Below are 57,671 nucleotides of genomic sequence, written 5' to 3' on the forward strand. Positions count from 1 at the left end.
GACCGGGCATGAAAAAGTGCGCATGGTGTCGTTGACCGGCTCTATCGCCACCGGGGAACATATTATTAGCCATACCGCGCCGTCGATTAAACGCACCCACATGGAGCTGGGTGGTAAAGCGCCGGTTATCGTGTTTGACGATGCGGACCTGCAGGCGGTGGTCGAAGGCGTGCGAACGTTCGGTTTTTACAATGCCGGGCAGGATTGCACGGCCGCGTGTCGGATCTATGCCCAAAGCGGCATTTACGACAGGCTGGTTGAGCAGCTTGGCAAAGCCGTTGCCAGCCTCAAATATGGGCCGCCCGAGGACGAAAGCACAGAGCTGGGGCCGCTGAGTTCAAAGGCGCATCTTGAACGCGTGAGCAAAGCCGTGGAGGACGCCAAAGCGCTGGCTCATATCAACGTGGTGACGGGCGGCAGCAAGGTGGCAGGCGACGGTTATTACTATCAGCCAACGCTGTTGGCCGGTGCGAAGCAGGGCGATGCGATCGTGCAAAAAGAGGTGTTTGGCCCGGTGGTCAGCGTCACAAAGTTTGACGATGAGCAGCAGGTGCTTGAGTGGGCCAATGACTCCAGCTACGGCCTGGCATCCTCGGTATGGACGCAGGACGTTGGCCGGGCGCATCGCCTGAGCGCGAGGCTGCAGTACGGCTGCACCTGGGTCAACACGCACTTTATGCTGGTCAGTGAGATGCCGCACGGTGGGCAAAAGCTCTCCGGCTACGGCAAAGATATGTCGCTGTACGGGCTGGAGGATTACACCGTGATTCGGCATGTGATGATTAAACACTGACCTGCTGAAACGGGCGACTGGCGGATTCCTCTGTTTTTGCCAGGCTTACTGGGACCAGTAAACAGGAGGAAAAACCATGGGATTATTTGATTTTGTCAAAGACGCGGGTGCGAAACTGTGGGACTCGCTGAAAGGAAACGAAGACGATCGGGGCAGCAAGCTTGAGGAGCATTTGAAAAACAGCGGTATTCCCGGTGCCGAAAAGGTAAATGTCACCGTTGAAAACGGCAAAGCGGTGATCTCCGGCGGGGACGGGCTGACCCAGGCGCTGAAAGAAAAAATTCAGGTGGCGGTCGGTAACGTGGCCGGGATCAGCAGCGTGGAAAACAATATTCAGGCAACGGATGCGGCGCAGGAGGCGACTTACTATACGGTGAAATCGGGCGACACGCTGAGCGCCATTTCCAAACATGTTTACGGCGATGCCAACAAGTACAACACTATTTTTGAAGCGAATAAACCGATGCTAAGCCACCCGGATAAAATTTACCCCGGACAGGTGCTGATCATTCCTAAGCTGTAAGTGCCCTGCAAACCCACTTCGGTGGGTTTTGTCTGGCAGATCGCGTAAAGTGTTCCGCTAAAACCTCTTTAACCCTCTGCTTAATTAAAGCTCCCGGCATCCACGCGTAAACGGCGGACAATTTCTGCCTGCGTTCAAGGAAGATGTATGACATTAAAAGGTTATTTTTTGCTGGGGATGACGCTGCTTTTCAGTCCTTTTTCCCATGCCCAGACGACAAGAAACCCGGCCATCGCCAACCTGGCAACGATGTTTGATTTTAACGCCCCGTCCGGAAACGTGCGCGAAATGCATACCGTGATGAAGCATCCCTCCGGCGAAATAAACTATGAAAATAAACTGTTGTTGGACCGTGCCGGGTGCGTTACCAGCCTTGATATCAGAGATTCAGCGCAAAAAATGGTCCTGCAGCTTCGCCGTGAAGGAAACGCGCTTATTGGCACCCAGAACGGCAAACCTTTATCCCTGAAGCTGAATGATAAATGCCTGGTGCAAAAGAGAAAGGATGATCTTGGCGAGGTGAAGTACGCCTATTGGCCGAACGGCTTGCTGAAAGAGATCTTTTTCATGCCGGGCGGCCAGCGCATTGCTCATCATGAATACAACACCAGTGGGCTGCCTCAGCAGGTGGATTTCTATCTGAATGACAAAGTGGCCTCGCAGACCAAAGTCAGCTACGAAGATGCCGCAAAGCGGCCTTTCGACTACAAATTAGTGACCGAAACGATGGGCGTGGCGTTTTTAACCGCCGAAAGCCACTGCCGTTATGACGAACAACTAACGCCCGTTGCCTGCGACATAACGCTGGTCACCGGCCTGGGAAACACGCAGCAAACCCAGCATCAGCATGCGACGACGGCAGTCAGCTATTACTGAGTAAAGTAAGTTTCTAAACTTGATCTGCGTCATAAAAAAGAGCATATTTTGCAAAATTTTTTAACAAGTAGTAATGCTTTGTATGACGCTTTATCAACACATGTTGGTTTTTTACGCCGTAATGTCGTTAATCTGCGCCGGGATCACCTGGCTGCTCGCCAAAGACTCCAAACGTATTAAGCTGCTTTGCTCCGTCCTTGTCGGGGCGACCTGGCCGATGAGCTTCCCGGTCGCGCTATTGTTCTCGCTGTTCTGATCGAGCAGGCTTTCGTGAAAGTCAAAGCTTGCCGACGGAATTACGCGTGCGGGTAACTCCCGGGAACAAGACCAAATGACTAAGCTATCAGCAAATCATCTTGTGGTGCCTGGGCAGATATTATAGTCTCAAAAATCACGATGTTAGCTCTCGTCTGGAACCCTTATGGCCGCTCAAAACCCGCTGTTAGCCGTTAACTCGCTTTGCATCAGTACGCTCGAGGGAAAGCCCCTCGTGCAGGAGGCATCGTTCAGCGTTGAAAGCCGGGAGATCGTGGCGCTGGTGGGGGAGTCTGGCTCCGGGAAAACCTTAACCTCGCTGGCGGTGATGGGGCTGCTTCCAACTGGGGTTCGGCAAACGGGCGGTGAGGTTATTTTTAACGGGCAGATCGTGTCGGCCGTAGGTCAAAAATATCCGCGCGAGCTTCGCGGGCAGCAGATTGCCACGATTTTTCAGGAACCGATGAGCAGCATGAATCCGGTGTTGAAGGTGGGGGAGCAGATTGCAGAAGTGCTGGTTCGCCACCAAAAACTCAGCTGGAAGCAGGCACATCGTGAGGCGGTCGCGCTGCTGGACAGGGTCGGAATTGTGAACCCGGCGCAGCGGGCAAAACAGTATATTCATCAGCTTTCCGGCGGTATGCGCCAGCGGGTGATGATTGCCAGCGCCATTAGCTGCAAGCCCGCGCTGCTGATTGCCGACGAGCCAACCACCGCGCTCGACGTCACCATTCAGGCACAAATCCTGGCCCTGCTGCAGGAGTTGCAGCAGGAAATGGCGATGGGCATTCTCTTTATTACCCACGATTTAAGCGTGGTTGCCCGCTATGCGGATCGTGCCTGCGTGCTGTATCAGGGCAATATTGTTGAGCAGGGCGACGTGCCAACGCTGCTAACCCATCCGCAGGCCGACTATACCCGCAGGCTGATTGCCGCTTCCCAGCCGGAACCGCAGGCCGCCAGGCGCAAAGACGTGACCCGTTCACCGCTGGTACAGCTGTCGCAGCTGACCAAAAGCTATCCCCAGGCGCATGCGCTGCCGTTTTTCCCTGCCAGCCGGCAAACCGTGCTCAAGCCTACCAGTCTTGAAATTGAGCGGGGCGAGATCGTCGGGCTGATTGGCGAGTCAGGTTCGGGCAAGACCACGCTGGGCAGGGCGGCAATAGGCTTAATTCCGGCAGACAGCGGCACCATTATTTTTGATGGACTGGACGTGCGTCGCGCCAGCCGTGAGCAGCAATTGGGGATGCGCCGCCGGGCGCAGATTATCTTCCAGGATCCTTACGCCAGCCTGGATCCGAAAATGGCGGTAGGCGAGCAGATTGCCGAACCGCTGCGAGTTCATAAATTAAGACCAGCAGGGGAAATTCAAAGCCGGGTGAATGAATTACTGGAGCTTGTCGGGCTGGACGCCGGTGCAGCAGGGCGTTTGCCTGCGGCTTTCTCCGGCGGGCAGCGTCAGCGTATTGCCATCGCCCGCGCGCTGGCGCTTGAGCCTGAACTGCTGGTGGCCGACGAGGCCGTTTCGGCGCTGGACCTCTCCGTACGAGGGCAGATCCTGGCGCTGCTCGCCGATCTGCGTGACCGCCTGGGCTTAACCGTTCTGTTTATCAGCCACGACCTCGGCGCCGTCCGCCAGGCCTGCGATCGGGTTGTGGTGCTGTATCGGGGTGAAATAGTAGAAACCGGGGCCACGAAGCAGGTGCTCGATCGGCCGCAGCATGAATACACGAAGCAGCTGATTGCCGCCGCGCCGGATATTCAGCAAGCTCTGAAACTGCGTAAGGTGGGGTGACAAAGCCCTGCCTAATAACGGCCCGCAGCTAGAGGTCGATGATCACTGCAAGAGATAAATCGAAGATAGAGCCTCGTGTTCTGTTTGTTATTAAGTAAATTTCACTTAAGTCCACTTTTTGTTGTGCCTATAGCGATTGGCTGTAAAATGACCGCCGGGAAAATACACACAATGAATAGAGGGATTTATGGCAACAGGTTATTACCTCCGGGTTGGGGATCGCACCACCTGCGGTGGAAAAATACTCACTGGAGACCCCACAGTTACATGGTACGACGCTAATGCTGCTCGTGAAGGTGATTTAGTCTCCTGCGGAAAAAATCCAGGTGTCACCTATAAGATTTTAGGTGGCACGGATAGTTTTATGGATGAAACGCAGCGATTAGCGGGAACACTTGACAGTATCAGTTCATGTCCCTGTAAAGCCAGGTTCACGCCATCTATACCTGACTGCTATGTAAAAGAAACCGTTTCTTCGACAAAGTACTCAAAGGCAGTAGCAAGCTCCGCTTCAGCTAAACAAACGCCTAATGATAACTCAGGTGCGGAGCCTGAACAGCGTGCGCAGGCCGCGAAGAAGAAGCGTGAAATCACGCTGACCATCGGCGTGTTTTTTGATGGTACAGGCAATAACGCGAACAACAGCGGCGCCCGGCAGGCCGCCTGTACCGGTGAACATTTTGGGATGACGGATGCGGAGTCTACATCTGCGTTAGAACAGTGTATCCGGCTCAAGCGTGGAGTCAGTGGCACCGCAGCCGGAAGCTATATCGGCTACTACAGTAACGTACACTGGTTACGTACGCTTTACTCTACTGATTTCCCTTCTAATGCTGAAGAAGGGCAACATGCTATTTATATTGAGGGTATTGGTACAGAAGACGGAGTCGGTGACAGTACTTACGGGATGGGGACTGGTCGCGGAGATACTGGCGTGATCGGTAAAACCGATAAAGCTGTCGTGGCACTGGCTACGGCTATCAAAGATTATTTAGCCAAGCCATCTGAAACTGATGTAGGGCTCATCAGAGCATTACGTTTTGATATTTTTGGCTTCAGCCGAGGCGCGGCGGCAGCGCGCCACTTTGCCAACCGGGTCTTCAGTCAGGAACGTGCGGTCATCGCGGCGCTTAAGTTGGGGCTGGATGGCGTGGAATTTTCCGGGACGCCGGGAGGCAAAACGCGCTTTCTGGGAATATTTGATACCGTCGCAGCCATCGGGACGCCGGTTAACGGCCTCAACCCTCACAGCGCCGATACCGGAGATGTGAATCTGCTGCTAAGGCCGGGCGTGGCAGAGAAGGTGTTCCATATTACCGCACAGCACGAATGCCGGTTTAACTTCGCGCTGAACAGCGTGAAACCGGCGTGGCCGGAGCTGGCGCTGCCTGGGGCACACTCCGACATTGGCGGTGGCTACAATCCTGTTGAGCATGAAGTTTACTTCCTGACCCGGCCGGAATTTGAAACCGTTCCCCTTTCTACACCAGATACTGAAACACAAATTTATCAGCAGACCTGCGAACAGCTCAAAGCGATGGACGGCTATCCGGCGATAGCGCCACTGCTGAACGCCGTGGAGGTCAGCATAGATATCTGGCATGACAACAAAATGCCAGCAGACCGCTACGGCACGTTGCAAAAGCGTAGCGGGGCTGCGCTGGTCATTGACCGCCCGACGAATAACGACTGGTCGAAGGTAGTGCTGAGGGTAATGTTCGATGCGGCGCAGGATGCAGGGGTGGTGTTTGATCCTATTGATGAAACTGTGCCAGATTTTGCGTTAACTGCAGATCTAAATGCTTTATGTGAAAAAGCGATGGTAATGGGCCGTGCCGTCCGGAAAGGGCAACTTGCCCCCGGCTTTACCACGCCGGAAATCCTGACGTTGGCCGAAAAATATATCCACTGTTCGGCCAACTGGAACAGCCTGGTGCGAGACGACCAGGGGATGATCCGTGGCGCAGTTAAACCGGCGAAGCTGGTGACATTCACCAACCGGCCGGACGAGCGCTGGCAGAGAACAATTTACGATATGGACGGGAATAAAATATGGAAATAACTCGCACAGCCTGGTTGTTACCGCTGCTTCTGCTGACGGCCTGCCAGGGAAAACCTTTATCCGACGCGGCCACGCAAAAAGGTGTGCCGACCAAGTGGACCTTTGACTTTTTCACGCCCAAAGCGTTGCCCGCCCTTGTGACATACGCCGTTGTTCAGGATGCCAATGGCAAAGTTTATGAATTTAATACCCTGAACAGTACACCCGACCTGCCTAAAGTGATCGGTGAGTGGAATGATAAGGATCGTGCACCCGGAGGTTACTGGAATCACGTTGAGCGCCCACCCCGGCATATTATTTTTTGCTGGGACTCGATTATCGATAAGAAGGTGTATGAAACTGCACTGACTATTCCTAAACCTGTCCTGGAAAAAATGCTCAGGCCAAGCGAGTTCCCCGGTTACCGGGGAAGAACGGTGTATTACGACCGAGTGCAAATTGGCCTGGCTCCAGAGGGGAAAGTGGCCGTCTGGTTACAGGGAAGTGGTTCTGAGCCTAATTACCGCGTGACGCCGTCCGTCCTGAAAACCGTATCAGGGGATAAGTTAGATATTTGCCGAGGGATAACGAAACATCCCAACGGGTATAAATATTATGGAGACACGCCTGAGTTTATTAAAGGCAAAGTATATCCATATGGTGACTGGTGATATTCACCAATTAGTTACGGGCAATTTACGATATAGGCGGGAATAAGATATGGAAATAACTCGCGCAGCCTGGTTTTTACCGCTGCTTCTGCTGACAGCCTGCCAGGGAAAACCTTTATCCGACGCGGCCACACAAAACGGTGTACCGACCAAATGGTGGTTTAATTTTTTTACACCCAAGGCTCTACCGGCAGTGGTGACATACGTTGTAGTTCAGGATGCGGAGGGGAAGGTCTATGAGTTTAATACCCTCGATAGCACAAAAGCCCTGCATGGTGTTGTTGCTGAATGGAACGAGAACGCCAGAACGCTTAATGGCCACTGGAATCACGTTGAGCGTCCGCCCCGGCATATTATTTTCTGCTGGGACTCGGTAATCGATAAAAAAGTGTACGAGACTTCGTTAACCATTCCGAAACCGATTTTGGACAAAATGCTCATCCCGCGCATAAACCAGGCCCCTCAGGGGGCTAATGAATATTATAACGCTGTGCAGGTTGGACTGGCTCCGGAAGGGAAAGTGTCCATCTGGTTAAGCGGTGTTGCCCGGGGAGAACCTAATTATCGCGTGACGCCATCGATCCTGAAAACTGTATCCGGGGATAAGTTAGATATTTGCCGAGGGATAACGAAACATCCCAACGGGTATAAATATTATGGAGATACACCTGAGTTTATCAAAGATAAAAAATATCCCTATGGCCGCTGGTAGCCTGAATCACTGACACTACAAATTGACCTTAATAGCCGCTGCTAAGCAACGGTAGTTCCGGGTGGCTCGCCCATTCGTGCCAGGAGCCGACGTAAACGGCCACATCCTGGTAGCCCGCAAGCTTAAGCGCGACAAGCACCGTGGCGGCGCGAGCACCACGGTGGCACCAGATGATAACCCTTTTTGACGGCGTAAATCCGGCCTCGGCGGCAAGATGGGCCAGGGCTTCGGTGGATTTAAACCGGCCATGCTCGACCACGTCTTCCCAGAACAAGAGTTTTGAACCGGGAATACGTCCGGCCCGGGCGCAGCATTCGTGCACGAAACTGCCGTCATATTCCGTTGGCCTGCGGGCATCAAGCAGCTGCGTTGAGGCCTGATCGGCATCGATCGTTTCGCAGCGGGTAGCGGCCAGCTGCTGCATGGCTGGCTGGCAGATGGGCGCTCCAGCGGCAGAGACAACCGCCTGTGCGCCGTGGCCCGGCGTTAGTTTCCCGCCTGCAGCGGCCCAGGCATCCACGCCGCCGTCTAAAATCAGCCCGTCAGCACCGAGGGCAAACCACAAGAACCATAGCCCACGCGGAGAACGCATCCCCACGCTTTGCTCGAAGAACACCGGCGTGGCTCCGCTCGTCACGCTGAGCTGCTGCCAGGCATGAACAAAGGCCCCGGCCATTGCGGCGTAGCCTTCCGGCGTGGAGTCGGGAACAAAATAGTCGTAGACGTTCAGGCTGAGCGCGCCCGGTAACGAAGCGGTTTGCCACTGTTCCAGTTCACGCACGTCGAGTAACGCAAATTGCTCCCCGCCAGCCATGCGCTTTTGCAATTCACTGGCGCTAATCAGCATCGGCAGCTTCCCAGCCAAAAGGTAGATTGCTGCCCTGGCCCTGGTCTACGGCAGCCTGCAGCACACGAGCGGCAAGGGCGATATCAAACACGTTAAGGCCGAAAGAGGAAAAATAAACTCTGTCGGTTGCCGAAGGACGCCAGCCATCGACCAGCAAATTGGTTAAATCTGCCGCCACGTTTTGCTCGTCAAAAAGCCCGGCACGGTACATCTGGAACAGGCTTTTGGCGCTGGTTAGCTTGAAGTCGCCCCAAAGATCTACCACCACTTTGTCGGCGGCGGCGATCGTTTCAAAAGCCACTTCGTGGTAGCCAATTTGCAGCACCAGCGTCCCCGCACGCCAGATGCCAGGGCGTAAAAACGGCTCGCTGGCGCTGGTGCAGGTTATCAGTACGTCCCAGTGCTGACGCAACGCATCGCTCAGTGTTTCAAACTGCGTAACGGGCCAGGGCAGGTCGCCAGAATGGCTGAGCATGTCGGCGAGCGGCTCCGGCGTTTTATTCCAGCAGTAGACCATTTCCAGATCGGGAAAATGTGCGGCCAACATATCGAGATGGGCGCGGGCCTGAACGCCTGCGCCAAGCAATAAGACGCGTGAAGGTCGCAGAGGTGCCGCCAGCTTGAGGGCGAGGGCAGACACCGCAGCCGTGCGGGTTGCTGTCAGGCTGCCACTTTCCACCAGGCCAACCGGTAAGCCGTTATCCGCCCGGTTGAGCAACGTCGTTGCCATAGCCTGCGGATAGCCGTCAGCGGCGCGAGGGCGATGGGCCGTCCATTTCACGCCTGTGGCGTTGAACCGTCCGCCAACCCTTGCCGGGAGGGCGTAAACTTTGCCCAGCGGCGTGTCCAGATCGACATGGGTTTCCGCCGGCATCACCGCCTCGCCGTTTCTTAGCAGCCGCACGGTGTCCTCAACGTCCTGCAACGCCTTGATCGGGTCGTTGCCGCCGAGTTCAGCGACCTGCTGACGGTTCACTATCTGCATACTCAGTGCTCCAGGAGTTTTTGAGCGAACGGGTAGAGCGCCGGAGAGCCCCCGCAGTGCATGAAAATAACAGAGCTGCCGGCAGGAATACGGCCTTCTTCCGCCAACTCAATTAAACCGTGCATCGCTTTACCAGTGTAAACCGGATCCAGCAGGACGCCTTCCTGTTGAGCAACCTGATAAATGGCCTCAATGCCGCCTTCAGAAGGTACGCCGTAGGCGCTGCCGACGAAGCCATCTTCAATCCAGATATCCTGCGGCTGCCAGCTTTGATCCCAGTCCAGCAGGCTGGCGCAGTCACCGGCCATCGCCGAGATACGGGCCTGGAACCAGTCGGCTTTGGCGCTCACGCTGACGCCGATAATTTTGGTTTTGGGCCAGTAGCGACGGGCGCCGACGTACAGCCCGGCGAGTGTTCCTCCGGAGCCTGTTGGGGCCACGATAATGTCAGGGGCGGATTCGCCAGCGGCGCGAAGCTGGGCGTCCATTTCCTCAACTGCACGAACGTAGCCCAGCGCGCCCAGCGCCGTTGCGCCGCCAAGAGGAATGATCATCGGCTTTTCACCGCGCGCCGCTGCCGCGTCTGCATGCGCCTGCATCGCGGCTTCAATCTGCGTGAAGTAACCTTCCGGGTCGAGGAATTGCAGTTCGGCACCAAACAGCTTATCCAGCAGGAGATTGCCCTGGTAAGTTTGCGGCTCGTCACCACGAAGCACCAGCACCGGCTTCATGCCAAATTTACGCGCGGCGGCGGCGACCATTCGCGCATGGTTAGACTGGTGCCCGCCGGTGGTGATCACCACTTTGACGCCTTCGCGGCAGGCTTCGGCCATCAGGTACTCCAGCTTGCGGACTTTGTTGCCGCCGCCGCCAAAGCCGCTGTAGTCGTCGCGCTTAATCTTTACGTTCAGGCCCAGCGTTTCGCTAAGGCGAGGTAAAGATTCCAGCGGCGTGGGGAAGAATCCTAGCGTAACACGTTCAAAATCATTCACATTTTTCATGCATTATCCTGTCTGGTTCCCGAGTGCTGGCCGTGGTTTAAAAGGCGAGTAGCCAGTCATTGAGCGACTGTTGGTAGCGTTGTAGGCCTCTGAGCGTGACGAATTCATTCACGCCGTGGGCGTTGCCGCCGTAGCCCAGGCCGCCTATCAAAAAGGCAGGGGCAACGGCGGCGAAAGCGTAAGCTGGCGCGCAGCCGGGGGCCCAGGGCCAGATTTGCGGTTTTGCCTGCTGCTGGTGATAGCTGGTCATTAGTTCAAGCACGCCCGCGTCATCAATGCTGAAACGGTAGCCCGGATAGCTGTCGCCCGGTTCGAGCACGGCACCGGCCAGCGCCGGGCTGGCAAGCTGCTCCTTCATGCGCTGCATCAGGCGTTCGCCATCGACGATGGGCGGTGTTCTTAGTACCAAATCGGCGAAGGCTTCGGGAGGAATGACGCCCTGAGCCCCGTGCGGCAGGCTGGCTATTTCTGAAATATTCAGCACCGCGCTGCCCAGCAGATAAGCCAGATGGCTGAAGCTGTCGCCGCTGATGGAGAACTTCTCGCTGCGACGGAAAGTCAGTTCGTCCGCCAGGTTAAAATCGAGCGCAAGGTCGTCGAGAATCGAACTGGCTTCTTCATCCAGCTCGCCCGTTTCGAGTACGCCATTAGCGTGAGGGGGCGCAAGGGTGCTTAACGCCTGCACAAGCCGCCAGACGGGGTTATCGATCCACGCCGCGTTGCTGGCGTGAATAGCCGCTTTAGGGCCGCCCCAGCTGCCGCCTTTTACCACCAGACGGCCACCGCTGCGGCCGGTGAAGCCAAGGTAAATTCGCGGGGCACCGCCGCCGTATTCGCACAGAGAAGGGAAAAGCACCGCTTCGGCGGGAGCTACCGGACAAGGCTGGCGGGCGAGGTAGCGCCGCAGGTTGCCGCTGCCAATCTCCTCTTCGCCTTCCAGCAGAATTTCAATGTTGGTGTGCAGGCGGCCGGAGTGATAGAGGTCGCGCACCACCATCAGCATGCCTGCCAGCGGGCCTTTGTTGTTCTCTGCGCCGCGGGAAATAAAAACGTCGCCTTTGTCCGACCAGTGTTTAATGCCGCCGACAAACGGATCGACCTCCCAACCTTCTTCGTCAGCGGGCATCACGTCGTACATGTTGTACAGCACGAGGGTACGCGGCGAACCGATGTCAATGCGCACGTGAACCAGCGGCGGCGCACCATCCTGAAGCTGTTGGCTCACCGGATACAGCACTTCGGCGTCGGTTTCTTCAATCAGCCACCGCTCAAGCCATAGCGCGAGGTTACGCTGCTGGTCGATATAGCCCGCCACGCTGCGGAAGGGTGTGAGCTGGTGCAGGAGGTCCAGCGTTGCATCGAGAGGCTTCATAGCCGGATCCTCGGGTTGAGTACCACGTACAGCAAATCAATGATCAGGTTCACCACCACGAACACCAGCGCGGCCAGCAGGACAATCGCCTGCACCAGCGGGAAGTCGCGGTTCTGAATCGCCTGCACCGCAAGGCGGCCGATGCCGGGCCAGGCGAAGATAATCTCGGTGACCAGCGCGCCGCCGAGCAGAGAAGCAAAATACATTCCCTGGACGGTGACCACCGGGATCAGCGCATTGCGCAGGCCGTGGCGAATCAGGATCCGCCACGAACTTAGTCCCTTGGCCTGCGCAGTGCGGATGTAATCCTGGGCCAGGACATCAATCAGGCTGGCGCGCACCAGACGGGCGATGGCGCTCATGTAATAGGCCCCAAGGCTGATGGCGGGCATGATCAGATGGCTGAAAGTGCCGTAGCCGCTGGAGGGTAGCCAGCGCAGATGCAGGCTGAACCAGATAATCATCAGCAGACCTAGCCAGAATACCGGCACGGCCTGGCCGCTAAAGGCGAACAGGCGAGCGAGTAAATCCCAGAAGCTGTTACGCCAGACGGCGCTGACAAGGCCGAGCAGCAGGCCGATCGCGGTACTCCACGCCAGAGCAGAAACCGCCAGTAGCAGCGTGGCGGGCACGCGCTGGGCGATAAGCTCTGTCACCGGCTGCTCATAGCGCAGCGACAGGCCAAGATCGCCATGCAGCAGGCCGGTAAGGTAATGGCCGTATTGCCAGAGCAGCGGGCGGTCAAAGCCCATCGCATGGCGGAAGTTATCAATTTCCTGCTGGGAAGAACCGGGCGGCATCATCACCGCAGCCGGGTCGCCGGTCAGGTGCAGGCTGTAAAAGATAAGCAGCGAGACGCCAAACATCACCAGCACGGCCTGAGCAAAGCGAGAGAGAATGTAGCGCAGCATCAGTCAAGCCTCGTGTGGGTTTTACGCAGCAGGCTATCGCCGAGCAGGTTACAGCCGACCACCAGGGCCGCAATAATCAACCCCGGCCACAGGACAAGCCATTCCGCCAGCAGCATGTAGGAGCGCCCTTCGCCAATCAGGTTGCCGAGGGTGGGCGTAGGCGGCTGGATCCCCATACCAAGGAAGCCGATAGAGGCTTCGAGCACGATAAGTCTTGGGATATCCAGCGTCAGCAGCACAACCAGCGGCGTGGCGAGGTTAGGGAGAATGTGGCGCAGCAGAATGCGCGGCGTGGAAAAGCCCATCGCGCGCACCGCTTCGATGTATTCCAGCTCGCGCAGTTCGAGCGTTTTGGCGCGCGCCACGCGGGCGTAAATCGCCCAGCTGGTCACGCCCATGATCAGAATAATGTTTTCCAGCGAGGTGCCAAACAGCGCCATCACCAGCAAAATCAACAAAATAAACGGCACCGCCAGCTGGATATCCATCAGGCGCATGATGACCGCATCCAGCCAGCCGCCAATGTAGCCTGCCAGCATCCCCAGCAGCGTGCCGATAACGGCGGCAATTGCCGCCGCCAGTAACACCACCGTCAGGGAAAGGCGGGTACCCGCCAGGATCCTTGCCAGCAAATCGCGCCCGAGCTGATCGGTGCCAAGCCAGTGCATGCCGCTCGCCGTCTCGCTGCCCGGCGGCAGGAACGTATCCGCCAGGTTATTGATTAACGGATCAGGCAATGGCAGCCATGGGGCTACCAGCGCCAGCAGGATCACCGTGCCTAGCAATAAGCCCCCCAGCACGCCGTCGCCTGAAATCAGGCGACGAGGGCGACGGGTCAGGGCGCGTCCGGGGAAAATCATTTCAGCCTCAGGTCATACAGCGGGATACGCGCGTCTGCGCGGCCGGTAAAGGTCAGGTTATCGCTATTGGCATACAAAGAATCCTCGCGGTACAGCGGGATAAGCGGCTGTTCTTTGGCGACAACTTTCTGAATGTCCTGCAGGATAACTTCACGCTTTTTCGCATCCACCGTGGAGCGGCTGGCGTTCAGCAGCTTATCCAGCTCAGGATTGCTGACCGTGGAGTACGGCTCGCCGGAGTGCAGGATAGGGTACAGCGCGGCATCGGCATCCAGCGTTTGGGTTGAACCCCACGCCAGCATGTACATCTCAGCCTGTTTGCCGGAGGCCACCTGCTGGGTGTAAACCGACCATTCAGGGACTTCAAGCTGCGCCTTCACCCCGATAGCGGCTAAATCCTGAACGATGGCCTGGGCGACTTCAGCGCTGGCAATATAGCGACGCGGTGCCTGGAATTTCAGCGTAAAGCCGTCCGGGTAACCCGCTTCCTTAAGCAAAGCTTTAGCTTTGGCGACATCCTGCTCAGGTGCCGGAACATTGAGGTAGCCAAAGTCCTTCGCACCAGCCATGGTGCCGGTTGGCGTACCAAAACCATGCAGCAGCTGGCTGGTGTAGGCTTGACGATTCAGCGCCAGCGACAGTGCCTGGCGAACGCGGGCATCACTTAACGGTTTCTCACCATTCTTCAGGCCGAGGTAAATCGTCAGACCGCCGCCTTTCACCTGCTCAAGGTGAATGCCGGGCTTGTTTTTGAGCGCTGAAACCAGGTCGGCCGGAACGCTGTCAACCAGCTGCACTTCCCCTGTTAACAGGGCGGTAATGCGAGCGGTCGCTTCTGGAATTGGGCGCCAGGTGACCTGGTCAATTGTCGGTTTTCCACGCCAATAATGTGGATTAGCCTGCATAACCACACGTTCATCTGGTATAAATTCTTTTAATGTATATGCTCCACTACCAATAGGTTTTCGTGCAAATTCCGCAGCACCGACTTTACTTACATAAGCAGGCGGTACGATATAGGTCGGATAGCGGCTCATGCGCGTAGGCAGAAGCGGGTCAGGGCCGTCGGTGTGAATGCGAACCTGGTAGTCCCCGGTGACCTCTACGGACTTGATCGTGCGGATGTAGGAAATGGTTGGCGCGTGGTTCGCCGGGTCAAGGATGCGGTCGATGGAGAATTTCACCGCCGCAGCGTTAACCGGTTCACCGTTGGTGAAGGTGACGCCAGGGCGCAGGTCGAACTGCCATGTCGTGTCATCCAGCGCTTTCCAGGCTGTGGCAAGGCCAGGCTGAAGCTGCATGTTTTTATCACGCAGGACCAGAGTATCGAAAATATTGTCCACCAGGGTGGCGGCTTCTTTAAGAAAACCCGGATCCATCGCGGTGGCGGAAGCAGGTTGGGCTATAACTAATTCACTTGCGTAGCTAAAGGGGGTTACCAGGCTAATTAATACAGCCAGAGTTGCGAGTTTACGGCCGGATGCTTTCATTTGTAGTCAATCCCTATACGTTACCGTCTAAATTATTGACGGATATCGAATGTTTCGTCAGGTTAATTCGCATGGTGGTATAAATTTGTGGTAAGAGTACATGATATATCCTATATACTCCATTGATGACAAGCCAGTTATTAAACTGCAAATACAAAGTAGTTATTTTGCTATAGGAAATAAACATGCTTGACTTAGAAAAAGCGCAAAGAATGAGTTTAACCATGCAAGTTGAGGCAAGGTTAAAGGGTGCGTTGATTGTGGGAACCTTAAAACCCGGCGCAAGATTAGTAACCAAAGAGATTGCCGAACAGCTTGGCACCAGCATTACGCCGGTGCGTGAGGCGCTTTTGCGTCTGGTCTCTTCCGGAGCGCTGGATGCCACGCCGGCGCAGGCATTTTTGGTGCCTGAAATTTCTCTGGGACGTTACCATGAAATCACCACCATCCGTAAAAATCTCGAAGGGATGGCGGTAGAGCAGGCTGCGCGCTACATGGACAAAACCAGGCTGGCCCGCCTGAAGCAACTTTGTGATGCGTTTCTTGAAGCGAAGCACGTCAGCGTTGAGGCCGCGCTGCAGGCTAATCGGGAGTTTCGTTTCCAGCTGTTTGAGTACGCAGAGATGCCAACGCTCACCGTGTTAATTGAGCAGCTTTGGGTGCGCATCGGGCCGTGCTTTAATTATCTGTACCCGCAGTCGGAAGAAATGAGTCAGGGGCATCATAATTACGACGATTTGCTGGAAGCTTTAGCGGAAAAGGACGAGAAGCGCAGCGTGAAAGCAATTCATAAGGCGATTGACGACGGGGCCGATATTTTACGTCGTCAGTACTTTGGCTAAATAATAAACAGACTTAATTTATTAACGCACAGCAAATAAATGGCCTTTTGTCTTGCTCTGGATGTACTCCAGGTTTGCAAACAAAAGGCCATTATTTATATTTATGACAGTATTTCTTCCTGCGCTTTAGCGAATTAATCGCTAACCCAGCGCCTGCGCGAGATCGGCCTGCAAATCTCCGGCATCTTCAATCCCGACCGACAAACGAATCAGCTGCGGCACGATGCCGTTACTCAACCGCTGTTCGAGCGGAATAGAAGCGTGAGTCATGCTATAAGGCTGGCTGACCAGGCTCTCTACGCCGCCGAGGCTTTCCGCCAGGGTAAACAGCTTCAGCTTACGGATCACCTCTTCTGCACGTTTTTCATCGCCACGAACCACAATCGAAATCATGCCGCCGGGCTGCGACATCTGCTGGCGGGCAAGATGATATTGCGGGTGAGTCTCCAGCCACGGGAAATACACTTTCTCCACTGCTGGATGTGTCTCTAACCACCGAGCGAGCTGGAGCGCGTTGCTGCTGTGCCTTTCCATGCGCAGGGCCAGAGTGCGGATGCCACGCAGCGTCAGGAAGCTGCTGAACGGGTCAAGCACGCCGCCGACCGCGTTTTGTAAATAGCCCAGCTGCTGCGCCAGTTCGTCATTAGCGCCTACAACCGCCAGCCCGGCCACCACATCAGAATGGCCGTTCAGGTATTTGGTTGCCGAATGCACCACGATGTCAAAGCCGGATTCCAGCGGACGCTGGAGCGCGGGAGAGGCGAAAGTGTTATCGGCCACGCTAATCAGGCGATGGCGCTGAGCGATGTCGGCAATGGCGGCAAGATCTGCCAGCTTAAGCAGCGGATTTGTCGGCGTTTCTACCCAAATCATCCGCGTTTCAGGGCGAATCGCGGCCTGCAGGCCGTCGAGATCGTCAGGCTTCACCCAGCTAACCTGCAGGGCGGCGCTGCGTTTGCGCACGTTCTCAATCAGCCGCCAGGTGCCGCCATACACGTCGTCAACGGCGATAATATGGCTGCCGCTGTCTAACAGTTCGAGCACGGTTGAGATAGCCGCCAGGCCGGAGGCAAACGCATATCCGCGCTGGCCGCCTTCGAGTTCGGCAATCGCCGTTTCCAGCGCCTGCCGGGTTGGGTTCCCGCTGCGCGAGTATTCGAAGCCGGTATGCTGGCCCGGTGCCGGCTGGGCAAAAGTGGAAGTGGCGTAGATGGGCGGCATTACCGCGCCGTGTGCATCATCAAAAGTGCCGCTGTGCACGCTCTGGGTAGCAAATTTATTCATGAATTATCCTTAATAGTTACGCCAGGTTTTGCTGGCTGAGCCATTGATCGTTAAACATTTTCGATAAATATTTATTGCCGCTGTCGCAGGCAAAAGTGACCACGCGTTTGGGCGTGTTTTGTGCCTGGCTGTAGCGCAGGGCGGCGGCAAGCAGGGTGCCCGTTGAGGAGCCCGCGAGAATGCCTTCGTGGGTTAGTAGCGCCCGGGCGGTAGCAAAAGCTTCCCGGTCGCTGATGCGATAGGCGTGCTGCACGCGTTCAAAATCAGCAAGCGGTGGCACAAAGTCTTCGCCGATGCCTTCCACCAGCCAGCTGCCGACTTCACCGTATCTGCCGTGCTCAACCACGTCGGCAAGAATGGATCCGCAGGGATCGGCCAGCACAAATTCGGTTTGCGGCGAGTGTTGGTGGAAGAATTGCTGCAGGCCGCCCAGCGTGCCGCCAGAGCCCACGCCGACAACGATGGCGTCGATGTGCCCCCCGGTTTGCTCCCAAAGCTCAACGGCGGTTCCCGTGGCGTGCGCCAGCGGGTTGGCCGGGTTTGAAAACTGATCGATATAGAAACTGCCCGGAATGTCCGCCGCCAGCCGCAGGGCATAATCCTGGTAATAATCAGGATGGCCTTTGGTGACATCGGAGCGGGTGAGGCGCACGTCAACGCCCAGCGCCCGCAGGTGGAAAATTTTCTCCTGGCTCATTTTGTCCGGCACCACCAGAATCAGCGGGTAGCCTTTTTGCGTGGCAATCAGCGCCAGCCCCAGCCCGGTATTGCCCGCCGTCGCTTCGATAATCGTGCCGCCGGGCCGCAGCCTGCCGCTACGTTCGGCCTGCTCAATCATTGACAGGGCAACGCGATCTTTAATCGAACCGCCGGGATTTTGGTTTTCCAGCTTAAGCAAAAGCTCACAGCAGCCGGTATCAAGGTGGTTGAGCCGCAGCAGCGGGGTGTGACCTATCAGGTCCAGGACGGAATCGGCAATCATCGTTCTCTCACAACATGAAAAGTGTTCATGTATGGGATGATAGGGCGGCAAATTGCCGCATCTAAAGAACATAAACCCGTCGTTTAGATCTGAAAGTAATATAATGTGCTATTTTGGCGGTAGGGAAGGAAAGCCGTTCGGATGTCTGGAGTGGGGGATGGCTAAATAACGTCATTGCTGGCTATTTCTGACGCTTTTTTAAACAAAAAAGCCAGCGACTTATACGCTGGCTGGGTTTGAATTTGCAAAATTGTACTAAGCGAGAGGCTAGCTGCTGCGGCGGTCGCGGATCCAGTCCTGCACCTCGATAACAAACTCATCCGGTGCCTTACGGTACATACGACGAGCCAGATCCAGCACGGTATGCTGGGCCAGCGCCTCTTCCATACGCTGCTGGGCGATGTTCATCACGGCACGCACCCCGCAAATCCCTTCACAGGCCCATTCGGGCGGCGTTTCTTCAAAAACCGCCAGCCGCTGACGAATCTCTTTGCAGTCGAAAATGCTTTTCTCACCGTCGATGGCTTCCACGATATCCAGCACGCTGATTTGGTCAGGCGGGCGAGAAAGGGTAAAGCCGCCGCCTTTGCCTTCGCTGCTGATGACGAGTCCGGCTCTGGACAGTTTGGTGAAAATTTTACCGAGATAGTCGTAGGGCACGCCCTGCAGCTCGGCGATTTCACGCACGTTCATTTCGCGACCTTCGCCTTTGCCATCCACCATGCATATCAGGCTGTGAATGCCGTACTCCACGCCCGAACTGTAAAACGCCATGCTGCCTCCGACTCATTTAATCCAGGTAATGTAGGGATTTTATACGCGCTATGCAATCTATAACCCCTAAAACAGTGGAATGAAAATAAACTACGAAAGATCTTGTCGCAGTTAACTGCGACAAGTATAGTCGCAGTCGTTGGCCGCTGACGGCCTTTATCGGAGTAGAACCATGCAACAGAAGATCCTTATCCTTGGCGCCGGCTTTGCCGGTATGTGGGCGGCCCTGAGCGCGGCCAGACTTGCGGCGATGTACGATCGCGAAGACATTGAGATCACCGTGCTGGCCCCTCAGCCGGAGCTGCGCGTGCGCCCACGTTTCTACGAAACCGAGGTGGCTTCGCTGGTCGCTCCGCTTCAGCCGCTGTTTGACGTTACAGGCGTGACCTTTGTGAAAGGCGAAGCGCAGCGCATCGACAGCGTAAATCAGTGCGTCTGGTATCGGGATGAGCAGGGCAACAGCACGCCTCGCCAGTACGATCGTCTGGTTCTGGCGACGGGCAGCAACCTGAAGCGTGATCTGATTAAAGGTGCGGCGGAACATGCGTTCGACCTCGACCAGCTTGAGAGCGCGCTACGTCTGGAACAGCATATCTCTGCTTTAGCGCAGCAGGCAGAGAGCGAAGCCCGTAATACGGTCATCGTCTGCGGCGGCGGATTTACCGGCATTGAGATGGCCACTGAGCTGCCCGGCAGGTTACGCGCAGTGCTTGGCGCCGATACGCAAACTCGCGTCATTGTGGTTGAGCGGGGCGATAAAATCGGCGGGCGCTACAGCAGCGACCTGCGTGACGTGATTGCAACCGCCAGCGAAGAGCTCGGCGTGGAGTGGCGTCTGAATGCCGACGTCCTTGAAGTTGATGCCGAGGGCATTGTGCTGGCCGACGGCGAGCGTATTGCCTCCAGCACGGTGATTCTGACCGCTGGCGTGCAGGCCAGTCCGTTAACGGAGCAGATTAGCGCCCCGCGTGATAAACAGGGTCGTCTGCACGTGGATGCATTTTTACGAGTGGAAGGGCAGCCAGCCATTTTTGCCACCGGTGACGTTGCACGTGCCGAGACGGATGATTTGGGCAACCTGGCGCTGATGACCTGCCAGCATGCCATCATGTTGGGGCGTTTTGTGGGGTACAACGTCGCGGCAAGCCTGCTGGACGTGGCGGCGTTACCTTATCGCCAGATTAACTACGTCACCTGCCTCGACCTCGGTAACTGGGGCGCGGTGTTTACCGAAGGCTGGGAGCAGAAGGTGACCCACGTGCGCGAGGAAGCGAAGAAAATTAAGCTGTCGATTACCCAGGAACTGATTTACCCGCCGGTGGCAGACAGAAAAATCGCTTTTGAAACTGCAGATCCGTTAGCGCCGTTCGTCTAAGCGTTTTATCATGCTGCCGAATGTTTATCAGGAGGCAGCATGGCTAACGACATCACCTTTTTCCGCCGCTTTGAGCACGACATTGTCGCCGGGCTTAAAACCATCACCCTGCGCGACAGCAGTGAATCACATTTTGAGCCAGGGCAGCGTTTACGCGTCGGCCGCTATGAAGATGACGTCTATTTCTGCACTATCGATGTGATCGGCGTGACGCCGGTACTGCTTGACGATCTGGACGATGAGCACGCCCGCCAGGAGAATATGACGCTGGCAGAGCTTAAACAGGTTATTGGTGAGATCTATCCGGGATTAAATGCGCTGTACGAAATTTCTTTCCGCCTGGTGAGCGTGCCTTGATAAAACACGGGCTTTTTTCAGGGCATTACCGGGGATAAGCAGGATGTGTGAGTGGTTATTGCACGATAGCCTTTCGTCACTCAATGATAGGATCGTGAATTAATTTATTTCAATCACGCAAATGTCATCATGCAAAATCACTTTTTGAAACAGATTCAGCATTACCTGAAGGATTTTGAAAACCCGGCGCTGGCGGCTCAGGTGCCTCAGTCACTTGCCGATTACCTTTTCTCAAACCAGGCGTTGCTTGATGACAGCCGTATCACGCTGGACTTAATCAACGCGTTAAGCGACAGCCTTGAAGGCAAGCCGCAGAACCTCAACCAACTTTATCTGGCTCTTTATCTCTTCTGGCTGAACGCTATGGCGCATAGCGGCATCGATATCTTTTATTTTGGCGAATTAAGTAAGCTGCAAATGCTTGGCGCGCGATTCAGAGCTTCCGCCATTAATAATCTCTATTATCTGAATGCCGAAGAGCAAAATCAGCAGGAAATTGATGCTTTTGATGCAAAGATCGCAGCAAGTACCGCCCCTTTTATCCTTTACGATCCTCAGGGACTAAAACTGGCTCTGGCGGTTGAACATCCTCAGGCCATCGCCTGCATTTCATATTATGATTTGCTGATCGATAATTTCATCCCCTTAAGTACAAATGCCATCCAGCACACGCATTTGCTGGCGCAGCAATACGCCGCGCTGGCTGACCCGGACGTTAAAACGGTTATTATTGGTAACTCTTACAGCTTCTATGGCTTCCCTGAGGCGTGGCTGGAACACAGCGTCAATATCTCTACCCACAGTTTGGGACTTAAGCAGGCGCAGCAGCTGACGGCACATATCCTTGAGCGTTACCCGCAGGTACAGAACTTTGTTTATTGCCTGGGTTTTTTTGATCTGTACAGCGATCTGCTAAAAACAAAAGACGACTTTAACCAGCAGATTATTCATGCCTGGAGCCAGCTCAACAGCCATTATCTGATAAAGGGCGCCAGCGAATCCGCCTCGGACGATATTCAGGTCTTTAGCCGCCTGGTGATGCCATTTCCAGCGCAGGGGCAGCCCATTACCGGGCTGGATGATGTCATCTTCAGGGAGCAAATTTGCGAATCCACACGAAATTTAACGGGCAATCTTACTTCTCTGCCTCCGGCCCGGCAGCAGCAGATGGCGCAGCAGCGTGGCATAGCTCACTCTAAATCGGTTCATCATCAGGTCACGCTGAATGAAAATACGCGGCGGGTGGCCGAAATGGACGTTCTGTTAGCGAAGCACGGCAGGAAGGTTGTCTGGCTGACGCCACCGTTCCCGGCAGCTTATGTAGACAATCTGGACGTCAGGATGAAATATACGCATCGCAGCTGCTTCTCCGGGCTGGAGGCTGCACATTCGCGGTTTATCGATCTCTCAGAAAGCCTGGTATTTGTCGGGGAGGATTTCCGCGATGGTGACCATCTGAATTTTGCTGGTGCCAGAAAAATGGCTGAAGTTCTGCGAGAACTGAACGTGGTTATATAGCCGTTTTATGCAACAAGGGAAGGGCAAACCCTTCCCCAGTTTCAATGCTATCAGGCCGGCTGGCTGGCCTGTTTCAACATCTGGTAAAGCTCTTGTTTTACCCTCAGTTTTTCTTTCTTCATCTGCACGACTTCATCGTTGTATCCCGTCCCTTGCGGCCCCTCCTTGCGCATAATCTCGCTATCGAGACGGTTGTGTTTATTACACAGGCTGAGAAAGCGGGGGTTTTCGGACTTCAGGTGGGAAATCAAATCACGGTACTCAGGAAACATGTCAGGCCTCCCTGGTCAGATGGTAGGTGAGTGGATGAACAACTGGCTGATGCCAACCTCAGTGTAGAACCTGATTTGCGATAAGGGAAAGGACAAAAAAGTATCGTTTTGTCAATTTGCGATCGCGGTAGCGCCGTACTGAAATGCATGTCATTCTCATTTTTACGCCGGCAGGTTAACGCCGCAAAATGATAAAGACAGGCGGTATGACGTGCTCTAAGATATGTCTATGATATATCTTACATACCTAAAAGGTACGCTATGACCACACAAAACAATGCCAAAAAAATGCCGGTTCGGGTTCGTAATGAACTGAAGTTTCGTGAATTAACGGTAAAAACTAAAAGCTTTATCGCCGATACGTTTTACCGCCTCGTGTTCAGCAGCCCGCAGCTGGCAGACTTTTCCTCACAGGGGTTCGACGACCACATTAAAGTGTTCTTCCCGGCAGAAAACGGAGAGTTTACCCCGCCGCAGATAACCAGCGAGGGCATTGTCTGGGGTGAGGGCGCGCGGCCACAGTCGCGGGACTATACGCCGCTGGACTTCGACGCGGGGCGCTGCGAATTAACGATTGATTTCTACCTGCACGACGGCGGGGTCGCCAGCAGCTGGGCGAAAGAAGCGCAGCCGGGAGATAAGCTGTTTATCGGTGGGCCACGCGGCTCTCTGGTCACGCCAACGGACTATCACTGGCAGCTTTACGTGACAGATGAAAGCGGCCTGCCTGCCGTTCGCCGCCGTCTCCAGTCGCTGAGTAAGGAAGTGCAGGTTCGGGTGCTGGTCAACTGCCACAATACCGACAGTCTGAACTATCTGAGCGAATTTCCAGCGGTAAAAGTGCAGGCGTTAACATATGGGGAAATCGCTGAGTACCTGAAGCACGCGGAGATCCCGGCTGACGACTACTACATCTGGATTGTGGGCGAAGGAAAGCAGGCGAAAGCGCTGGGTGATTACCTGCTGGAAGAGCGTGGCCTGGATGCGGACCTGGTCCGCGCCGTTGCCTACTGGCATGACAAATAAGGCGACCGATGGTGCGTATTCATCCTGAACAAAACCACCCGGAAGGGCGCGCCCGCCATCGCCGTGAACGTCTGTTTGACGCCAACGACATCCGCCTGCTGATTCTGCATCTTTTGGCTGGCGGCCCGGCGCACGGTTATGAGCTTATAAAGTCCATTGAAAGCCTGGCGAAAGGGGAATATGTGCCGAGCCCCGGCATTATTTATCCTAACCTGACGCTGATGGAGGAAATGGGCTTAATCACGGTGGGCGAAGGGCAAAGTGGGAAAAAATCCTTCACGCTGACGGCAGAAGGAAAAGCCTCGCTTGAACAGCAGCCATCCGAACTGGAAGCGGTGACCACCAGGCTGGCCACCCTCGGCGTTCTCGGCGGCAACCGCCGTTTACCCGAGGTACAGCGCGCAATTCATAATTTCAAAACGGCGCTGCACGCTAAACTGGGCAGCACTGAGCTTTCGAAAGAGACGCTGTACAAAATCATCGACACGCTGGATCAGGCGGCTAAAGATATCGAACGTAGTTAGCGTCAGCCAGGCCTTTTTAAATATCCCCCCGGCCTGGCCGGAGGGAAAACGCTTACTGGAAGCTATAGCTGACGTTGACGCCCACGCCGTAGTTACGGCCAGGCGCTGGCTCAAAATAGCGGCCATTGCCTTCATTGACAATCACCGAACCGACGTAATCGCGGTCGAACAGATTATCAACCCGCCCCCAGATGTCCAGCAGCCAGTTTTGCTGCAGCTGAAGCTTGTAGCCGGTGTTCAATCCCACGGTGGTGTAGGTTGACGCTTTGGCGTCGTTTTGGTCATCGGCCTGAATATCACTCATGTAGCGAACGTCCGCGCCCGCATACCAGCCGTCTTCAGGCACGTAGCCCAACGACGCGTAACCCATATTGCGGGCGATGCCCGGCATCCGGTTGCCGTTGCAGTCGTTTGTGCCACAAACGTTGCTGCGGTAGGTGGCATCGAGGTACGTCCAGGCCATTTTCAACCGCCAGTCTGCGGCGAACTGCTGATCGAGAGAAAGCTCAAGTCCACGGCGGCGAGTTTCACCGGCATTTTTATAGGTCGTGCGCCCGCCGCTGCTTTGATCGACCACGATCTCGTTATCGGTGTCGGTCTGGAACAGGGCGGCGGTAAACAGGCCGTTGCCGATGCGGTTTTTACTGCCAACCTCAACCGTGGTGCTGGTCGAGGGCTGCAGAGCAAAGTTCAGCCCGGACGCGCCGTTGTCGCGGTAAGAAAGCTCGTTGATGGTTGGCGTTTCAAACCCACGGCCTGCGGAAGTGTAAACATTCCAGCCATTGTTGACGGAATATTTTAACGAGGCGGCAGGCAACCATTTGTGATAGCTGGCGTTGCCGCTGTCGTCGCCGTTTTTCCCCACGATGTAATAGTCGTTTGAATCAAAGTAGACCGAGCTGTAGCGCACGCCCGCATCCAGGCTGAGTTTGTCGGCCAACTGCCACGTGGTTTGCAGGTACGGGTCGAGGTTCCACATCAGGTTGCGCTCGTTACGGCGCAGGTTGCCTTGCTCGCCCAGCACCGTGGCGCCGTTCACCGTCACAAAGTTCTCGTAGCCTTTGCGCTTCTCGGTCATCGTCTCGTAGTCCAGCCCGGTGGTGAAGCTGACCGGCACGCTGCCGAGTTCGCCGTTGTGCGTCCAGCGTGTATCAATACCCTGGTAATGTCTTGCCAGTTGGATCACGCCGCCGGGATGAGTGGGGCTTTTCTGGACTGCCGCCGGAATGGACTGGAACTGCGTAGTCTCACGCACGCCCGCGTACATCATCACGCTTAAATCATCGTGTTCGCTGAGCTGGCGGTCATAGCGCAGCCCGCCCTGAGTTTGCTTCGTCGTTTTACGCGTATTGTACTGATCGGCCCGTGGCGCTTGTTTGGGATTGTCCCGCCACTCCTGCTCGGTCAGGCCGCCGGGATCGTTGGCGTCAATGTCCACGCTGTTGAACAGCAAAGTCAGCTTGCTGACGTCGTTCAGGCGAACGCCAAGCTTTGCATTGCCGAGGTTTTTCTGCGCGCTGCTGTGGTCACGGTAGCCGTGCGTGGTAAAGCGCGAGGCGGATACGGCATAGTCCACGTCACCGGCATGGGTGCCGTCGCCGGTTGAGCCGGTGGCCTTCACGCTGTTGCGCCAGCTACCGAAGCTGCCGTAATAGCTGCTGGCTTCGAACGTAGGCGGCTGACGGCCGGTTTCCGTTGTGACGTTAACGACCCCGCCCGAGGAGTTGCCGTACAGCGCGGAAAACGGGCCACGAAGCACCTCGATGCTCTCCACGCTATTAAGATCGATATTTGACGTTTGCCCCTGACCATCGGGCATCGTGGCCGGGATCCCGTCCACATACATGCGCACGCCTCTTACACCGTACATTGACCGCGAACCAAAACCGCGCACCGAAAGCTGTAAATCCTGGGCGTAGTTCTGGCGGTTCTGAATTTGCAGCCCAGGGACGCTGCCGAGATTTTCCGAAAGATTTATCCGCGGCGCGGCCTGGCGCAGGTCATCGCCTGAAACAACGCTCACTGCAGCAGGCGTATCCAGTTCGGAAACCGTTGTGGGCTTAGCGGTCACCAGCAGCGTGGTTTCATCGGTTTGCGTTGTGTCGGCGGCTTGCGTAAAGCAGGGGGTGAAGGCCGGGATCAGGAGAAGGGAAAGGGCGGTTTTGCTGCTATGGGGTTTGTTTTTCTGGGTTGTTTTCATCAGGGGGTGTTTACGGCATGCGCCAATTGTCAGGATCGTGAGCTTTATATGTTAGTTCTTGTGTTTAAATTTTGAAAACCATTAACGCACGTAACGTTAACAATGGGTTGCGAGTGGTGAAAGAAGCGGCGAAATATTTTTTATTTTTACTGCATCCAGCGGTGCATCCTCACCCGTATATCAGAATGTGAGCAACTCTCTTGCTCCCTACAATTGAGGAATTCAACATGAACAAGTATTTTGCTTCCGCCGTGTGCGCCTCCGCTTTTTTCAGTACTTTGAGCATTGCCTCAATGACGAATGATTCCGTGATGGTCGGCGGTGCAGCGATGTATCCGTCAAAAAATATTGTTGAGAACGCCGTGAATTCTAAAGATCACACCACGCTGGTCGCGGCGGTGAAGGCCGCCGGTTTAGTGGATACGCTGCAGAGCAAAGGACCGTTTACCGTCTTTGCCCCAACCGATGCCGCGTTTGCTAAACTGCCTGCGGGGACGGTCAGTAATTTGATCAAGCCGGAAAATAAAGCCACGCTGACCAGTATCCTGACCTATCACGTGGTAGCCGGAAAATACGATATGAAAGCGCTGGAGAAAAAAATCCAGCAGGGCGGCGGGAGCGCAGAATTAAAAACCGTGAACGGCCAACCGCTGTGGTTCATGAATAACGGGCCACACAATATTCAAATTAAAGATGCGAAGGGCAACCTCGCGAATATCAGTACTTATGATGTGAACCAGAAAAATGGCGTTATTGACGTCATTGATACCGTACTGATGCCGAAGTGAGTGTCTATACTCGATTCAGGCCTGTCGCCTGGTCGAGAAAAATATGGATAAAACTCTGGTAGAACAGCAGGTAAAACTGATGCAGGCGGTTGCTGAAGGCGACCGCCGCGCATTTGAACAACTCTATCGTCTGACTTCGCCCCATCTTTTTGCCGTCGCGCTGCGCACCGTTCAGCGGCGGGCGTGGGCAGAAGAAATTCTGCATGATGCATTTCTTACGGTGTGGAACCGGGCATCAGGCTACGATCCCGCGTTAAGTGCTCCCGTGACCTGGCTGACCCATATTGTTCGCAATCGCTGCATCGACTGGCTCCGCAGCGGGCAATCCCGCGCCGCAAACCAGGAAGAAGAACTCAGCGACAACGCCGCCGATATGGAAAGCGAAGCAGACAACGGCTGGTGTGACGAACAGCAGGCAGGGCGCCTGCGTGGCTGCCTGGAAGGACTCAGCAGCGAACAGCGGCAGAGCGTGGTGCTGGCCTACTATCAGGGCATGTCCCACGGTGATATCGCCGACTGGCTGCAGCAGCCGCTCGGCACGGTAAAAAGTTGGATCCGCAGGGCGCTGGATCACCTTAAGGATTGCGTCGGACTATGAACAGCAGCCAACCAAGAGATAACGCCCTGGCCTCTGAATACGCGCTGGGTACGCTGCGCGGCAGGGCGCGTTTGCGCTTCGAAAAACGTCTCCAGGCCGAGCCGGAGCTTGCCGCGCTCGTGGGCCGCTGGCAAACCCTGCTTGGTGGGCTGGACAGTCAACTCCGGGCACAACAACCGCCGGAAACCGTCTGGAAGAAAATTCAGCTTAGCCTGCCGCCTGAGCGTAACGTCGTCGTGCCTTCCCGCTGGAGCTGGAACTACCTCGGCTGGGCGCTCGCCGCCGGGCTTGCCGCCGTTACTCTGGTGCCGTATTTCAGCCCCAAAGCGCCTGAACTTGCGCCGCTTATGGCGCTTAACGGCAGCGGCCAGCAGGGGCAGTGGCTGGTTAGCGCCGACGGCGACCGTAAAACGCTGCGCCTGACGCCGCTGCAGCTGGCGTCCGTCTCCGCCAGTAATAGTCTGCAGCTGTGGGCCATCCCGGTTGGCGCCAAACCGGTTTCTCTGGGGCTGCTGGACAGCAAAGTGGTGACGCAATTGAGTAACGGTAACGTGACGTTGTCACGAGGTGTGACGATCGCCATCAGCCTTGAGCCGCAGGGCGGCTCGCCGACCGGGCAGCCAACGGGGCCGGTGGTGTATAGCGGGGTACTGTAGGGTCTGTTTCCCCTGCACGTTCAGAGCACGGTGAACGTGTGAGGGGGATAACGCCATCCCCCGAACAGCCCCGGCGCCCGACAGCTCAACCCCGCCTGAGTTGGGTCATAACCGGGGGCGATGAGAGCCGGGAACAAGGGCGTGGCTTTGAGACTTGCAGCGACTGTGACTTTCAACGTGGCCGCACGCTAAAAGCGAGGCACGGTTCCGGCTTAAATCGCCTCGGTTTTCTCTCCGACTGGCCAGGGTCCGGACGTCGGGAACGGCCGGAGGCTGAGAGCGTCGGGAACGCATCTCAGCCGACCCAGGACTGGGAGATAAAACGGAGGTCTGCCGCTTTAGCGGTCGATTTATTTGGCCGGGAGTCCGGGGTCTCGGGGGAATGACGGTGATTCTCCCGAGACGTTCACGAGTTTGATGGCTGCATATAAAACAGGACTGGAGGTGAACGGAATGTTTGCCGTCCCTACATAATCGTGGGAATTTGTGACTAAGGGATGCCAAAGAGTGAAATCTGAGACTTGATCCCCTCTCCCCGGCGGGGAGAGGGTCAGGGTGAGGGGCACTACTCGTGGTGATCGTGAACCTGTTGGGCCACTTCATGCACGCGCTTACGTGCGCCAAACCAGCCCAGCGTCAGCAGAATCGCCAGCACCGGAATAGAGGCAATGGTGAAGGTCCCATTCGGGTAGTCCATCGCCATCAGTACCAGAACGCCGAGCAGGAACAGCAGCGTCAACCATGAGGTAAACGGCGCGCCCGGCAGCTTGAAGCTCACGTCGTCCGCTTTCCCTTCTTTAATCGCCTTGCGCAGACGAATCTGGCACAGCACGATAAACGCCCAGGAGGTGATGATGCCCAGAGACGCCATATTCAGCACAATTTCAAACACCTGGGAAGGCACCAGGTAGTTGAGGAACACGCCAAGCACGTACACGCCGCTGGTGACCAGAATCCCGGCATACGGCACCTGATTCTTGCTCATCTTCGACATGAACTGCGGCGCGGAACCGCCCATCGACATTGAACGCAGAATACGCCCGGTGCAGTACAGGCCAGAGTTCAGACTCGAGAGAGCGGCTGTCAGCACCACGATGTTCATCACGTCGCCGATGTAAGGCACGCCGAGCTTCGAGAAGAAGGTCACAAACGGGCTTTGCCCCGCCTGATAGGCGTTCCACGGCAGCAACAGCACCAGCAGCACGACGGAGCCGACATAGAACAGGCCGATACGCCAGATAACGCTGTTGATCGCCTTTGGCACCATGGTTTTCGGGTCTTTACATTCCCCGGCCGCGGTGCCGACTAATTCAATAGAGGCGAAAGCGAAGACTACGCCCTGAATCAGCACCAGCGCGGGCAGCAGGCCGTGGGGGAAGAAGCCGCCGTTATCGGTTATCAGGTGGAAGCCGGTGCTGTTGCCGTCAATCGGTTTCCCTGTGCCGAGGAAAATGGTCCCGACAATCAGGAAGGCGACGATAGCCAACACTTTGACCAGTGCAAACCAGAACTCCATTTCGGCGAACCACTTCACGCCAATCATGTTCATTGCCGCGACCACGGCCAGCGCACCGAGCGCGAAGACCCATTGCGGCACATCCCCGAACGCGCCCCAATAGTGCATGTAGAGCGCAACGGCGGTGATGTCCACGATCCCGGTCATCGCCCAGTTGACGAAGTACATCCAGCCACAAACGTAGGCGGCCTTTTCCCCGAGAAACTCACGGGTGTATGAAACGAAGCTGCCGCTGGAAGGGCGATGGATAACCAGCTCGCCCAAAGCGCGAAGGATGAAGAAAGAGAAAATACCGCAAACCAGATAGATTAACGCCAGCGCGGGCCCTGCGGCCTGCAGGCGAGCACCTGCGCCGAGGAACAGGCCGGTACCGATGGCGCCGCCGATGGCAATCATCTGCACGTGGCGGTTGCCCATTGCCTGGTGATACCCCGAGTCCTGAGAATTCAACCAGCGCCGTTTGGCGGCGCGGTGTTCCGCTTCAGTCTTTGTTTTCATTGAGATTCCTGTCTGCCTTTGAGTTAAAAAGCGCCGTCCTTTTCCGCCCGTTAATTCTGGCTGCGGGGGCCGTAAAAAAGAGGGCGAGGAATCCTGCCAGAAAATTGAATGAGAATCAAAATTACAAACTTGTCATTTTAGTGGCGGCGTTCTGTTGGTGTGACGGGCATAACATTCCTGATATACCAGGACTCTGAGAAGGGCTGCATCATGAACATTAAATGGTCAAAAAAACGGCTCGCGGTTGCCTGCGTGCTAGCCTGCACGGCAGGGCTTTGGATGTACTCCCAGGCCTCTTCGCCAGCAACGCAAACAAAAACGGCTTTACGCGCCGGACGTTGTCGTCTTACCGCCGCAGGCGGTGCAGGATGGCCCGGGCGCGGCAGTACGTTTACGCTCTCGTTGCCGCGACACGAAACGCTTAAATAACGCAGAATAATCTCTCCTTGCAGGAACGAAATTAAGCGCAATGAGTCTCAGTGACGTAAACAGGTAGCCCTTTGTCCTCTTCAGGATAAAATCTAAACTGATGCGTCGTGTTTAGCTCCAGTAGAGACTGGGGCGTTCACTATGAGGCCCTGGATCACCGCTTTAATCGTTATGGAAAACCTGCACAATGCTAACGAAATTCCTCTCGCGCCGCGCCGTCGCCCTGGCCGTGGTGCTACTCACCGTTCTTATCATCGCGTTGTTCTTCTTTCTGAGAAGCCCGGATGTGCCCGACTATGTCACGGCCCCCGTGCGCAAGGGGGATATAGAAAATTCCGTCCTGGCGACCGGCCGCATCGACGCCATTGAACGCGTTAACGTCGGGGCGCAGGTTTCAGGCCAGGTCAAGTCGCTTAAAGTGAAGCTGGGCGACCACGTGACCAAAGGGCAGTCGATTGCCGACATTGATGACGTGCCGCAGCGGAACGACCTGCGTAACGCCGAAGCCGCGCTAAACGTGGTCAAAGCCGATCTGCAGGCTAAGCAAGCGCTCCTGAAACAATCTGAACTGCGATTTAAACGCCAGCGCCAGATGCTGAGTGAAGATGCCAGCTCGCGCGAAGATTTTGAATCTGCCGAGGCAACGCTTGCCACCACGCGCGCTGAATTACTGTCACTGAATGCCAAACTTGTTCAGGCGCAGATAGAGGTGGATAAGAAAAAGGTCGACCTTGGCTATACGCGAGTCCTGGCGCCGATGGACGGCATTGTTATCGCCGTTGTCACGCAGCAGGGGCAGACCGTAAACTCCAGCCAGAGCGCGCCGACCATTATTAAGCTGGCCCGTCTCGACGTCATGACCATCAAGGCGCAGATCTCTGAGGCCGATATCACCAAAATTTCTGCCGGTCAAAAAGCCCGCTTCACGATTTTCTCCGAGCCGGACAAACACTATGACGCGACGCTGCGCACCGTTGAGCTGGCGCCGGAGTCGGTAATGAAAGATGACTCTCTTGCCGGCAGCAGCACGGCATCCGGTTCTGGCACTTCCAATGCGTCCGTCTATTACAACGCTCTGCTCGACGTTCCAAACCCAGAGAATCGTCTCCGTATAGCGATGACCGCTCAGGTCACGCTGCTAGCCGGAGAAGCCAAAGATACGCTACTGGTGCCGATCCAGGCCGTGCGTAAAGCCGAAGAAAATAAGCAGCAGGTTCAGGTGCTCACGGCTAACGGCAAGCTGGAAACCCGGGAGGTGAAAACCGGGATTACCAACAACGTGGATATTCAGATCCTCGAGGGCTTAAACGTCGGGGAAAATGTGGTGCTGTCGCAGCCGGGTGAGAAAGCGCCTGGGGAAGGGTTTGTGCTGTGAGCAACATCATTGAGCTGAAGGGTATCAGCCGGACCTATGGCAACGGCGGCCAGGCGCTGACCGTCCTGAAAAACGTGAGTCTGACCATCGCGGCGGGAGAAATGGTGGCCATCATTGGCGCCTCGGGTTCGGGTAAATCGACCCTGATGAACATTATGGGCTGCCTTGACGTGCCCGACCGCGGGGATTACTTCATCGGCGGGCAAAACGCCGCTCAACTTTCGCCGGATGAGCTGGCCAGGGTGCGCCGGGAACATATCGGCTTTATCTTCCAGCGCTACCATTTGATGCCCGACCTTAGCGCCCTGGGCAACGTTGAGATCCCGGCCATTTACGCCAACAGCGAGCGCGACAAACGTCGGCTGCGGGCGGCGGCTTTGCTTGGCAGGCTTGGGCTGGAAGGCCGCGAGCACCATAAGCCCGGCGAGCTTTCCGGCGGCCAGCAGCAGCGCGTGAGTATCGCCCGTTCGCTGATTAACGGTGGGGAGATAATTCTGGCGGATGAGCCGACCGGCGCGCTGGATTCTCAGTCCGGGCAGGAAGTGTTAGCCATCCTGAGCGAGCTTAACCAGCGCGGTCATACGGTGGTGATGGTGACCCACGATATGAAAGTGGCGCAGCACGCACGGCGTATTATCGAGCTGCGCGACGGCGAAATTATCGCCGATAGCGGCAGTTGCGTAACCGCCACGGAAACGCTGCCGCCGCCCAACCGTACCCGGCAAAGCCGCTGGCAAAGCTTGCTCGACCGTACGCGTGAATCGCTGCAAATGGCGCTCAAAGCGATGAACGCGCACCGTTTACGTACCACGCTAACCATGACCGGGATAATTTTCGGTATTGCCGCCGTGGTCACCGTTGTGGCGCTGGGCGAGGGGGCGAAGCAGAAGACGCTGGAGAATATTAAGGATCTGGGTACCAACGTGGTCAGCATCTATCCCGGCCGGGATTTCTTTGATGACAGCATCGAGGGCATTCGAACGCTGGTGCCGGCAGACGCTGAGGCGCTGGCGAAGCAGGGCTTTGTCGACAGCGTAAGCCCGGAGGTTAGCGCCTCAGACAACATTCGTTTTCTCGGTAAATCCGCAACCGCTTCGATCAACGGCGTCGGGCGAGATCACTTCCGCGTAAACGGCATTCAGCTTCTGCAAGGGGCTACCTTCAGGGACGATCGTAACGCGCTGCAGGAAGTGATTATCGATGAGAACGCCCGCAAAGCGCTGTTCGACGACGCCGGGCTGCAGGCGCTGGGGCAAATCGTTTTTCTGGGTTCCGTTCCGGCACGCGTGGTGGGCATCGCCCAAAGTAACAACCGGAGCTACGCGCCTAACCGCATTACCGTGTGGATGCCCTACAGCACGGTGATGTACCGCATGGTAGGCAAACCGGTTTTGAGCAGCATCAGCGTCCGACTCAAAGACAATGTGGCTAACGAGGCGGCGGTAAGCGCCATTTCTCAGCTGCTAACCCAGCGCCACGGCGTGAAAGATTTCCAGCTCTATAACTTCGAACAGATCAGAAAATCTATCGAACGCACCTCGATGACCTTTAGCATTTTGATTCTGATGGTCGCCTGCATCTCGCTGATGATCGGCAGTATCGGCGTGATGAACATCATGCTGGTCTCCGTGACCGAAAGAACCCATGAAATCGGCGTACGCATGGCGGTAGGTGCGCGACGGAGCGACATCATGCAGCAGTTTATGATTGAAGCCGTACTGGTTTGCCTGATTGGCGGGGCGCTGGGCATTGCGCTTTCTTATGCCGCAGGCGCGTTATTTACCGCCCTGGCGGGCGGAATGTTCACGGCTATTTATTCGTGGCAGGCCGCTGCCGCCGCGTTCTGTTGTTCAACATTAATCGGCATGATCTTCGGTTATCTCCCCGCCCGCAAAGCGGCAAGGATGGACCCGGTCGTTTCACTGGCCAGCGAGTAACCTATGAAAATTTTATCACCTTTGGCTTTATGCCTTGCCGCCGCGTTCAGCGCAGGCTGCGCAAATACGCTTAAAAGCGACTATCACGCGCCCGAAGTGAGCTATCCCGCCAGCTGGAACAAGAGCGAGCCGGTCGGAGACATTGCCCCGTTTGACTGGAAAGCGTTTAACGATCCCCAGCTCGATAACTGGCTGCGCCAGGTCATGGCAAGCAATAACGACGTGGCTATCGCCGTGCTGCGCGTGTACCGGGCGCGACTGGACGCGGAAAGAGTCGGTATCACCAACGATCCAGGGCTGAAAGGTTCGCTGGGCGTAGACGGAAAAACCCCGCTGAATAACTCGTCCGGCTGGACAAAAGGCAGCTCTGCCAGCCTCAGCACCAGCTATGAGCTGGATCTCTGGGGCAAAATAGCCCGCCAGCGCGATGCGGCGGAGTGGGCAAGTCATGCCAGCGAAGAAGATTTACGCGCCGCACGCCTGACGCTGCTTTCAGAGGCCAGTAATAATTACTGGCGCATCGGCTTTGTGAACCAACAAATCGACGTGCTCCAGCAGAGCATCGACTATGCAAAAGAGACGCTGCGTCTGGCGGAGGCTCGCTATCGTGCAGGTGGAGCTTCAGCCCTGGATGTCGTTGACGCTCAACAAAGCCTGCTGGCGCAGGAAAATCGACTCACCGGGCTGCAGCGGGACCGCCTGCTGGGGCTTAACCAACAGGCAGTATTGCTCGGTACCGCGCCGGGCAGCGCCGTTGTGGAGCCAACAAAACTGCCAAAAGGAACCCTGCCGCAGGTTAACGCGAACATTCCTGCCAGCGTGCTGATGCATCGGCCTGATATCAGCGCGCAAGAGTGGCGGGTGCGTGAAGCGCTGGCCAATGTTGATATCCGGCGTACCGAATACTATCCCGCGTTCAGCCTGACGGGATCTCTTGGCACCGGCAGCAGCTCGCTGCTGAACGTGCTGCATAACCCAATCGGTTCCGTTGGCGCGAGCCTGACGCTACCGTTCCTCGAGTGGCGGCAGCGGGGCGTGGAGGTGAAAATCGCCCGTAACGATTACGAGCAGCGAGTGCTGGCGTTTAAACAGTCGCTTTATAAAGCAATGAGCAGCATTGAAGACGAACTCTCCCTGCGCAATCAGCTGCTGGCGCAGGAATTAAGGCTCCGGGAGGGGCTGGCGCTTGCGCGTAAGTCAGAGCGGCTGAATGAAGTGCGCTACCGTCAGGGGGCAGCGCGTATTTCATTCTGGCTCGATGCCCAGGAAAAACGTCGCCAGGCGGAACTGTTGCTGGATGAAAATCGCTTTAATCAGCTGCAAAATCTGGCAAAAATTTATCTCGAGTTTGGCGGGTCGTCTAAATTCCCCTAAATCTTGCTAACTCATTCTCCACAAACAGAAAACGGTTTTTCTTTCTCTGGCGCTCGTTTAAAGTCTGGCTGGCTTAACGTGTTTAAGCGAACAAAATGATAAACGAGCGCTTATTTTATGGGGAAGGGTGAAGGCATGCGTGTGTCAGATTATATCAGGCTGTTATTTCTTGCCGCGGTGTGGGGAGCCAGCTTCCTTTTTATGAAAATAGCGGCGCCGGAATTCGGGGCGGTAAACACGGCCTTTTTAAGGGTGTTTTTTGGTTTTGTAGGGCTGGCGGTGATTCTTTTCACCCTTAGGTCTTCTTTTCGCTTTGAAGGCAAATTCCGTTCGGCGCTTATTTTAGGCGCGATTAACTCCGGGCTGCCTTTCTTTATGTATTGCCTGGCCGCAAAATGGCTACCGGCCGGATACTCCGCTATTTTAAACGCAACCACGCCGCTAATGGGCGCCATTATTGGGTTCTCTTTCTTTGGTGAAAAATTAACGGCACGAAAATGGCTGGGCGTAGTGCTGGGCCTGGCGGGGATTATGGTGATTACCTCGGTCGGTGACGCACAGTCAAACGAGGACAAAATTGCCGGGATTATTGCCTGCCTGGTAGCCACGAGCTGCTACGGCGTGGCGGGCTTTTTAACCCGCCGCTGGATCTCCAACAAGGGCGGACTTGATCCTAAAATCGTCGCTTTCGGCAGCCAAATTGGTGCCACGCTTTTCCTGCTGCCGTTCTTTGCCTGGAGCGTGGCGACGGGGCCTTCAATCAACTGGCTGCAGGGCAATGTCTGGTTCAGCGTGCTGGGCCTGGGTATTCTGTGCACCGCCGTGGCCTATATTTTCTATTTCCGTTTAATTGCCGATATCGGGCCATTACGCAGCCTCACTGTGACCTTTTTAATTCCACCGTTTGGCGTGCTGTGGGGATATCTCATTTTGCATGAAACCATCAGCGAAGCGTTTATTATCGGCGCGGTGATTGTTTGTTTCTCCGTCTGGCTGGTGATAAGCCCGGACAAGAAAATGCTTGCCGTAAAAAGTTAAGCCGGAACCCGGCAACGAATAATTGTAGTTATACTAGCCGCGAGCCCGGATAAGGTTTCCGGGTTACGCGGTTAAGGAAAAACGATGAAACGAGAAGCGCTGTTCGCTGCGGTGTTTGACAAGTATCAGGTCGAGCCGGACTATCCGTGGGACAAGTTTAAGGACTACGCCGTGCTGCGGCACCGCTACAAGCGCAAATGGTTTGGCGTGGTGCTGAGCATTTCAGCCGCAAAACTGGGGCTGGAAAGCGATGAGATCGTCGATATTCTCAACGTAAAAGTGATGCCTGGCGCCGTAGGCTCACTGAGAATGCAGCCGGGTATTTTACCCGCTTACCATATGAACAAAGAACATTGGGTGACGGTGCTAATTGACAAGGTGCCGGATGAACTGATCCTGGGCCTTATCGATGAAAGCTTTGGCCTGACGCGCTAATCGTTTCGTGCCCCGAATGCCAAAAGAGACCACGGCATCCGGGGAACCCTTTAACTCAGAACCAGGTTTCCAACTGCGTACCGAACATTAGCGAGCCACCGCTGTGATAGCCTGAATTACCGAAGGTATCGGTCAAGGAATAGTTATCCAGATTTTTGTCCCAGTTCATCCAGCTGACGAAGAAACGGATCTCCGGGCGCTCGAAGAAGTCGGTGACGTTCTGCATTTTAAAGGTCGGCGCGAAGGTCAGCTTGTAGAAGCTGCCGGATACCGGCTTATTGCCGTTGAAGCCCTTCGGGTCGATGTCCATATACTGATAGCTGGCCTCGTACTGCAGGGCAAAGTTCTGATTAACCTCCTGGATCAGCCGTGAGTTGAGTGTCACCCAGTCATAGTGGTCGGATTCGATGTAGCGACTGTTGCTGCTTTGCGCCACCAATAGCGGGGCGATGCTCATTCGGTCGCTCAACTGGGTTATGCCGTAGGTGGCAAATTTCACTGTCCATGCATCGTCGATCAGATAGCCATCCGATCCCGGCCCCCGCACTTCAGCCCCCAGCGCTTTGCCGTAAAGCAGCACGGTTTTGGTCGAACCTTTATTGAGACCGTAGAAACTGTCGCCATGCCACGCCAGCATGGTATTGAAGCCATGCGAGGCGGCATTATCCTTTGCCAGGCCATCGTTGATCCGCTTGTCATTTTCCTTAGAATAGAGGCCGTTCAGCATCCACTGCCAGTTGCCGACGCGGTTGTTCAGCGAAAAGGTGTAGTTCTGGATAAAAGTATTCTCCGCGCCGGTCATGTTATTGTATTCAACGTTCTCCATCGCCTCTATGTCGTTGAAGTTACGCCCATACACAGCCAGGTTGGTTTTAACATCGCCGAAGAACTTCACATCGTAAATCCCCGCACCGGTGCCGACCAGGTTCATCATATCCGAGTCCAGCCAGTGGATATCGAAGTTATCACGGTCCTCTCGTTTGCCCGCCCACAGCGTTGACCCGCTAAACGCACCGGTGAAGGCAGGGAGGTTGCTCATCTCTACAAACGCCTGGCGCAGATTCATCTGGCCGTTAAACGCGCTGTCGGTGTTGTAGGTTTTGTCCCACTCGGCAATTTTCATGTAGTAGCGGAAGCTCGAGTCGTTGGCGTAATGGCGTTTATAGTCGAAGTCGGCGGTGACGTAGGTGTCGGCCTCGTTGCCCAGGCGACCAACGCTGCCGCCAGTGCTGCCCGCCGGCGTCAGTGATGGACCGACGGTGGTGGTGGTGCCTTGTTTTCCGCTCAGGATGCCGGTGCGGGCGTAGCCGCCAAATTTAATTTCGGTATCGTCATTAATAATATCGCTCTTGCTGTTTTTATTTTTTAATTCTGCGTCGCTGGCTCTCTTCTCCGCTACGGCAATTTTATTTTTGGCCAGCGTTAATTTATTTTGTGAAAGCTTAAGTTCCGCCTCCACCTTTTCCAGTCTGGCGTTAATTTCTGCCAGGGTTAATTCCGCTGCATGCGCAGGTAAAGCACAGGCCAGGGTACAGAAAGTTAGAAATGTTATTTTCATCATTAATACCTGTGATCGCCCCTGCTCTGAATAGATATACTCAGGGCATACGGGTGTCCTTAATAAGGTGAAACATGCTTTTACAGTACAGGGTTTACTGTATTATTTATCTTTTTTTATTATCCACGTTGACCAACAACAGCGTGCAGATAAAGGCAAAGACTGCAACGGCCACGCCGACGGTGATATAGGTAATAAACTGATAGCGATCGTACAAATACATCAGTGGTGACAGCAGCACCGCCAGCCCATAGGCGTTGGCTTTAATTGAAAGTAGGGAGAGCACCATGCCGCCCAGCGCCGAACTGCACAGCATTACGGCAATCGCCCGCATACCGGACTGCATGACGATACCGAACAGCGCAGGTTCCGAAACGCCCAGCAGCTGGGTAACGGTTGCCGAGATCCCGGCGGTCTTAAACGCTACGTTTTTCGACTTCAGGGAAATAGCCAGGCACACGGCGGCATTGGCGAAACCGTACATCGCGCAGATGGTAATCAGCGGGTTGAAGCCGGTACCGGCGATCAGCGAGGTCTCAATCATAATGAACATATGATGCATCCCGGTCATCACCGCAATTGGATAAATAAAGCCGATCAGCAGGCCGCCGATACCGGCAGGCAGCGCGAGGAACTGCTGGATAGCCATCACCGCATAGTGCTCAAAGCCGTGAACAAGCGGGCCGAGCGCCAGCAGCGCAATCGCCACGGCGCAGAGGATCACCAAGAACGGGGTGAAGATCAGATCCATCGAGTCAGGCATAATCCGACGGAAAACCTTCTCCAGCTTCGCTCCGATAATGCCGGTGATAAGTGCGGTCAGGATCGATCCCTGATAGCCGACCAGTGGAATAAAATCGAAGAGATAGATCGGCTGCGCATTCCCGTAAGCCACCGAATAGGCGTTAGGCAGGGCGGGGGAAACCAGCATCAGCCCGATCAGAAAACCGATAATCGGCGTGCCGCCAAACTTCTTAAACGCCGACCAGCAGATAAACGCCGCCAGGAAAGCAAAGGCCGTATCGCACAGCACGGTCATCAGGGTGGTCACCGACGCCGGCAGGGCGAGGGTGCTGGCGCCAAACGTCGCCAGCACCGTATCGTTAAACAGCACGCCCTTCAGCCCAAGGAACAGGCCCGTTGCACCCAGCACCGGCACGATCGGCACAAACACATCCGAGAGGTGGCGAATTCCCGCCTGTAACGAGCTGCTGCCCTGGCGGCTCATTTCATCCTTGCTGACTTCGCTGATATTAAACGCCTGCATAAACTCGGCGTAAACTTTATTCACAATCCCGGTTCCGAGAATCACCTGATACTGCCCTGAGTTAAAAAATACGCCTTTCACTTCATCGACGTTTCTTATTTTCTCATCTTCTATCAGGCCGCGATCTTTTACCTGTAATCGCAGACGGGTAGCACAGTGGGTGGCGGAAATAATATTTTCCCGGCCAATGATATTCACCAGTTCAACGGCAATGTTTTTATATTTATTCATGTTGGGTTGTTCCCTTGATAAGAATGCTTTGATAAGGCTCTAATGATGAACTGAGCTGCGGATAGTTATTAACGATAATATCGCCCTCCGGTATTTTATAATAAACTGTGTGGTTACTGAGGTTAGTGACAGAAGTAAAGTATTCACTCGCCGTGCGGCGTTGATAGCTGATGATTTCCGGCGAGGCGGTTTCCAGCGGGATAAAATCACCGTAGATCAATGTGTCAGGATAATCATTGTTGCGCAGGCGAATAAGCTGCTGGTAAAAGGCAAAGACTGAATGCGCATCCTGCTGCTGTGCGGCGGCGTTAATCAACGCGTCCTCTGCCGACAGCGCCAGCCAGGGTTTCGCCCCCTGATTAAATCCGCTGTTCACCGTGTTGTCCCACGGGAACGGCGTGCGCGAGTTGTCACGCGAGCGGTGATTGACGAACGCCAGCGACTGCCGCGCGGAGAAGCCTTCCGCCAGCGCGCGATGATAGTTATCAATGCTGGAAATATCGTCGAATTCGCTGATATCGCTGCGGCAGAAGTTAGCCATGCCCAGTTCCTGCCCCTGATAGATGTACGGCGTGCCGCGCAGGAAGAAGTACATTGCCGCCAGGCACTTGGCACCAGTCGCATTCTGGTAATCGGGGTGAACCAGTTTCGACAGCGCTCGCGGCTGGTCGTGATTCTCGATAAAGCTGGTGCCCCAGCCGCACTGCGCAAAGGCGTTCTGGCTGTCGAACAGCGCCTCGCGGAACTCGGCCACCGTCCAGTCGCGGCGGCGGAACCACTCCGAGCCGTTTTCCACATCAATATCCGCCGCGTGGAAGTCAAAAATCATATCGAAGTAGCCGTTTTCGCCGATAAACTGGCCGTACTCCGCATAGGGAACGCCCGGCGCTTCGCCGACGGTGACGCAGGCATATTTATCAAAGGTGTTTTCCTTCAGCTCGTTCAGAAACACGTCAATGCCGGGGCGGTTGCGCGCCTTGCTTTTGATCGACCCCAGCCCGTCAACGCCGTCGACCGGCACGGAGGCGTAGTCGGCATCTTTCTTGATAAAGGTAATCGCATCCACGCGGAATCCGGCCACGCCTTTCTCCAGCCACCAGTTAATCATTCGGTAAATCGCCTCGCGCATCTGCGGATTTTCCCAGTTCAGGTCAGGCTGCTTTTTATGGAACACGTGCAGGTAATACGTCTCTTCCCCCGGCACTTTTTCCCACGCGCTGCCGCCGAAAATCGAGCGCCAGTTATTCGGCGGCAGGCCGTTGACCGCCGGGCGGAACAGATAATAATCGCGATAGGGGGAATCCGCATCGGCCAGCGCCTGCTGGAACCACTGATGCTCATCGCTGGTGTGATTCACCACCAGATCGATCATGATTTTAATCCCCAGCACTGCGGCTTTGTCGATCAGCGTATCCACATCGCGCATCTCGCCGAACTCCGGGTTCACCGCGTAGTAATCGGCGATGTCATAGCCGTTATCGGCCATCGGCGACAGATAAAACGGCGAAATCCACAACATAGTCACGCCCAGCGACTGCAGGTAGGGCAGCTTTTCGATAATCCCCGGCAGATCGCCAATCCCGTCGTTATTACTGTCCTTAAAGCTCCTTGGATAGATTTGGTAAATCACGGATTCTTTCCACCAGGCGTTATCCTGGCCTGCTTGCTGCTTTAACATGTCCACCTCTGTGATGTGGTATCGATACCACATTGTGATAAAAAAATTTACGCCGACTTTCTAAGCACCAGTTCCGCTTTCAGATCGTCACTGTTGTAGCGGTAGGGTTTACCGGCGATAAGGGCAATCAAATATTCCACCGAGAACTGACCCAGCTTGTCCACCGGCTGGTTCACCGTGGTAATCGGCACGCTGACCATTTCGGAAACCGGCAGGTTATCGAAGCCGACGACCGCGATATCCTGCGGCACCCGAATGTCATGGTTGGTCAGCCAGGTGACCAGGCCGCAGGCCACATCGTCACTGCCGGTAAACACCACGTCGGGCCGTGCGGAAGGAAGCCGCGCCGCCAGCTGTTCCGCCAGGCGGATACCGTCTTTGTAGGTGTGCAGCCTGCGAAAAATCAGCGCGTTATCAATGGTTTTACCCGCGGCTGTCATCGCCTTCTGGAAGCCCCGGTTACGGCGCTCGCCGTGGCCTTTTTGCAGGAAATCACCGCCGGTGCAGTAGGCGATTTTCTGGTAACCCTGTTCCAGCAGATAGCCAATCGCGTTAAACGTTGCCTCTTCATCATCCACCCGTACCACCGGCAGCTCAGCGCCGTCCACGCTGGTATTGCACAGCAGGATAGGGCCGTGCTGCTGATATTTTTCCAGCACCGCTTTATCGCTCTCAACCGAGCAGAGGATCAGGCCATCAATAATCTTTTTCTTCAGCAGGTCGAGGCAGTTGGCTTCTTCCCCCACGCTGTCGTGGTTCTGCACGATCAGCACCGAATAGCCGTTTTTACGCGCCGTGACTTCCAGCGCATCCACCAGATTGGCGAAGAAGGGGTTGGTGATCCGCGACACCAGAATGCCGATGCGGTGCGACTTCACCCCGCGCATTTGCTGTGCGGCGGTGCTTGGCTCATAGTCCAGCGCCTTCATCGCCGCGTGGATACGTGCTTTTTTATCTTCAGAGATGTAAGGGTGGTTGTTCAGAAAGCGCGAAACGGTCGATACCGACAGTCCGGCGTGTTCTGCCACATCTTTAATGGTTGCAGTCATAATGTATGAAATCGATATCAGAATGGCGCTACGCTATTTCTCTCCAGAAAAATTGTCAATCACAGTCTTTCAGAGTTTGATCGTAATCACATGAAATCCGTCGAGAATTCCAGATGGCGGGGAGGCCGCCTGGGTAACAGACGGCCTTTACCATTACCTTTTCTTCCAGCTCACGGCGTAGTGATAATGCGACCCGGAGAGTAAAAACTCCGGCGAGACGCTCGGGCTCCACGAGTCATCACCGCCCACGCCCATGTGATAGCCGTCGATATTCAGCCAGCTTCCAGCTTCTGCTTTCAATAAGTGCCGATGAGTAGCTTCCCGGAGCTGTTTCTGGCCGTAGCGGCTGATATTGAAGTGAAACTTGCCGCGCCACTGATTACTACCGTACTCAAGCCGAGAAGTGTCACAGCGCAGCCCGTTTTCACTCGGAAAAACGTAAGGCGTGTACATGTCGGCCAGCGCCAGCGTCCATCGGTCAAACAATGCAGAGCTTTTGCGGTCGGGGTAGTTTTCATGCGGCCCGCGCCCAAACCAACTGACCTCTGGCTCCAGATCCGCAAGCTGGCAGCTGAGGCCAATACGCGCCGGAGCCGGTGCGCCGGACGCAATCTCCACGTCTACCGTAATATTCAGCTCACCCTCGCTGTCGATCAGGTAATTTTTACGGCTGATAAACAGCGTATTGCCATTGCCTTGCCAGCCGTGGACGGTGCGAACCAGCACGGCGTTGCCCAATTCGTCGGAGTCAAAACTAAGCAATACGGGCGTCAGGTTGTACATGCCCGCGGCCTTCCAGCGTTCCACCCAGGCATCAGGGTCGATGTGCGCGGCTTCGCTGATGCCGATGTCATTGTCCAGCGGCGCGCGGGTGAAGTTGTCCTGCAGGGGCGTGAGAAGAGTTGGATTCTGATGGTTAAACCACTGGCAGAGCAGACCGCTTCTACGCTCAAAACGCCAGTGCTGTTCGCCGTGGAACACGTCAACGTGTCTGTCGTCCGCCTGCAGCAAAGGCGCTGAGCCGGAATGGCTGAGACCCGGCAACCTTAAATTCGACGCCAGCGGCCATTGTGCCCGAGCGGAGCTATGCCCGGCTTCACTCCATGACGTCGAGGCCGTCTGTAGCACTTCAACATGCAGCCAGACCTGGCCCGCGCTGATTACCTCCGGCAGCTCAAGCGGAAACACTCGGGTTTCTTCCGGCGCAAGGTGCAGCGAGAGTTCACCGCTGACCAGCACTTCGCCTTCGCTTTTTAACGCCCACACCAACCGTTCGTTATCGCTATGGCGGAACAGATATTCGCTGGTGACCTCCAGCCGGTTTTCGGGCAGCAGGCGGAACTGGAAGAACTGCTGGGCCTGCTTAGCTTCGAATAAGGCGGGATGCGGCGTGCGGTCGGCAAAGACCAGGCCGTTCATGCAGAATTGCCGATCGTTTGGCGTGTCGCCAAAATCACCGCCATAGGCGGCCCAGGGCTGGCCGCTTTCGTCATATTTCACCAATGACTGGTCGACCCAGTCCCAGACAAAACCGCCCTGCAGGCGAGGGTGCTGGCGAAATGCCTCCCAGTACTTGCTGAACCCGCCCAGGCTGTTGCCCATCGCGTGGGCGTACTCACACAGAATCAGCGGGCGGCTTTCTTCGGGTAGCCCCAGCCATTTCTTTATCGACCACTTTGGCACCTGCGGGAAGGGCTGATCCTGATCGACCCGGGCGTACATCGGGCAAATAATATCGGTGGCCGCCGTATCCGCGCCGCCGCCTTCGTACTGCACTGGTCGGGTGGGATCGTTGGATTTTATCCAGCGGTATAGGGCATCGTGATTGCTGCCGTGCCCGGACTCGTTGCCCAAAGACCAGATGATAATGGACGGATGATTGCGATCGCGCTGCACCATGCGGGTGACTCGCTCGGTCATCGCCGGAAGCCAGAGTGGGTCGTCGCTCAGGCGATTCATCGGCACCATGCCGTGGGTTTCAATATTGGCTTCATCCACGACATAAAGGCCGTAAAAATCACACAGCCGATACCACAGCGGGTGGTTTGGATAGTGGGAGCAGCGCACGGCATTAAAATTGTTCTGCTTCATCAGCAGGATATCGCGCCGCATGGTGTCTTCATCCATCACCTGGCCGTTTACCGGGTGATGTTCATGGCGGTTTGTGCCGCGCAGCAGCAGCGGTTTGCCGTTGAGCTTCAGCAGGCCGCCGGTGATTTCCACCTTGCGGAAACCAACGTCATAGCTTTCCGCTTCGATAACCGCGCAGCCTTGCTTCAGGACAATCACTGCCCGATACAGATTTGGGACTTCGGCGTTCCACAGTAGCGGCTGTTCAACCGGTAAACGCAGGGTAGTGCGGTCGTGCCAGGCCCCACGTTCGTCAATGATTTGGCTGCCGACAGGCTGCTGCTTTTCTTGCAACAACGTTTCGCCATGCCAGAGCTGAATCAACACTTCACAGGCGCTAACGTTCTTACCTTCCAGTACTACCAGGGCCTGTAGCTCGCCGCGTGAAAAATCTTCGTTAAGCCCGGTCCGTAATTGCACGTCTGCGAGGCGCGTATCCGGCTTATGCAGCAGCGTAACATCCCGGAAAATACCGCTCATCCGCCACATATCCTGATCTTCCAGATACGTGCCGTCACTCCAGCGCAGGACCATCACCGCAATGCGGTTGCTTCCCGCTTTCAGCGCCGCGCTCAGGTCGAATTCTGAGGGCAGGCGGCTGTCCTGGGCGTAGCCCATCCAGAGGCCGTTGCACCACAGATGAAAAGCAGAGTTTACGCCATCAAAGATAATGCGCGTTTGCCCGCTCTCCAGCCAGGCGTCATCAATATCAAATGTGAGCGAATAACAACCGGTCGGATTCTCTGCTGGTACAAAAGGCGGGTTGACCGGAATTGGGTAGCTGATGTTGGTATAAATGGGCGCATCGTACCCCAGCATTTGCCAGTTCGACGGCACGGGAATGGCGTCTGCATCGGGGAGATCGTCGCTGAGCCAGCTTTCAGGCACCGCTTCCGGGCGAGGGAAATAGCTAAACGCCCAATCGCCGTTAAGGGATTGCCGCGACGGTGAGCGCTTATCATCTCTGGCATCTTCCAGCGAACGCCAGCTAGAAAACGGTGGATGAGCCGCCAGGGCGTTTAGCTGAGTTACGGCCGGAGTTTCCCAGTCGCGGCGGGCCAGCGTGGCCTGGAGCGAAGATGACGTGTTGGTCATAATGATGCGCCTGTGAGATAATTGTTATTCGCTCACAATTTAACGTCAGTTGTTCAGGAGTAAAGCCATCTCACCGTATTCGGTGATGAGCTTCACAAACAATTCAGGCTTTATTTCAGGCGAGAAATCTGGTGCGCGAGGCGTGAAAGCTCGTCGGCCAGCTGCGCCGCCGTGGGCTGTATCATGCTACCCGGAGCAGCGGTCGTCTTACGCTCCACAAGGCTTACCGGCTGCAGCGCCGTGAATGTATCTTCATGCTGAATGAGCGCCAGGATGCCGTTTACGCTCGCTTCACCGAGCTGCCTGAAATCCTGCCGGATGGTGGTCAGCGGGGGAAGAAAACAGGCGCTGTCTGCGGTGTCATCAAAGCCAATAACGGAAACATCCTGCGGCACCGCAAACCCGGCTTCGTGAATGGCTCGGAGCGCGCCCAGCGCCATCTGATCGTTAGCCACAAGGATCGCCGTCGGCTTCTGCTCATCGCGTAAAAGCTGGCTAACCTGCTGGTAGCCAGAAAGGGAACTCCAGTCCCCCCGCATAAACGCCACCGGTGCAAGCTGATGCTGCGCCAGAGAGCGCTGCCAGCCTTCAAGCCGCAGCCGGGCGGAGACTGAATTTTCGGGGCCGGCAAGCAAGGCAATATGGCGATGACCCAGCGTGACCAGATGTGCCACAGCAATGTCAGCGCCTGATGCGGCGTCGGTAACGATGTGATTAGCCGAAACCTCCGGTGAAACATCCAGGAACAGCACGGGAACATCACCGCAGGCCGCCTGCACGGCTTTCACCTCCGCCGTTTCCAGCGGAATATTCACAATCAGCCCGTCAACGCGCTGGGCAAGCAAACTCTGCACGGCGGCGCTGGCCGCAGCTGCACCGGGCTGCTCAACCATCGAAATCATCACATTGAACTGCAGCTCGCCGGCTTTGGATTTTATCGCCGCCGCGATCTGAGAAGGGGCATGCAGGGAAAGGGTGGTGGTCGCCAGGCCAAGCGTCTGGCTGAGTTTCCCCGCCAGCTGCTGCGCCACGCGGTTCGGCACATAGTTCAGCGCTTTCATCGCGTCTTCTACTTTTTGCCGGGTCTTCTCTGAAACGTGTGAAGCCTGATTGATCACGCGTGAGACCGTCTGGTACGAGACTCCCGCCGACCCGGCAACGTCGTACAGTGTCACAGATTTCGCTTTCATTGCAGGCTTCCTTCTCGCAGACGCTGGTAGGGCAGCTATTTTACACATAACGCGAAAGCCGGGAGAAACTTATGTCCAAACTGTATGGCGTGCCGGGCAGAAACGGCATGCTCTAAAGCACTAACGATCATCCGTCTGCCGGGCGCCGCATTTATAGTGAGGCCATTCATTCGCAGCAGGGAATCAGCAACATGGCATTAGATCTGGGACTTTATTTCGACCGCATTAACTATCACGGGCCGCGCGAGGCCACCGTAGAAACTTTACGTGCGCTGCATCTGGCGCACACCTGCGCTATTCCGTTTGAAAACCTGGATGTTCTGCTTCGCAGAACGATCCATATCGACGACGACAGCGTTTTTGAAAAGCTGGTGGTGGCCGGGCGCGGCGGTTGGTGTTTTGAGCAAAACGGCCTGTTCCGTAACGTGCTCGCTGAGCTGGGGTTTGAGGTGGAAAACTTAGCGGCCCGCGTGCTGCTGGCCAACCCGCCGCAGATGCCCGCCAGAACGCATCGGCTCACGAAAGTGACTATCGACGGCCAGGCCTGGGTAGCCGACGTCGGCTTCGGCGGTAAAACGTTACCCGAGCCGGTTCGTCTTGTGGAAGGCGAAATGCAGCCGACGACGCATGGCGTTTATAGTTTCGAACGGGTTGAGCACGACTGGCTGCTGAAATTCCATGCCGCCGACAAGGCGATTAACCTCTATCGCTTTAGCCTCGAACCGCAGTACGACTCTGATTACGAAGCCGGGAACCACTACGTTTCGACCTGGCCTGAATCCCACTTCCGTTATTGCCTGGCGCTGAGCCTTTACCATGCGGACGGCACTAAAAATACGCTTTCAAGCGTAGGGGAAAATGCCCCGGTGTTTACCCGAGCGCAAGAGGTCTATGACCTTCTGCAGAAAAACTTCAATTTACGTTTCGACCACCCGAACCACGGCATCAGCCTTGATGATTTTTCAGCGATGCTGGTGCGTATTGGCGTGATAAAACCGGTCTGATTTTCCCCCATCACCGCCGCAGCTCGTGCCAGCGAGAGGCGGCGATCCGCAGCGATCGTAAATATTCCGCGAAAAATACAAAATTAAATATTAACCGTGAGCCCCCAGGGGGTGGATATATCTTGTTTTCGGCCGGACGCAAGGGCAAAAAGTGGAATAATATGAGGAATATTCAAAAACTGACGTTTCTTTGAAAATTTCCTTTATCAATTTGAGCCTTTTTCTTTTAGCATAGCGGCGGTCCTAATCAGTGCGGCAAGCGGTTAACACACGTTATGAAAAACATCTTTCTGGCAATCGTACTTTCTCTTATGGTCATTGGCGCTTTTGCTCACGATCCACAGCCGGGTACCGGGCTTGATACCATCGCCGCCGTACAGGGCAGGTGACAGTTAAGTCACCCGCCTGAGGTTGCTTAACCAGCCCAGCGGGAAGCACGAATAATGCTGCAGAAGTTCAGCGGTTCGAACCCAGGTTCTTTATCCTGAATGACATCGGCCTTCACGTTGCCAAACGTGGTGGCCGGTTTGTTTTTAATCCCGTCGTAAAATGCCTGAATAATCTCTTCTTTAAATGCCGCCGGGCGAGGGTGCTGCTTCACCACCTGCTCGCGCTGTTCGTCGCTGAATTTATCGTAATCAATCCCCAGCACATCCATTTCTACGCCTGCCGTCACCAGCGCAATTTCCGGGGCCATAAATTCCGGGATTCCCGGCGTGGTATGCAGCGCAATCGCCGTCCACACTTTGTCGATATCGGCCTGATTGACGCCGTACTGGCGCATAAAATCCTGCGCGGCAAACGCGCCGTCCACTTCAAAGCGCTTGTCGCAGCTGCAATGTTCGTGGGTCAGCCCCATGTCGTGGAACATGCAGCCGATGTACAGCAGCTCGTGGTCAACCTTCAGTTCACGGCGTTGCCCGGCCAGCGCGGCCCAGTAGTAAACCCGGCTGGAGTGGTGGAACAGCAAATCTGATTCGGTGTCACGCACCAGCTGCGTGGCTTCACGGGCCATTTTTGTGTCCGGAATGGCAATGCCGTTAATTTTTAAGCTCATCTCTTTCTCCTCACGTTGGGGTTGGAGTAGCATAGGCCGCAGTTGAAATGTCTCAAATGATCGTATTGCGACGATTTAAGACTTATGCCGTACTTCGCGACGTGGAGAAAAGAATGGCGCATCAAATCCTGATCCTGGCGGTGCCCGGCGTACAGCTGCTGGATGTATCAGGTCCGCTGGACGTATTTGCCGAGGCAAATCGCGTGCTGCATCGCGAGGTTTACCAATCCCGCATTATTGCGCTGGAAGCAGCGACAGTTGTGGCTTCTTCCGGCGTCAAAATGCTGGCTGATGATGTGCTTGAAACGGCGGTTAGCGGCCGGGAAACTACATTTTTGGTCGCCGGTGCGCCGGATGCGGCAGACAGAACGCTTAGCGATAAACAGCGCCAGATAATGACCGGACTTTGCGAGCAGAGTCGCCGTTTTGGCTCCGTCTGCACCGGCGCGCTTTTGCTGGCGCAAACAGGATTGTTAAGCGGCAAGAAGGTGACCACCCACTGGTCGGCTTCATCGCTTTTAGCGGCCCGCTATCCAGACACCGATGTTACCGCCGATGCGCTGTACGTCATGGACGGTCCGCTACGCACGGCGGCGGGCGTGACCTCTGGGTTAGACCTCGCCCTGCGGCTGGTGGAGGAGGATCTTGGCCGGGAAGTGGCGCAGGACGTTGCCGCCAGGCTGGTGATGTTCTTTAAGCGGCCTGTGAACCAAAACCACTTTATCCGCGAGCAAAAAACTTCGCTCAGCGGGCGCAGCGCGCTGCAGGATCTCCAGCGCTGGACAATCGCCAACATAGCGGAGGTGACCACCGTACGGCAAATGGCGGCGCATATACACCTCAGCGTGCGGCATCTAACGCGCCTGTTTCATCACGAACTGCAGGTCACGCCGGGAGACTGGCTGGAAGCGGAGAAGGTGGCGAAGGCAAGACAGTTGCTGGAGTCCGGCAAGCTGCCGGTGAAGGCGATCCCCGCCGCCAGCGGGTTTTCTGGGGTAGATACGCTGCGGCGGGCTTTTGTGCGCCGGATGGGCATCACGCCCGCCGCGTATAAGAGGATTTGTTAGACGCTACACGTTCGGGAACGTAATGCTGTTGCCCGGCGCTTCACGGTGCAGATGGATAAAGTTCAGGTGGCGTTCGTACTGGTCGAGAATGTCGATGATCACCTGTTCTTTGCTGTAATCCATCAGGTCATTGCCCTGGCTGCCCTCCAGCAGGAAGGTTTCCAGCCGGTAATAGGTTGATTTACCGCTGCGGGCGCGGTAGGTAAAGCCCGGCACCGAGTATTTCTGCGGCCAGATCTGGTAGACGAAGTTTTGCTCGTCGCCCATATGTACCCGCAGCTCCAGGTGCCCCAGTTTTTCATCCGGCAGCGGCGGCTCGACGGAAAGCTCGACCTTCGCACCACGCAGCTCCAGCTCCTGAGAAACCTCTTCCATTGCCGGGTAGCAAACGGTGTCCATCATCTTCTGGGTATAGCGCGTGCCGGGGTAGTTCATCAGCCGGGACAGGCGTTTTTTCCAGCCGAGGCGGTCCTGCGCGGTCATCATGTACGGCGCGGTGTCACGGCTGGCGCTGACGCGGCGGTAATCCTCTATCTTCAGGGATTTATACAATCCGGCCATCACGAAGAAGATCACGAAGCTGAACGGCAGCCCCATAATCACCGTCATGTTCTGCAGCGCGGAAATACCGTTGGTCATCAGCATCCCCATGGTCAGCAGGCCAATAGCAATGGACCAGAAAATGCGCAGCCAGTTGGGCGCATCGCTGTTGATATCCTTCAGCTTAGAGGTGAAGTTCCCCAGCACCAGCGCGCCGGAGTCCGCCGAAGTGACGTAGAACAGCAGCCCGGTAATCGTCGCTACGGATGCGCTAAAGGTAAAGCCGGGATACTGCGCCAGCAGGCTGTAGAAGCCGCGTTCCGGGTGGGCCATCGCTTCCTGAGCAAAGGTGCCGTCGCCGTGAATAATTTCGTAGAGCGCGCTGTTGCCGAACACTGAAAGCCACAGCAGGGTAAAGGTGAAAGGAATAATCAGCGTGCCGAGCACAAACTCACGAATGGTGCGGCCACGGGAGATTCGGGCGAGGAACAGGCCGACAAACGGCGACCACGCCACCCACCAGGCCCAGAAGAACAGGGTCCAGTTGTTCATCCATTCCACCGGGCGGTCAAACGCAAAGCTGTTTAACGTCATGCCCATAAAGCGGTTGATGTAATCGCCCACGTTCAGCACCAGCGCGTTGAGCAGGAATTCGGTGTTGCCCATAAACAGCACGAACAGGATTAACCCCAGCGCTAACGCCACGTTCAGCTCGGAAAGGATTCGAATGCCTTTATCGACGCCGGAGGTCACCGAAATAGTGGCGATAACCACCGACAGCACGATCAATGCCGCTTTGGCACCCAGGCTATCCGGGATATCAAACAGCACGTTCAGCCCGTAGTTCAGCTGCACAACGCCAATCCCAAGCGTAGTGGCGATACCGAAAATCGTACCAATCACCGCCGCGATATCCACCGTGTGGCCGATCGGGCCGTTAATTTTCTTGCCGAAAATGGGGTACAGCGCCGAGCGAATCGTCAGCGGCAGGTTATAGCGATAGCTGAAGTAGCCCAGCGCGATGCCCATCAGCGCATACATCGACCAGCCGGTTAGCCCGTAGTGGAACAGCGTCCAGACCATCGCCTGGCGCGCGGCCTCGATGGTTTGCCCGGCACCTTCCGGCGGCTGCATATACTGCGTCACCGGCTCGGCAACGGAGAAGAACATCAGGTCGATGCCTATCCCGGCGGCAAACAGCATAGCCGCCCAGCTCAGTACGCTAAATTCGGGCTTGGATTGTTCCGGCCCGAGCTTGATGGAGCCGAAACGGGAGCAGGCGATAAACACCACAAAAACGATATAGAGCGTGGCGGCGAGCAGGTAATACCAGCCGAAACGGGAAGAGACCCAGTTCAGGGTGTGGCTAATCAGATTTGCGGAGAAATCGCTGTAGAAAATGGTCATCAGGGAAAAGCACAAAATCAGCCCGGCGGACGTGTAGAACACCACCGGGTTGATTTTGTCTTTTTCGCTGGTTTCAGGGGCAGTAACGGGCTTCGTCATCGATTACCTCAGGTTAAGTAACGGTGACTACTCAGATGAGCAGTTAAGTTTTTCTTGTAAGTTGAAGAGAGGGGGATTTTTAACAAATCCGCAATCAATGTTGGGTTTCTATAAAACATAAAACGTTATCATGTTGATTTTTAGCATGTTAATTCCTGTTTTTTGTTTTTGAAATGCGAATAATTCGCGTCTTCCTTACCTTTGCATAACAATTAATACACATTTTATATTGAACGTTCAATCAATAAAAGCTTAAATAGATAACAAGAATTGATGAATGGAGCGGGGGCCATGCCCAAAAAAGGTATGCAGCCGATACGGCGGCGGCAGCTGATTGACGCCACCCTAAGCGCAATAAATGAAGTGGGTATGCATGATGCGACGGTGGCGCAAATCGCCCGCCGGGCCGGGGTATCAACCGGCATCATCAGCCACTACTTCCAGGACAAAAACGGCCTGCTGGAAGCCACCATGCGTGATGTGACGACCCAGCTTCGCGATGCGGTCGTCGGCAGACTTAAGGCATTGCCAGGCGCTTCTGCTGAACGGCGGCTGTGCGCCATCGTTGACGGAAATTTTGACGAGACGCAGACCCACAGTGCGGCGATGAAAGCCTGGCTGGCATTTTGGGCCAGCAGCATGCACCAGCCGATGCTGTATCGCTTACAGCAGGTCAGCAGCCGTCGCCTGCTTTCCACGCTCACCGCCGAGTTCAGACGCGAGCTGCCGAAGCAGGAAGCCAGGCTGGCGGGCTACGGCCTCGCTGCGCTGATAGACGGCCTTTGGCTGCGCGCGGCCTTAAGCGGCAAACCATTTGACCGCAAAGCGGCGAGCGTGCTGACCACGCAATTCATTAATCAGCATCTTGCTGCGGCGAAAACCTAATTTAGCGAGGAGATAATATGTCCCGATTTGGTGAACAACAGCTTTATATCGACGGAGGTTACGTTGCCGCGCAAAGCGGTAAAACCTTCGACACGATCAACCCGGCCAATGGCGAAGTGCTGGCGGTAGTTCAGGCCGCAGGCCGGGAAGACGTCGAGCGCGCCGTTGCAGCCGCGAAGAAAGGGCAGAAGATTTGGGCGGCGAAAACGCCCGTTGAGCGTGCACGCATTTTGCGCCGCGCGGTCGACATTCTGCGCGAGCGTAACGATGAGCTGGCAGAGCTGGAAACGCTCGATACCGGCAAAGCTTTCAGCGAAACCTCCAGCGTGGACATCGTTACCGGTGCAGACGTGCTCGAGTATTACGCTGGGTTGACGACGACGCTGGAAGGCCAGCAGATCCCGCTGCGGGACAGCTCGTTTGTTTACACCCGCCGGGAGCCTTTGGGCGTGGTGGCCGGCATTGGCGCGTGGAATTACCCGATTCAGATTGCGCTTTGGAAGTCCGCCCCCGCGCTGGCGGCAGGTAACGCGATGATCTTCAAACCGAGCGAAGTGACGCCGCTTACCACGCTTAAGCTGGCAGAGATCTACACCGAAGCGGGCGTGCCGGCCGGCGTCTTTAACGTTCTGCCGGGGCTTGGCGCGGAAACTGGCCAACTGCTGACGGAACACCCTGGCATCGCCAAAGTTTCCTTCACCGGCGGCGTAGTCAGCGGCAAGAAGGTGATGGCGAACGCGGCGGGCTCAACGCTGAAGCAGGTCACGATGGAACTGGGCGGCAAGTCTCCGCTGGTTATTTTCGACGACGCGGACCTCAACCGGGCGGCGGACATCGCGATGATGGCCAACTTCTACAGCTCCGGGCAGGTCTGCACCAACGGCACCCGCGTGTTTATTCCCGCCGCGCTGAAAGCCGAATTTGAGCAGAAAATTATTGAACGCGTCGGCCGTGTTCGCGCCGGTGACGTCATGGACCCGCAAACTAACTTTGGCCCGCTGGTCAGCTTCCCGCACCGTGAAAACGTCCTACGCTACATCGAGTCCGGTCGTGAAGAGGGCGCCACGCTGCTATGCGGCGGCGACAAACTGCGCGGCGGAGATTTTGATAATGGCGCCTGGGTTGCCCCCACCGTCTTCACCGACTGCCGCGATGAAATGAAAATCGTCCGTGAAGAAATCTTTGGGCCGGTGATGTCGATCCTCAGCTACGAAACAGAAGAGGAAGTGATTCGCCGCGCCAACGATACGGATTACGGCCTGGCGGCTGGCGTGGTCACCAACGACCTCACTCGGGCGCACCGCGTTATCCATCAGCTTGAAGCCGGGATTTGCTGGATTAACACCTGGGGCGAGTCGGCGGCAGAAATGCCTGTTGGCGGCTACAAGCATTCCGGCATCGGGCGCGAAAACGGCCTGATGACCCTGCAAAGCTATACGCAAGTTAAGTCAATCCAACTGGAGATGGGCACCTGGCAGTCAATCTTTTAATCCCACCTGAGGAGGATGAATGGAATTTGATTACATCATTATTGGAGCTGGTTCCGCAGGTAATGTTTTAGCTGCACGTTTAACGGAAGATCCCGACACCACCGTCCTGCTGCTTGAGGCCGGCGGCCCGGATTACCGCTTTGATTTTCGCACTCAAATGCCTGCAGCGCTGGCATTTCCGCTGCAGGGTAAGCGCTATAACTGGGCGTATGAAACCGACCCGGAGCCGTTTATGAATAACCGCCGCATGGAGTGCGGGCGCGGCAAAGGGCTGGGCGGCTCATCCCTGATTAACGGCATGTGCTACATCCGTGGCAACGCGATGGATCTCGACAACTGGGCGTCGATGCCGGGGCTGGAGAACTGGAGCTATCTGGACTGCCTGCCGTACTACCGTAAAGCGGAAACCCGCGATATCGGGCCGAACGATTACCACGGCGGCGAAGGCCCGGTGTCCGTCACTACGCCTAAGCAGGGTAACAATCCGCTGTTTCACGCGATGATCGAGGCGGGCGTCGAGGCGGGCTATCCGCGTACCGACGATCTGAACGGTTACCAGCAGGAAGGCTTCGGGCCGATGGACCGCACCGTGACGCCAAAAGGCCGCCGCGCCAGCACCGCCCGTGGCTATCTCGATGAGGCAAAGAAGCGTGAAAACCTGACCATCGTGACGCATGCCACCACCGACCGCATCATCTTTGATAATTTGCGCGCGGTTGGCGTGGAATATCTGGTGAACGACAGCCCCGTGCATTCCGTGGCGAAAGCACGTAAAGAAGTTCTGCTGAGCGCAGGCGCGATTGCTTCGCCGCAGATCCTGCAGCGTTCCGGGGTAGGTGATGCCGAATTCCTGGCAAGCCTGGAAATCCCAGTGGTTCACGACTTACCGGGCGTAGGCGAGAACCTTCAGGATCACCTGGAAATGTACCTGCAGTACGAATGCAAAGAGCCGGTGTCGCTTTACCCGGCGCTGCAATGGTACAACCAGCCCAAAATCGGCGCGGAGTGGCTGTTTAACGGCACCGGCGTTGGCGCGAGTAACCAGTTTGAAGCGGGCGGGTTTATCCGCAGCCGCGAAGAGTTCAGCTGGCCGAACATTCAGTACCACTTCCTGCCGGTGGCGATTAACTACAACGGCTCGAACGCGGTGAAAGAGCACGGCTTCCAGTGCCACGTGGGGTCTATGCGTTCCCCAAGCCGGGGCCGCGTGAAGCTGAAATCGCGCGATCCGCACGAGCACCCAGGCATTCTGTTCAACTACATGTCACACGAACAGGACTGGCAGGAGTTCCGCGACGCCATCCGTATTACCCGTGAGATCATGCAGCAGCCTGCGCTGGATAAATACCGTGGGCGCGAAATCAGTCCGGGTCTTGACTGTCAGACGGACGAACAGCTGGATGAGTTTGTGCGTAACCATGCGGAAACCGCGTTCCACCCGTGCGGCAGCTGTAAAATGGGCCACGACGAAATGGCCGTGGTGGACGAGCAGGGCCGGGTTCACGGCCTGCAGGGGCTGCGTGTGGTTGATGCTTCCATCATGCCGCAAATCATCACCGGCAACCTGAACGCCACCACCATTATGATTGGCGAAAAAATTGCCGATGCTATTCGCGGCAAGGCCGCGCTGCCGCGCAGCACCGCCAGCTATTACAAAGCGGAACAGGCACCGGTGAGAAAAGAGCCGGTTCGCAAAATTCAGTAACCATTAAAGGCCAGTAAAACTGGCCTTTCTTTTGCCCGGCGCTTGCCCGATCCCCTTGTGAAGCAGTAAAACTACTGCTCAACAACAAAAAGGAGAATCACCGTGCCGCATATCGAAATCAAATGTTTCCCACGTGACCTTACCGAAGAGCAAAAGCAGGCCGTTGCCAGCGAAATGTGTGACGTGCTGAAAAAGCACTTCGGCTCGAAGGACGAATCGCTGTCCGTGGCGCTAAAGATGATTGAACAGTCGCGCTGGAAAGAAGAAGTCTGGGACACCCAGATTGCGCCCGAGATGGACGCGCTGCTTAAGAAGCCGGGCTACAGTCTGTAAGTGAGATAAAAGGTGACAATGTCACCTTATGCATAGTGGATTATCGTAAAACCTTCGCTTTCATCCGGCGCAACGAAGTAGCGGGTAATCAAATCAAACTGCGCGTCCGTAGCGGCAAAATCGTGAGTTCCGCTGCTGTTGCGGGCGCGCAATCTCTCCCGACAAACGTCATCAGGCACGTCCAGATAGTGCAGGCGGTTATCCACCCCAGCCTGGTCAATCACCGTTTTCATCCACTGCCGGTTTGCCAGCGTATTGGCTGGAAAATCGAGCACCACCGACAGCCCGCTCCTCAACAGAGTAACTAGATGCGGCGTCAGCGCGTTTTTCAGCTTGCCGGAGCACGCCACGTAGTCCGCCACGCTCTGCATCTGCTCGCCATAAAGCGCGGCAAGCCAGCTGTCTTCACTGACCAGAATGGTGTTGGGCGCTGCCATAAGCTTTGCGCTTAGCGTGGATTTACCGGCGGCGATTTTGCCGCAAAGCAGGTGAAGAGTGGGTTTATCGGGGAAAGTCGACATCAATACCTCAGGGTCAGAAACATGTCTGCACTAATCTCTACCTGCGGGGCGAAAGATACAACTGGTAAAAATGGCGGGCCAGGCGTTGACCCGCCCAGGCTTTACTTCAGTTTCGTCCAGTAAGTTCCCGCTTCCTTCACCGTCAGGAACTGCTGGTTCATTTCATCCAGCGTTTGCTGCGGATCCATATCCTCAAACAGCTGAGGGTGGAAGGTTTTGGCAAAGAACTCAACGTCCAGCAGGTGCCATGGCGAGAGATAGAAGTTGTGCCATATCGCCAGCGCTTTACCGCTGTGAACCGCGTTCAGGTTGGAAACCACTTTCTGCTGCCCCAGCACCTGCGCAAAACTTTGTTGAGCCTGAGTTGCCGAAACCTCGGAGCCAAGCTGCAGCCTGCCTGTTTGATCCGGCCCGGCGCTGCCGGTCGCAATGTAA

50 protein-coding genes and 1 pseudogene (2 of these 51 only partly in view) are annotated in these 57,671 nt (G+C 55.8%); 28 read left to right on the top strand and 23 right to left on the bottom strand.

The window, feature by feature from the left end:
• The 8 genes from patD to ACE38U_RS08165 form a co-directional block, all read left to right on the top strand.
• Positions 1-793, top strand: partial view of an aminobutyraldehyde dehydrogenase gene (gene patD / locus ACE38U_RS08130; protein ID WP_375529469.1) — the 3' portion only. The gene continues 632 nt to the left of window position 1, outside the view; the window shows 793 of its 1,425 coding nt (coding positions 633-1,425); its start codon lies off the left edge, out of view; the stop codon is at positions 791-793.
• Positions 794-869: 76 nt separating this feature from the next.
• The gene (gene lysM / locus ACE38U_RS08135) at positions 870-1,316 is read left to right on the top strand and encodes a peptidoglycan-binding protein LysM (RefSeq protein WP_176983303.1); all 447 of its coding nucleotides are present in this window, start codon (positions 870-872) and stop codon (positions 1,314-1,316) included.
• Between the two features lie 147 nt (positions 1,317-1,463).
• Positions 1,464-2,192, top strand: coding sequence for a YnfC family lipoprotein (locus ACE38U_RS08140; RefSeq protein ID WP_375529470.1), 729 nt, complete (start codon positions 1,464-1,466; stop codon positions 2,190-2,192).
• An 82-nt stretch (positions 2,193-2,274) separates the two neighbouring features.
• A complete protein-coding gene (locus tag ACE38U_RS08145) occupies positions 2,275-2,448 on the top strand; it encodes a GhoT/OrtT family toxin (protein ID WP_071842913.1) in 174 nt (57 codons plus the stop codon).
• A gap of 165 nt (positions 2,449-2,613) precedes the next feature.
• The gene (locus ACE38U_RS08150; RefSeq protein ID WP_375529471.1) at positions 2,614-4,242 is read left to right on the top strand and encodes a dipeptide ABC transporter ATP-binding protein; all 1,629 of its coding nucleotides are present in this window, start codon (positions 2,614-2,616) and stop codon (positions 4,240-4,242) included.
• Between the two features lie 187 nt (positions 4,243-4,429).
• Complete coding sequence (locus ACE38U_RS08155) at positions 4,430-6,304, top strand: type VI secretion system family protein (RefSeq protein ID WP_375529472.1); 1,875 nt, start codon at positions 4,430-4,432, stop codon at positions 6,302-6,304.
• Positions 6,295-6,954 carry a DUF2931 family protein gene (locus tag ACE38U_RS08160; protein WP_375529473.1) on the top strand — a complete coding sequence of 220 codons (660 nt, stop codon included), beginning with the start codon at positions 6,295-6,297 and terminating at the stop codon, positions 6,952-6,954. Before ACE38U_RS08155 ends, ACE38U_RS08160 begins: the two co-directional genes overlap by 10 nt.
• Positions 6,955-7,003: 49 nt before the next feature.
• On the top strand, positions 7,004-7,666 hold the full coding sequence (locus tag ACE38U_RS08165; protein ID WP_375529474.1) for a DUF2931 family protein: 663 nt from the start codon (positions 7,004-7,006) through the stop codon (positions 7,664-7,666).
• Positions 7,667-7,694: 28 nt separating this feature from the next.
• Here ACE38U_RS08165 and ACE38U_RS08170 read toward each other — a convergent pair whose 3' ends face one another.
• The 7 genes from ACE38U_RS08170 to ACE38U_RS08200 are packed head-to-tail and all read right to left on the bottom strand — an operon-like array spanning position 7,695 to position 15,132.
• Positions 7,695-8,513: a sulfurtransferase gene (locus ACE38U_RS08170; protein WP_375529643.1), complete on the bottom strand. Its 819-nt coding sequence runs from the start codon at positions 8,511-8,513 to the stop codon at positions 7,695-7,697.
• Entirely contained in the window at positions 8,503-9,498 is a 996-nt protein-coding gene (locus ACE38U_RS08175) for an ornithine cyclodeaminase family protein (protein ID WP_038472192.1), read from the bottom strand. The genes ACE38U_RS08170 and ACE38U_RS08175 overlap by 11 nt, the downstream gene beginning before the upstream one ends.
• Before the next feature lie 2 nt (positions 9,499-9,500).
• Entirely contained in the window at positions 9,501-10,499 is a 999-nt protein-coding gene (locus ACE38U_RS08180) for a 1-aminocyclopropane-1-carboxylate deaminase/D-cysteine desulfhydrase (RefSeq protein ID WP_375529475.1), read from the bottom strand.
• A 37-nt stretch (positions 10,500-10,536) separates the two neighbouring features.
• Positions 10,537-11,871 carry a M20 family metallopeptidase gene (locus tag ACE38U_RS08185; RefSeq protein ID WP_375529476.1) on the bottom strand — a complete coding sequence of 445 codons (1,335 nt, stop codon included), beginning with the start codon at positions 11,869-11,871 and terminating at the stop codon, positions 10,537-10,539.
• On the bottom strand, positions 11,868-12,782 hold the full coding sequence (locus tag ACE38U_RS08190) for an ABC transporter permease (RefSeq protein ID WP_038472197.1): 915 nt from the start codon (positions 12,780-12,782) through the stop codon (positions 11,868-11,870). Before ACE38U_RS08190 ends, ACE38U_RS08185 begins: the two co-directional genes overlap by 4 nt.
• Complete coding sequence (locus ACE38U_RS08195; protein ID WP_176983310.1) at positions 12,782-13,642, bottom strand: ABC transporter permease; 861 nt, start codon at positions 13,640-13,642, stop codon at positions 12,782-12,784. Before ACE38U_RS08195 ends, ACE38U_RS08190 begins: the two co-directional genes overlap by 1 nt.
• Positions 13,639-15,132: an ABC transporter substrate-binding protein gene (locus ACE38U_RS08200; protein ID WP_375529477.1), complete on the bottom strand. Its 1,494-nt coding sequence runs from the start codon at positions 15,130-15,132 to the stop codon at positions 13,639-13,641. Before ACE38U_RS08200 ends, ACE38U_RS08195 begins: the two co-directional genes overlap by 4 nt.
• Positions 15,133-15,317: 185 nt before the next feature.
• Between ACE38U_RS08200 and ACE38U_RS08205 the strand changes: the two genes are divergently transcribed.
• Entirely contained in the window at positions 15,318-15,974 is a 657-nt protein-coding gene (locus tag ACE38U_RS08205; protein WP_038472203.1) for a GntR family transcriptional regulator, read from the top strand.
• Between the two features lie 141 nt (positions 15,975-16,115).
• Here ACE38U_RS08205 and ACE38U_RS08210 read toward each other — a convergent pair whose 3' ends face one another.
• The 3 genes and pseudogenes from ACE38U_RS08210 to ACE38U_RS08220 form a co-directional block, all read right to left on the bottom strand.
• Positions 16,116-17,258, bottom strand: coding sequence for a trans-sulfuration enzyme family protein (locus ACE38U_RS08210; RefSeq protein WP_375529478.1), 1,143 nt, complete (start codon positions 17,256-17,258; stop codon positions 16,116-16,118).
• A gap of 22 nt (positions 17,259-17,280) precedes the next feature.
• A pseudogene (locus ACE38U_RS08215) lies at positions 17,281-18,240 on the bottom strand (PLP-dependent cysteine synthase family protein); the annotation flags it as partial.
• Between the two features lie 267 nt (positions 18,241-18,507).
• Positions 18,508-19,014 (bottom strand): RrF2 family transcriptional regulator, encoded by a 507-nt coding sequence (locus ACE38U_RS08220; protein WP_038472209.1) that lies wholly within the window; start codon positions 19,012-19,014, stop codon positions 18,508-18,510.
• A gap of 172 nt (positions 19,015-19,186) precedes the next feature.
• Between ACE38U_RS08220 and ACE38U_RS08225 the strand changes: the two genes are divergently transcribed.
• From ACE38U_RS08225 to ACE38U_RS08235, 3 genes are all read left to right on the top strand, one after another.
• Positions 19,187-20,389: an NAD(P)/FAD-dependent oxidoreductase gene (locus ACE38U_RS08225; RefSeq protein WP_375529479.1), complete on the top strand. Its 1,203-nt coding sequence runs from the start codon at positions 19,187-19,189 to the stop codon at positions 20,387-20,389.
• 39 nt (positions 20,390-20,428) lie between these two features.
• The gene (gene yqfB / locus ACE38U_RS08230) at positions 20,429-20,746 is read left to right on the top strand and encodes a N(4)-acetylcytidine aminohydrolase (protein WP_038472213.1); all 318 of its coding nucleotides are present in this window, start codon (positions 20,429-20,431) and stop codon (positions 20,744-20,746) included.
• Positions 20,747-20,875: 129 nt separating this feature from the next.
• On the top strand, positions 20,876-22,264 hold the full coding sequence (locus ACE38U_RS08235) for a hypothetical protein (RefSeq protein ID WP_375529480.1): 1,389 nt from the start codon (positions 20,876-20,878) through the stop codon (positions 22,262-22,264).
• Between the two features lie 50 nt (positions 22,265-22,314).
• Here ACE38U_RS08235 and ACE38U_RS08240 read toward each other — a convergent pair whose 3' ends face one another.
• A complete protein-coding gene (locus ACE38U_RS08240) occupies positions 22,315-22,536 on the bottom strand; it encodes an HP1242/YdcH family protein (protein WP_038472217.1) in 222 nt (73 codons plus the stop codon).
• Positions 22,537-22,797: 261 nt separating this feature from the next.
• Here ACE38U_RS08240 and ACE38U_RS08245 point away from each other — a divergent pair, with 261 nt between their 5' ends.
• Both ACE38U_RS08245 and ACE38U_RS08250 read left to right on the top strand, forming a co-directional pair.
• Entirely contained in the window at positions 22,798-23,562 is a 765-nt protein-coding gene (locus ACE38U_RS08245; protein WP_375529481.1) for a siderophore-interacting protein, read from the top strand.
• Positions 23,563-23,570: 8 nt separating this feature from the next.
• Positions 23,571-24,086 (top strand): PadR family transcriptional regulator, encoded by a 516-nt coding sequence (locus ACE38U_RS08250; protein ID WP_176982507.1) that lies wholly within the window; start codon positions 23,571-23,573, stop codon positions 24,084-24,086.
• A gap of 52 nt (positions 24,087-24,138) precedes the next feature.
• Here the strand turns inward: ACE38U_RS08250 and pqqU are convergent, their stop codons facing one another.
• Positions 24,139-26,286 (bottom strand): TonB-dependent receptor PqqU, encoded by a 2,148-nt coding sequence (gene pqqU / locus ACE38U_RS08255; RefSeq protein WP_375529482.1) that lies wholly within the window; start codon positions 26,284-26,286, stop codon positions 24,139-24,141.
• Between the two features lie 227 nt (positions 26,287-26,513).
• Between pqqU and ACE38U_RS08260 the strand changes: the two genes are divergently transcribed.
• The 3 genes from ACE38U_RS08260 to ACE38U_RS08270 are packed head-to-tail and all read left to right on the top strand — an operon-like array spanning position 26,514 to position 28,328.
• Complete coding sequence (locus ACE38U_RS08260) at positions 26,514-27,074, top strand: fasciclin domain-containing protein (protein ID WP_038472228.1); 561 nt, start codon at positions 26,514-26,516, stop codon at positions 27,072-27,074.
• Positions 27,075-27,117: 43 nt separating this feature from the next.
• Complete coding sequence (locus tag ACE38U_RS08265; RefSeq protein WP_038472230.1) at positions 27,118-27,672, top strand: RNA polymerase sigma factor; 555 nt, start codon at positions 27,118-27,120, stop codon at positions 27,670-27,672.
• A complete protein-coding gene (locus ACE38U_RS08270) occupies positions 27,669-28,328 on the top strand; it encodes an anti-sigma factor (RefSeq protein WP_375529483.1) in 660 nt (219 codons plus the stop codon). The genes ACE38U_RS08265 and ACE38U_RS08270 overlap by 4 nt, the downstream gene beginning before the upstream one ends.
• Positions 28,329-28,893: 565 nt before the next feature.
• Here the strand turns inward: ACE38U_RS08270 and ansP are convergent.
• Positions 28,894-30,342 (bottom strand): L-asparagine permease, encoded by a 1,449-nt coding sequence (gene ansP, locus ACE38U_RS08275; RefSeq protein WP_061275884.1) that lies wholly within the window; start codon positions 30,340-30,342, stop codon positions 28,894-28,896.
• A gap of 616 nt (positions 30,343-30,958) precedes the next feature.
• Here ansP and etsA point away from each other — a divergent pair.
• From etsA to ACE38U_RS08300, 5 genes are all read left to right on the top strand, one after another.
• Entirely contained in the window at positions 30,959-32,146 is a 1,188-nt protein-coding gene (gene etsA / locus ACE38U_RS08280; protein ID WP_038472235.1) for a macrolide efflux RND transporter periplasmic adaptor subunit EtsA, read from the top strand.
• Positions 32,143-34,083 carry a MacB family efflux pump subunit gene (locus ACE38U_RS08285; protein WP_038472237.1) on the top strand — a complete coding sequence of 647 codons (1,941 nt, stop codon included), beginning with the start codon at positions 32,143-32,145 and terminating at the stop codon, positions 34,081-34,083. The genes etsA and ACE38U_RS08285 overlap by 4 nt, the downstream gene beginning before the upstream one ends.
• A 3-nt stretch (positions 34,084-34,086) precedes the next feature.
• On the top strand, positions 34,087-35,457 hold the full coding sequence (gene etsC / locus ACE38U_RS08290) for a macrolide efflux RND transporter outer membrane subunit EtsC (RefSeq protein ID WP_375529484.1): 1,371 nt from the start codon (positions 34,087-34,089) through the stop codon (positions 35,455-35,457).
• 135 nt (positions 35,458-35,592) lie between these two features.
• Entirely contained in the window at positions 35,593-36,495 is a 903-nt protein-coding gene (locus ACE38U_RS08295; protein WP_038472240.1) for a DMT family transporter, read from the top strand.
• Between the two features lie 84 nt (positions 36,496-36,579).
• The gene (locus ACE38U_RS08300; RefSeq protein ID WP_375529485.1) at positions 36,580-36,930 is read left to right on the top strand and encodes an MmcQ/YjbR family DNA-binding protein; all 351 of its coding nucleotides are present in this window, start codon (positions 36,580-36,582) and stop codon (positions 36,928-36,930) included.
• Positions 36,931-36,985: 55 nt separating this feature from the next.
• Here the strand turns inward: ACE38U_RS08300 and ACE38U_RS08305 are convergent, their stop codons facing one another.
• The 6 genes from ACE38U_RS08305 to ACE38U_RS08330 all read right to left on the bottom strand — a co-directional run bounded on the left by ACE38U_RS08305 (position 36,986) and on the right by ACE38U_RS08330 (position 47,128).
• Positions 36,986-38,488 carry a carbohydrate porin gene (locus tag ACE38U_RS08305; protein WP_445986270.1) on the bottom strand — a complete coding sequence of 501 codons (1,503 nt, stop codon included), beginning with the start codon at positions 38,486-38,488 and terminating at the stop codon, positions 36,986-36,988.
• Between the two features lie 106 nt (positions 38,489-38,594).
• A complete protein-coding gene (locus ACE38U_RS08310; RefSeq protein ID WP_375529487.1) occupies positions 38,595-39,986 on the bottom strand; it encodes a PTS transporter subunit EIIC in 1,392 nt (463 codons plus the stop codon).
• Positions 39,979-41,664: an alpha-glucosidase gene (locus ACE38U_RS08315; RefSeq protein WP_176982516.1), complete on the bottom strand. Its 1,686-nt coding sequence runs from the start codon at positions 41,662-41,664 to the stop codon at positions 39,979-39,981. The genes ACE38U_RS08310 and ACE38U_RS08315 overlap by 8 nt, the downstream gene beginning before the upstream one ends.
• 47 nt (positions 41,665-41,711) lie before the next feature.
• A complete protein-coding gene (locus ACE38U_RS08320) occupies positions 41,712-42,713 on the bottom strand; it encodes a LacI family DNA-binding transcriptional regulator (protein ID WP_176982517.1) in 1,002 nt (333 codons plus the stop codon).
• Positions 42,714-42,866: 153 nt separating this feature from the next.
• On the bottom strand, positions 42,867-45,938 hold the full coding sequence (locus ACE38U_RS08325) for a beta-galactosidase (protein WP_375529488.1): 3,072 nt from the start codon (positions 45,936-45,938) through the stop codon (positions 42,867-42,869).
• 110 nt (positions 45,939-46,048) lie between these two features.
• Positions 46,049-47,128: a LacI family DNA-binding transcriptional regulator gene (locus ACE38U_RS08330; RefSeq protein ID WP_375529489.1), complete on the bottom strand. Its 1,080-nt coding sequence runs from the start codon at positions 47,126-47,128 to the stop codon at positions 46,049-46,051.
• Positions 47,129-47,319: 191 nt separating this feature from the next.
• Here ACE38U_RS08330 and ACE38U_RS08335 point away from each other — a divergent pair, with 191 nt between their 5' ends.
• On the top strand, positions 47,320-48,132 hold the full coding sequence (locus ACE38U_RS08335) for an arylamine N-acetyltransferase family protein (RefSeq protein ID WP_375529490.1): 813 nt from the start codon (positions 47,320-47,322) through the stop codon (positions 48,130-48,132).
• A gap of 415 nt (positions 48,133-48,547) precedes the next feature.
• Here ACE38U_RS08335 and ACE38U_RS08340 read toward each other — a convergent pair whose 3' ends face one another.
• The gene (locus ACE38U_RS08340; protein ID WP_176982521.1) at positions 48,548-49,189 is read right to left on the bottom strand and encodes an HD domain-containing protein; all 642 of its coding nucleotides are present in this window, start codon (positions 49,187-49,189) and stop codon (positions 48,548-48,550) included.
• Positions 49,190-49,302: 113 nt separating this feature from the next.
• Here ACE38U_RS08340 and ACE38U_RS08345 point away from each other — a divergent pair, with 113 nt between their 5' ends.
• Positions 49,303-50,256: a GlxA family transcriptional regulator gene (locus ACE38U_RS08345; RefSeq protein WP_176982522.1), complete on the top strand. Its 954-nt coding sequence runs from the start codon at positions 49,303-49,305 to the stop codon at positions 50,254-50,256.
• 3 nt (positions 50,257-50,259) lie between these two features.
• Here the strand turns inward: ACE38U_RS08345 and ACE38U_RS08350 are convergent, their stop codons facing one another.
• Positions 50,260-52,302: a choline transporter gene (locus ACE38U_RS08350; protein WP_038472266.1), complete on the bottom strand. Its 2,043-nt coding sequence runs from the start codon at positions 52,300-52,302 to the stop codon at positions 50,260-50,262.
• Positions 52,303-52,593: 291 nt separating this feature from the next.
• Between ACE38U_RS08350 and betI the strand changes: the two genes are divergently transcribed.
• From betI to pptA, 4 genes are all read left to right on the top strand, one after another.
• Positions 52,594-53,187 (top strand): transcriptional regulator BetI, encoded by a 594-nt coding sequence (betI, locus tag ACE38U_RS08355; protein WP_061275843.1) that lies wholly within the window; start codon positions 52,594-52,596, stop codon positions 53,185-53,187.
• A 17-nt stretch (positions 53,188-53,204) separates the two neighbouring features.
• Positions 53,205-54,677 carry a betaine-aldehyde dehydrogenase gene (gene betB, locus ACE38U_RS08360; RefSeq protein WP_176982523.1) on the top strand — a complete coding sequence of 491 codons (1,473 nt, stop codon included), beginning with the start codon at positions 53,205-53,207 and terminating at the stop codon, positions 54,675-54,677.
• A 19-nt stretch (positions 54,678-54,696) separates the two neighbouring features.
• Complete coding sequence (gene betA, locus ACE38U_RS08365) at positions 54,697-56,382, top strand: choline dehydrogenase (RefSeq protein ID WP_375529491.1); 1,686 nt, start codon at positions 54,697-54,699, stop codon at positions 56,380-56,382.
• A gap of 102 nt (positions 56,383-56,484) precedes the next feature.
• Positions 56,485-56,715 carry a tautomerase PptA gene (pptA, locus tag ACE38U_RS08370; protein ID WP_038472275.1) on the top strand — a complete coding sequence of 77 codons (231 nt, stop codon included), beginning with the start codon at positions 56,485-56,487 and terminating at the stop codon, positions 56,713-56,715.
• A 26-nt stretch (positions 56,716-56,741) separates the two neighbouring features.
• On the opposite strand, the gene ACE38U_RS08375 is transcribed toward pptA, so the two are convergent.
• Together ACE38U_RS08375 and ACE38U_RS08380 are read right to left on the bottom strand one after the other, a co-directional pair.
• A complete protein-coding gene (locus ACE38U_RS08375) occupies positions 56,742-57,236 on the bottom strand; it encodes a P-loop nucleotide/nucleoside kinase family protein (protein WP_375529492.1) in 495 nt (164 codons plus the stop codon).
• Between the two features lie 101 nt (positions 57,237-57,337).
• Positions 57,338-57,671, bottom strand: the 3' end of a protein-coding gene (locus ACE38U_RS08380) for an ABC transporter substrate-binding protein (RefSeq protein WP_375529493.1). It continues 764 nt past the right edge of the window; the window shows 334 of its 1,098 coding nt (coding positions 765-1,098); its start codon lies beyond the right edge, outside the window; it ends in the stop codon at positions 57,338-57,340.

This window comes from Cedecea selenatireducens, from assembly GCF_042138895.1.
GTDB lineage: Bacteria > Pseudomonadota > Gammaproteobacteria > Enterobacterales > Enterobacteriaceae > Cedecea > Cedecea selenatireducens.

Coding starts and splice junctions, on each gene's coding strand:
- lysM (WP_176983303.1), top strand. CDS start 870: ATGGGATTATTTGATTTTGTCAAAGACGCGGGTGCGAAACTGTGGGAC.
- ACE38U_RS08140 (WP_375529470.1), top strand. CDS start 1,464: ATGACATTAAAAGGTTATTTTTTGCTGGGGATGACGCTGCTTTTCAGT.
- ACE38U_RS08145 (WP_071842913.1), top strand. CDS start 2,275: ATGACGCTTTATCAACACATGTTGGTTTTTTACGCCGTAATGTCGTTA.
- ACE38U_RS08150 (WP_375529471.1), top strand. CDS start 2,614: ATGGCCGCTCAAAACCCGCTGTTAGCCGTTAACTCGCTTTGCATCAGT.
- ACE38U_RS08155 (WP_375529472.1), top strand. CDS start 4,430: ATGGCAACAGGTTATTACCTCCGGGTTGGGGATCGCACCACCTGCGGT.
- ACE38U_RS08160 (WP_375529473.1), top strand. CDS start 6,295: ATGGAAATAACTCGCACAGCCTGGTTGTTACCGCTGCTTCTGCTGACG.
- ACE38U_RS08165 (WP_375529474.1), top strand. CDS start 7,004: ATGGAAATAACTCGCGCAGCCTGGTTTTTACCGCTGCTTCTGCTGACA.
- ACE38U_RS08170 (WP_375529643.1), bottom strand. CDS start 8,513: ATGCTGATTAGCGCCAGTGAATTGCAAAAGCGCATGGCTGGCGGGGAG.
- ACE38U_RS08175 (WP_038472192.1), bottom strand. CDS start 9,498: ATGCAGATAGTGAACCGTCAGCAGGTCGCTGAACTCGGCGGCAACGAC.
- ACE38U_RS08180 (WP_375529475.1), bottom strand. CDS start 10,499: ATGAAAAATGTGAATGATTTTGAACGTGTTACGCTAGGATTCTTCCCC.
- ACE38U_RS08185 (WP_375529476.1), bottom strand. CDS start 11,871: ATGAAGCCTCTCGATGCAACGCTGGACCTCCTGCACCAGCTCACACCC.
- ACE38U_RS08190 (WP_038472197.1), bottom strand. CDS start 12,782: ATGCTGCGCTACATTCTCTCTCGCTTTGCTCAGGCCGTGCTGGTGATG.
- ACE38U_RS08195 (WP_176983310.1), bottom strand. CDS start 13,642: ATGATTTTCCCCGGACGCGCCCTGACCCGTCGCCCTCGTCGCCTGATT.
- ACE38U_RS08200 (WP_375529477.1), bottom strand. CDS start 15,132: ATGAAAGCATCCGGCCGTAAACTCGCAACTCTGGCTGTATTAATTAGC.
- ACE38U_RS08205 (WP_038472203.1), top strand. CDS start 15,318: ATGCTTGACTTAGAAAAAGCGCAAAGAATGAGTTTAACCATGCAAGTT.
- ACE38U_RS08210 (WP_375529478.1), bottom strand. CDS start 17,258: ATGAATAAATTTGCTACCCAGAGCGTGCACAGCGGCACTTTTGATGAT.
- ACE38U_RS08220 (WP_038472209.1), bottom strand. CDS start 19,014: ATGGCGTTTTACAGTTCGGGCGTGGAGTACGGCATTCACAGCCTGATA.
- ACE38U_RS08225 (WP_375529479.1), top strand. CDS start 19,187: ATGCAACAGAAGATCCTTATCCTTGGCGCCGGCTTTGCCGGTATGTGG.
- yqfB (WP_038472213.1), top strand. CDS start 20,429: ATGGCTAACGACATCACCTTTTTCCGCCGCTTTGAGCACGACATTGTC.
- ACE38U_RS08235 (WP_375529480.1), top strand. CDS start 20,876: ATGCAAAATCACTTTTTGAAACAGATTCAGCATTACCTGAAGGATTTT.
- ACE38U_RS08240 (WP_038472217.1), bottom strand. CDS start 22,536: ATGTTTCCTGAGTACCGTGATTTGATTTCCCACCTGAAGTCCGAAAAC.
- ACE38U_RS08245 (WP_375529481.1), top strand. CDS start 22,798: ATGACCACACAAAACAATGCCAAAAAAATGCCGGTTCGGGTTCGTAAT.
- ACE38U_RS08250 (WP_176982507.1), top strand. CDS start 23,571: ATGGTGCGTATTCATCCTGAACAAAACCACCCGGAAGGGCGCGCCCGC.
- pqqU (WP_375529482.1), bottom strand. CDS start 26,286: ATGAAAACAACCCAGAAAAACAAACCCCATAGCAGCAAAACCGCCCTT.
- ACE38U_RS08260 (WP_038472228.1), top strand. CDS start 26,514: ATGAACAAGTATTTTGCTTCCGCCGTGTGCGCCTCCGCTTTTTTCAGT.
- ACE38U_RS08265 (WP_038472230.1), top strand. CDS start 27,118: ATGGATAAAACTCTGGTAGAACAGCAGGTAAAACTGATGCAGGCGGTT.
- ACE38U_RS08270 (WP_375529483.1), top strand. CDS start 27,669: ATGAACAGCAGCCAACCAAGAGATAACGCCCTGGCCTCTGAATACGCG.
- ansP (WP_061275884.1), bottom strand. CDS start 30,342: ATGAAAACAAAGACTGAAGCGGAACACCGCGCCGCCAAACGGCGCTGG.
- etsA (WP_038472235.1), top strand. CDS start 30,959: ATGCTAACGAAATTCCTCTCGCGCCGCGCCGTCGCCCTGGCCGTGGTG.
- etsC (WP_375529484.1), top strand. CDS start 34,087: ATGAAAATTTTATCACCTTTGGCTTTATGCCTTGCCGCCGCGTTCAGC.
- ACE38U_RS08295 (WP_038472240.1), top strand. CDS start 35,593: ATGCGTGTGTCAGATTATATCAGGCTGTTATTTCTTGCCGCGGTGTGG.
- ACE38U_RS08300 (WP_375529485.1), top strand. CDS start 36,580: ATGAAACGAGAAGCGCTGTTCGCTGCGGTGTTTGACAAGTATCAGGTC.
- ACE38U_RS08305 (WP_445986270.1), bottom strand. CDS start 38,488: ATGAAAATAACATTTCTAACTTTCTGTACCCTGGCCTGTGCTTTACCT.
- ACE38U_RS08310 (WP_375529487.1), bottom strand. CDS start 39,986: ATGAATAAATATAAAAACATTGCCGTTGAACTGGTGAATATCATTGGC.
- ACE38U_RS08315 (WP_176982516.1), bottom strand. CDS start 41,664: ATGTTAAAGCAGCAAGCAGGCCAGGATAACGCCTGGTGGAAAGAATCC.
- ACE38U_RS08320 (WP_176982517.1), bottom strand. CDS start 42,713: ATGACTGCAACCATTAAAGATGTGGCAGAACACGCCGGACTGTCGGTA.
- ACE38U_RS08325 (WP_375529488.1), bottom strand. CDS start 45,938: ATGACCAACACGTCATCTTCGCTCCAGGCCACGCTGGCCCGCCGCGAC.
- ACE38U_RS08330 (WP_375529489.1), bottom strand. CDS start 47,128: ATGAAAGCGAAATCTGTGACACTGTACGACGTTGCCGGGTCGGCGGGA.
- ACE38U_RS08335 (WP_375529490.1), top strand. CDS start 47,320: ATGGCATTAGATCTGGGACTTTATTTCGACCGCATTAACTATCACGGG.
- ACE38U_RS08340 (WP_176982521.1), bottom strand. CDS start 49,189: ATGAGCTTAAAAATTAACGGCATTGCCATTCCGGACACAAAAATGGCC.
- ACE38U_RS08345 (WP_176982522.1), top strand. CDS start 49,303: ATGGCGCATCAAATCCTGATCCTGGCGGTGCCCGGCGTACAGCTGCTG.
- ACE38U_RS08350 (WP_038472266.1), bottom strand. CDS start 52,302: ATGACGAAGCCCGTTACTGCCCCTGAAACCAGCGAAAAAGACAAAATC.
- betI (WP_061275843.1), top strand. CDS start 52,594: ATGCCCAAAAAAGGTATGCAGCCGATACGGCGGCGGCAGCTGATTGAC.
- betB (WP_176982523.1), top strand. CDS start 53,205: ATGTCCCGATTTGGTGAACAACAGCTTTATATCGACGGAGGTTACGTT.
- betA (WP_375529491.1), top strand. CDS start 54,697: ATGGAATTTGATTACATCATTATTGGAGCTGGTTCCGCAGGTAATGTT.
- ACE38U_RS08375 (WP_375529492.1), bottom strand. CDS start 57,236: ATGTCGACTTTCCCCGATAAACCCACTCTTCACCTGCTTTGCGGCAAA.